Raw genomic sequence first — 51257 nt, forward strand, 5'->3', positions numbered from 1 at the left:
GCGAAGCAGGCAAAGCTGATGCCCACGCGGACGTCGCGCGCGGCCTCGGTTTCCAGCAGCTTCAGGACCAGCAGGCCGACCGCCAGCGCCGCCCCGGGTTCGCGGCCGAAGATGTTGCCGTACTGCACGATCACCGCCAGCGTCAGCAGGACCAGCAGCGGCAGCTTGAGCCAGCGCGGCACCCGACCGGCCCGGCGCCGTCGCTGCCACCAGCGCCAGCCGAGGATCAGCGCCAGCGCGATGCCGAGCCACCACGGCAGGTGCGGCGAATGCAGGCCCAGCACCAGCGCCATGGTCAGACTGAGCAGGTCGAACGCGCGGGTGTCGATCGGCCGCTCGCTCGGTGATTTGGGTCGTGAAGGCGTCATGGCAGTTGTGCCAGCGCGCTCATGCAATGCGCGTAGTGCAGCGGCCCGCTGCCGCCGGGAATTTCGTTGCCGGGCAGCCACAGGCTGTAGTGGCCGCGCTGGGCCTGTGCCTCGTTCAGCCAGCGCGCCAGCCGGGCGATGCGCGCCTCGTTGTCCAATCCGCCCAGCCGGCGCCAGTCCAGCTGCCATTGCGGGCGGCTTTGCGGCTGCTCGAAATCCTTCACCAGCAGGTTCTCGTGGCGGGCGCTGGCCTTCCAGGCGATATGTCGTTGCGGGTCGCCGGCGCGGTAGTCGCGCAACGCGGCCAGTTCGTCGCCGCGGTGCAGGCGCATGTGGCGGGCGTCGTCGGCGGGTGCGTGCGGTTGCGGTCCGGCGACTTCCGCGCGTGGCCACACCAGTACCGACTGCTCGGGATGCAGCCAGCTCCATGCGCGAAACAGGCCCAGCGGCCAGCTGGTCCATACCCGTATCCGCGGTAGCGGCTGCCAGCCGCGCTGCACGGTGGGCAACGCCAGCTTCACCTGAGCGGTGGCGCGGCCATCGATAGCGAAGGCGAGGGTGCGGTCACCGAGATCGACGCGGATGGCGTTGCGTGGGCGCCGGGAGTCGAACGCCAGGGTGAGTTCGAGGCGCTGGCCGGCGACCGCATGGCCAGCGCGGATGTGGCCCAGGCGCAAACCGTCGAGGCTGCGGAACGCCACCAGCATGCTGGTCGCGCTGGCCGCACCGAGCAGGCAGGTGAGCAGGAGGGCGGCGTTGTTGGCGTAGTTCAGCGCGCCGACCAGCATCACCAGCAGCAGGACGGAGAAGCCGAGACCGAAGCCGGTCGGCACGATGTAGATGCGTCGCCGATGCAGTTCGATCGGCAGGCTTTCCGGGCGGCGGTAGCGGGTGAGTGCGGGCAGCCGGTGCTCGGCCCATCGTTGCAGGCGCTGCAGCAGATCGCGCATCAATCCACCGCCACCTCGGCCAGCAGCTGCCGCGCCAGCGTGTCGCCGTTGACACCGCGTGCCGGCAGCAGGCGGTGCGCGGCCAGCGGCACGAACAGCGCCTGGATGTCTTCCGGTAGCACATGGCTGCGGCCGCTGAGCAGTGCCCACGCGCGCGCCGCGGCGAGCAGCGCCAGACCGGCGCGCGGCGACAGGCCCACGCGGATGTCGGCGTGGCGTCGACTGGCGGCGAGCAGGGCCTGCAGGTAGTCGAGCAGGGCGGTGCTGGCGGTGATCGCCTGCGCCTGGCGGTGCAGCGCGAGCAATGCCGCGCCGTCGAGTTGCGGCATCAGCTGGGCCAGCAGGTCGCGGCGGTCGCTGCCGGTGAGCAGGGCGCGCTCGGCGGTGGCATCCGGGTAGTCCAGCGACAGCCGCAGCATGAAGCGGTCGAGCTGCGAGTCGGGCAGCGGGAAGGTGCCGTTGAGATCCAGCGGGTTCTGCGTGGCGACCACGAAGAACGGCTGCGCCAGCGCCTGCGTCCGGCCGTCCACGGTGACCTGGCCCTCGGCCATGGCTTCCAGCAATGCACTCTGCGTTTTCGGGCTGGCGCGGTTGATCTCGTCGGCCAGCAGCAGGCCGGTGAAAATCGGCCCGGGGTGGAAGCGGAACTGGCCGGTCTCGCGCTCGTACACGCTGACCCCGATGATGTCCGACGGCAGCAGGTCGCTGGTGAACTGCACGCGTTGGAACTCCAGCGCAAAGGTGGCCGCCAGTGCGTGCGCCAGCGTGGTCTTGCCCACGCCGGGCACGTCTTCCAGCAGCAGATGGCCGCCGGCGATCAGGCAAGTGAAGGCGAGCTTCACCTGGCGCGGCTTGCCCAGCAGCACGCGGTTGACCTGGGCCATCGCGGCGTCCAGTCGCTGCTGCAAGGGTTCGTCGTGGGGCTGGGTGATGGCGGACATGGATGCTGGTTCTTCACTGACTGAGGTGGACTGGAGAAGCAGTGTAGCCGTCGCTGCGCGTTCCTATGGCAGCGCCATGCCGGCTTCGCGCAACAGCCGCGCCAGCGCGATCAGCGGCAGGCCGATCAGCGCGCTGGGGTCGCGGTTGTCGATCGCCTCGAACAGGCTGATGCCGAGACCTTCGCACTTGAAACTGCCGGCGCAGTCCAGCGGCTGTTCGCGCTCGACGTAGCGGGCGATTTCCGCCGCGTCCAGCGTGCGGAAGCGCACGCGGGTTTGATCGACATGGGTATGCCGGCGGCCATTGCGGGTGTCGAGCAGGCACAGCGCGGTATGGAAGTGCACTTCGCGGCCGGAACTGGCGGCGAGCTGGGCGCGGGCGCGTTCGGCGGTGCCGGGCTTGTCGAGGATCAGACCGTCAAGCTCGGCGACCTGGTCGGAGCCGATCACCAGGGCGCCCGTGTATTCATGCGCAACCGCGGTGGCCTTGGCGATTGCCAGGCGCAGCGCGCGTGCCGCGGGTGTCTCGTCCGGCAACGGGGTTTCGTCGGTCCCGGGCGCGGCTTGTTCGAAGTCCGCGAGCAGCCGGCGCAGCAGCTCGGCGCGGTAGCGCGAAGTCGAACCCAGCACGATGCGTGGCACTTGACGGGTCGGGGTCATGTATCCGACTCGCGCCGGATGTGTTCGCGCATCGCGCTGTTCAGGTCGGTCTGGGCCTGGTCGAGTGCCTTCAGCAGGGGTTGCAGGCGGTCGCGGGCGCTGCGCATCGACGCGGTGGCCTCGTCCAGTTCGTGCTGGCTGGCGTGTGGCGAACGGTCGCGAATCCACAGCCGTTGTTGCAACAGCGCGCGCAGGCCGGCATCGATCGCATGCTGGGCGTCCTGTTCGCTGGCGGCGGGCAGGTCGGGGTTGAGTGACATCACTGCATGCGCCTGCTGCAGGCCGCTACGGCAGGTCTTCAGGTCGGTCTCCAGCCGGTCGGCCAGATCGAGCAGGGTGCTGAGACTGTTGCCGCGCAGTGTCTGGTGCCGGCGCAACAGCAGGGCCGCGCCCACCAGGGCAATCAGCAGCGCCAGCAACACGGCGGTACCGAGCGTCAGATAAGAGTTCAAGGGCGGTGGCTCAGGCGGCAGGGAGATTCAGTCTGCCGCATCGGGGCCGGATCAGGCAAAATAAGCGGCCGCCGGGATGAAACGAGGCCGTTGCGGCGTCATGCCAGTTGACTTCGGGCGGCTTCGAACCTAACATTTCACGATTATGTCCGTGACACTGCCAGAGTCCGTGGACGCTTGGCGCATGGTCTCGGCGCGGCGTTCGTTCGAGGGAACGCTACCCATCGCGACCATGTCCCGCCTGTGCGAGATGCTGGCAAGCGCCGATGGGCTGCTGCAGTTCGAGCTGGATTTCGGACGCGACGAACTGGGTATCAGCTACGTCGACGTTCGCGCCCAGGCGTCGCTGAGCCTGATCTGCCAACGCACGCTGGAACCGTTTGTACTGCCGATCGCGGTGGCTACCCGGCTTGGCCTGATCAGGCAGGAACGCGATGAGGCTGGCTTGCCGCCTGATTGCGAGCCGCTGCTGGTGGCCGAGGATGGCCGGTTGAATCCGGCGGATGTGATAGAAGACGAATTGCTGTTGGCGCTGCCGCTGATTCCGGTCAATCCGGACAGCAGCCTGCCCGACGAGATGACCAGCCATGACCCGGATACTGCCGGCGAGGGGCACTCTGAAAGTCCGTTCGCGGTGTTGCGCGAACTGAAGAAGTAACCGCCGACCCGGATCATCCGACCCGGGTCATGACGCAACAGATCATCAAGTTTCAGTTGGAGAACTACCATGGCAGTTGCCAAGAGCCGCCGTACCCCGTCCACCCGCGGCATGCGTCGTGCGCACGACGCGCTGCAGACCGTGCAGCTGTCCACCGATCCGACCAGTGGCGAAGTGCATCTACGCCATCACGTCACCAAGGATGGCTACTATCGCGGCAAGAAAGTGATCGAAACCAAGGGCGCGGTGTCGGTCGAGGATTGACCAGTTTCGTGGAATCCCGCGGGGTTCCCGGACTTCGGTCAGGCGAGACGGCGCGGCGACGCGCCGTTTTGCGTTGACGGGCACCCTGAATGCCGCATGGGACGGTTGCGCTGACGCCGCCCAGAGCGTTCAATCCTTCGTTTACGTTGATGGACAGCTGAATGGCCCAGATCTACTCCCGCATCATCGCCACCGGCAGTGCGTTGCCCGAGCACGTGGTAACCAACGCCGACCTGGAAAAGATCGTCGACACCAGTGACGAGTGGATCCGCACCCGCACCGGTATCCGCCAGCGGCACATCGCCGCCGACGGCGAGACCACCGGCGACCTGGCACTTCTTGCCGCGCAGCGTGCGCTGGAAGCGGCTGGCGTCAAGGCGTCCGAGCTCGATCTGATCATCCTCGGCACGACCACGCCGGACATCATTTTTCCGTCCACCGCCTGCCTCGTGCAGCATCGCCTCGGCGCGAACGGCTGCGCCGCGTTCGACGTCAATGCGGCGTGCTCGGGGTTCGTCTATGCGTTGGGCATTGCCGACAAGTTCATCAAGAGCGGGCAGTCGAAGAAGGTGCTGGTAATCGGTGCCGAGACGCTGACCCGGATGGTCGACTGGACCGAGCGCGAGAGCTGCGTGCTGTTCGGCGACGGCGCCGGCGCGGTGGTGCTGGAGGCGTCCGGCGAGCCGGGCATCTACGCCACTTGCCTGCATGCCGACGGCGGCTACAAGCACCTGCTGTACAACCCGGTCGGCGTGTCGGTAGGTTTCAAGGACGAGCCGAACCACGGCGTGCGCATCAACATGGCTGGCCGCGAAGTGTTCAAGGTCGCGGTGAAGACGCTCGACGCGCTGGTCGGCGAAACCCTGCAGGCCGCCGGCATGGACGAGACGCAGATCGACTGGCTGATCCCGCACCAGGCCAATCTGCGCATCATCGAGGCGACCGCGAAGCGGCTGAACATGTCGATGGAGCGCGTCATCGTGACCGTCGACAAGCATGCCAACACCTCGTCCGGTTCGGTGCCGCTGGCGCTGGATTACGCGGTGCGCTCGGGCAAGGTGCAGCGCGGCCAGAACCTGCTGCTGGAGGCGTTCGGCGGCGGCTTCACCTGGGCCTCGGCGTTGCTGCGTTACTGAGCCGCCGCTCGATCAAGCGTTCTCCGCGATGCCGCCTACCCGGGCGGCATCGTGCTTTGTGTCCCGAAAAACAGTGAATACAGCTGCGTATGGGCAGCGATGCTGGCACCATGGCGGTTTTCGTCGGCAGGATTTGCGTATCCATGAGTTCCACTTCCGCTTCGCTCGCATTCGTTTTTCCCGGCCAGGGCTCGCAGTCGGTCGGCATGCTGGCCGAACTGGCCGCGGCGCATGCCGAGGTGCAGGTCACGTTCGAGGAAGCCTCGCAAGGCGCCGGCGTCGATCTGTGGAAGCTGAGCGCGCAGGGCCCGGAAGACCAGCTCAATCGCACCGAGAACACCCAGCCGGCGCTGCTGGCTGCCAGCGTGGCAGTGTGGCGGGTGTGGCAGAAGCTGGGTGGCGCGCGGCCGGCGCAGTTGTCCGGCCACAGCCTGGGCGAGTACAGCGCGCTGGTCTGCGCCGGCGCGCTGTCGCTGCATGACGCGGCGGCGCTGGTGGCCGAGCGCGGCCGGCTGATGCAGGCCGCGGTGCCGGCTGGCGTGGGCGCGATGGCGGCGATCCTGGGTGGCGACGACGCGCAGATCGCGCAGGTATGCGAAGAAGTGGCGCAGGGCCAGGTGGTGGCGCCGGCCAACTTCAACTCGCCGGGGCAACTGGTGATCGCCGGCAACGCCGAGGCGGTCGATCGCGCACTGGCGAAACTGGCCGAGCTGGGCGTGAAGAAGGCGATCAAGCTGGCCGTGTCGGTGCCGTCGCATTGCGCGCTGATGCGCGGGGCGGCTGACCGGCTGGGTGAGCGGATGGCCACGATCGACTGGCAGCTGCCGTCGATCCCGGTGATCCAGAACGCCGAGGCGCGCAGCCATGGGACGGTCGAGGAGATCCGCGGCGCGCTGCAGCGCCAGTTATACCTGCCGGTGCGCTGGACCGGGTGCGTGCAGGCGCTGGCCACCGGTGGCGCCACACGCATCGCCGAATGCGGCCCGGGCAAGGTGCTGGCCGGCCTGATCAAACGCATCGACAAGAGCATCGAGGCACGTGCCATCGGCACCCCGACCGAACTCGATACCGCGCGCGCCGAGTGGGCGTGAGCGCAGGCTCCCCGATTTCCGATTCAGCAAGGAACGATTCAAATGAGCAAACCACTGCAGGGTGAAATTGCGCTGGTCACCGGCGCCAGCCGCGGCATCGGCGCGGCGATCGCGGACGAGCTGGCGGCGCTGGGCGCCACCGTGATCGGCACCGCCACCAGCGAGAACGGCGCTGCGGCGATCGGCGGACGGCTGGCTGCGCATGGCGGCCACGGCCGCGTGCTGAACGTCACCGACGGCGCGGCGGTCGACGGGCTGGTCGACGCGATCGCGAAGGAATTCGGTGCAGTCTCGATCCTGGTCAACAACGCCGGCATCACCCGTGACCAGCTGCTGATGCGGATGAAGGATGACGACTGGCAGGCGATCATCGACACCAACCTCACCTCGGTCTACCGCACTTCCAAGGCGGTGATGCGCGGCATGATGAAGGCGAGGAAGGGACGCATCATCTCGATTGCCTCGGTGATCGGGCTCACCGGCAATCCAGGTCAGTCCAATTACGCTGCGGCCAAGGCCGGCATCATCGCGTTCTCCAAGTCGCTGGCACGCGAGATCGGCAGCCGCGGGATCACCGTCAACGTGGTGGCACCGGGCTTCATCGACACCGACATGACCCGCGCCCTGCCGGAAGAGTCGAAACAGGCGCTGCTCGGCCAGATCGCGCTGGGGCGGCTGGGCGAGGCGACGGACATCGCCAAGGCGGTGGGCTTTCTGGCCTCGCCGGCGGCGGCCTACATCACCGGGGAAACCATGCACGTCAACGGCGGCATGTACATGCCGTAGGACGTATGGACGCAGTTGTCGCCAGCGGCCCCGTTTTAGGCGACAATTGCGCTTTCGCGCCGGTCATCGGGGCCGCGCCCCTCGTGTCACCGGCGAATCGTGGCGGCCTCGCGGTTTAGCCACTACAATGCGCCGGCCTTTTGCAGGCCTTACGCCGGCACAAACAAATCAATTACTCCTTGAGAGGTATGGGCAACATGAGCACCATCGAAGAGCGCGTCAAGAAAATCGTCATCGAGCAGTTGGGCGTGAAAGAAGATGAAGTCACGGCGAACGCTTCGTTCGTTGACGATCTGGGCGCAGATTCGCTGGACACGGTGGAACTGGTGATGGCGCTCGAGGAAGAGTTCGAGACCGAGATTCCCGACGAAGACGCCGAGAAGATCACCACCGTGCAGCAGGCCGTTGATTACATCAAGGCCCACTCCAAGGATTGATCGATCCGGGATTGATCGCCGCGCATCTGGACTGGCACGCGCCCGCTGGTCAGTCCGGTTGCATGCGGCGATACCGAACGCTGCGCCATCTTGGCGCAGTTTTCGTTTCTGCAATTTGTAACGTCCGACCCCGTATGGTGGGCAGGATGCCTGCCAGGCACGACCGGGCGACGTCCCTGCGACCCGTACGAGGTGGCTGCCGGCAACGGCAGATCCACGCAACCACGTAAGGAACATCAGCATGAGCAAGCGACGTGTGGTAGTGACCGGCATGGGCATCATCTCGCCGGTCGGCAACGACATCGCCAGCGCCTGGGAGCGTGTCCTCAAGGGCGTCAGCGGTATCGGCCCGGTCACCCATTTCGACACCTCCGCTTATTCCACGCGCATCGCCGGCCAGGTCAGCGGCTTCGATCCGGCCGAGTGGATGCCGCTCAAGGACGTCAAGAAGATGGACCCGTTCATCCACTATGGCGTGGCGGCGGGCACCCAGGCCTTGCGTGATTCCGGGCTGGAAGTGACCGAGGCGAACGCGCCGCGCATCGGCGTGGCGGTCGGTGCCGGCATCGGCGGCCTGTACACGATCGAGGCGACCACGCTGGAACTGGCGGCGAAAGGCCCGCGCCGGGTCTCGCCGTTCTACGTACCCAGCTCGATCATCAACATGGTCTCGGGGCAGCTGTCGATCATGTTCGGCCTGAAGGGTCCGAATATCGCGTGTGTGACGGCATGCACCACCGGCGCGCACAACATCGGTCTGGCCGCGCGGATGATCCAGTACGGCGATGCCGACGCGATGATCGCCGGCGGCACCGAGTTCGCCACCACCGGTACCGCGATGGCCGGCTTCTGTTCGGCCAAGGCGATGTCCACCCGCAACGAGGAGCCGACCAAGGCCAGCCGTCCGTGGGACAAGGACCGCGACGGCTTCGTGCTGTCCGACGGCGCCGGCGTGCTGATGCTGGAGGAGTACGAACACGCCAAGGCCCGCGGCGCGCGCATCTACGCCGAGCTGGTCGGCTTCGGCATGAGCGGCGACGCGTTCCACATGACCGCACCGAGCGAAGGCGGCGAAGGCGCGGCGCGCTGCATGCAGACCGCCTTGAACGATGCCGGCCTCAATCCCACCGAGGTGCAGTACGTCAATGCGCACGGCACCTCGACACCGCTGGGCGACCTGGGCGAGGTGATGGCGGCGAAGAAGGTGTTCGGCGATCACGCCTACAAGCTGGCGATGAGCTCGACCAAGTCGACCACCGGGCATTTGCTTGGTGCAGCCGGCGGCGTCGAGGCGATCTTCAGCATCCTGGCGCTGCGCGATCAGGTGTTGCCGCCGACGATCAACCTGGACGAGCCGGGCGAAGGCTGCGACCTCGACTTCGTGCCGCACACGGCGCGCGAGGCGAAGCTCGACGTGGCGATCTCCAACTCGTTCGGCTTCGGCGGCACCAACGGCACGCTGGCATTCCGCCGCGTCTGAGCGTGACCTGCCATCGCCGTATCCTGGACGGCCGGCGCGACTTGCTCGCGCCGGCCGCTGCTTTTCCGCAGCGTTATCCGTGCCTGCTGGAAAGCGTGGTGCACGGTACTGCGCAATCGCGCTACGACATCCTGTTCGCGTTCCCGCGCGAGCGGCTGACCCTGCACGCCGACGGCTGCCTGCGCGATGGCGCGGGTGTGGTGCGGGCAGGGCGTTTCCTCGACGCACTGGATGCGGCCTGGCAGGCCGAACGTTTGCTGCCGGAGAGCGACGGGCTGCCGTTCCACGGCGGCTGGGTATTGCTGCTGGCGTACGAACTCGCCGGCGAGATCGAGCCGACGCTGAAACTGCGGCCGTCGCCGACGCTGCCGCTGGCGCTGGCCGTGCGCTGCCCAGCCGCGGTGATCGTCGACCATGTGCGCGACTGCACGATCCTGGTTGCCGAGGCCGGCCACGAGGATCTGCTCGATGCGCTGGAAGCCGATCTCGCCGCTTCACCGGGAATGCCGCCGTTGCCCGCGCTGACCGGCTGGGATGAAGACGCGCCGCAACAGTTCCTCGACGGCGTGGTGCGCGTCCACGAACATCTCTACGCCGGCGACATCTTCCAGGTGAATCTGTCGCGTGCCTGGCGTGCGCGTTTTGCGCGACCGCCCGTGCCGGCGTCGCTGTATGCGGTACTGCGCCAGGCCAATCCGGCGCCGTTCGCCGGCTTGCTGCAGCAGCCGGGCTGGGCGGTGGTGAGCTCCTCGCCGGAACGACTGGTCGAAGTGCGCGGCGGCGTGGCGCAGACCCGGCCGATCGCCGGCACGCGCCCTCGACTGCCCGGTGATGATGAGCTGGCACGTATCCGCGAACTGAGTGCACATCCGAAGGAACGTGCCGAGCACGTGATGCTGATCGACCTGGAACGCAACGATCTCGGTCGCGTCTGCATGCCGGGCTCGGTCGAGGTCGACGAACTGATGGTGGTGGAGAGTTACGCCCACGTTCACCACATCGTCTCCAATGTACGTGGGCGCCTGCGTGCCGACGTGACGCCCGGCGAGGTAATCGCCGCCACTTTCCCGGGCGGCACCATCACCGGCTGTCCCAAGGTGCGCTGCATGGAAATCATCGCCGCGCTGGAAGACGCGCCGCGTGGCGCGTATACCGGCGCACTGGGCTATCTCGATCGCAACGGTGAGCTCGACTTGAACATCCTGATCCGCACTCTGACCGTGGCCGGCGATGAAGTGAGCCTGCGCGCCGGTGCCGGCATCGTCGCCGACTCGGTCGCCGCCAGCGAGCTGGACGAAACCCGTGCCAAGGCGCGCGGCCTGCTGCGCGCGCTGGGAGTGCCGGACTGATGACGGCGCGCATGCTGGTCAACGGCGTGGCGGCGACACAGGTGTCGGCGCTGGATCGTGGCCTGGCCTATGGCGACGGCCTGTTCGAGAGCATCCGCCTGGTCGGTACGGTGGCGCCGCTGTGGTCGCGCCATATGCAGCGACTGACCGAAGGCTGCGCGCGCCTGCAGATACCGGCACCCGATCCGGCGCAGCTGTGGCGCGAAGCGCTGGAGGTCAGCCGTGGCATGCCGCAGTCGGTATTGCGCATCACCGTCACCCGTGGTCCCGGCGAGCGCGGCTACGGCTTGCCAACCTCGCCGCAGCCGACGCGAGTGGTGGCCGCGTTCGTGCCGCCGCCGGTCGCCGCCGAGGTCTACGCGCAAGGCGTGCGCATGCGCGTGTGCAGCATCCGCCTGGCGGAGCAGCCGCTGCTGGCCGGCATCAAGCACCTCAACCGGCTGGAGCAGGTGCTTGCGCGCGCCGAATGGAACGATCCGGCGATTGCCGAAGGTCTGCTGCTCGATAGCCACGGGCGGGTGATTTCGGCGACCATGGCCAATCTGTTTGCGGTGGTCGACGGCGCATGGCTGACGCCGTCGCTGGAACGCTGCGGCGTGGCGGGGGTGGCCCGTGCCGAAGTGCTGGCGGCGTATCCGCAGGTGCGGGTCGGTGAGCTGACGTTGCCTGCCTTGCTGGGTGCCAGTGAGGTCTTCCTCAGCTCGAGCGTGCGCGGCATCCTGCCGGTACATTCGCTGGATGGCTGCAGCTATGCGCCGGGCGTGATGACCCGTCGGTTGCAGCAACATTGGCGGGACTTGGGGTTTTCGATGGAGCAGGACGGATGAGCGACAAACCGATGCGCGGGCGTGCATGGCCCCGGCTGCTGTTGCTGATCGCGCTGTTCGTCCCGGTCGGCGCGCTGATCTATGGCTGGAACGACTTTGCCCACTTCAGTACGGCGCCGCTGAACGTGGCGACGCAAGGCGACAGCATCGACATCAGTCGCGGCAGCAGCTTCAAGGGCATCGTCGGCGAGTTGCGCCAACGTGGATTCAGCACGGCCAATCCGCTGTATTGGCGCCTGCTGGCCGAGCAGATGCGCGTGGCCGGCAAGCTGCATGCCGGTGAATACGCGCTGGAGCCCGGCATCACGCCGCGCCAGCTGTTGGCGAACATGGCGGCCGGCCGGGTGCTGCAACGCAATTTCACCATCGTCGACGGCTGGTCCTTCGGCGAGTTGCGCCAGGCGCTGGCCCGGGCCGAGAAGTTGAACCACGACGGCGCCGCGCTGGACGATGCCGCGGTCATGCAGAAGATCGGCGCGGGCGGCGAAGCGCCGGAAGGCCGTTTCCTGCCTGAAACCTACGCCTACGTGAAAGGCGACAGCGATCTGGACATCCTCCGGCGCGCGCATGCCGCGATGGTGAAGACGCTCGACGAGTTGTGGGCAGGACGCGCGCAGGACCTGCCGCTGGCCACGCCATACGAGGCGCTGATCCTGGCCTCGATCGTGGAAAAGGAAACCGGCATTCCGGCGGAGCGCGCGCAGATCGCGGGCGTGTTCGTGCGACGCCTCCAGGATCGCATGCTGCTGCAGACCGACCCCAGCGTGATCTACGGCATGGGCGCGACCTACGCCGGCAACATCCGCCGCAGCGACCTGACCACCGACACGCCGTACAACACCTATACCCGGCCTGGCTTGCCGCCGACGCCGATCGCGTTGCCGGGCAAGCCGGCGCTGGTCGCGGCGCTGCACCCGGCCGCTGGCGATGCGTTGTATTTCGTCGCGCGCGGCGACGGCGGACACGTATTCGCCCGCACGCTGGAGGAACACAATCGCAACGTCGACTGCTACCAGCGGAAGCGTTGCCGATGACCAGCCCGCGCGGAAAATTCATCAGCCTCGAAGGCGGCGAGGGCGCCGGCAAGAGCACCTTGCTGACCGGCTTGCGCGAGTACATCGAACAGCACGGCATCGCGCTGGTGCAGACGCGTGAACCCGGCGGCACCGCCGTGGGTGAAGCAGTGCGCACGATCGTGCTCGATCCGACTCTGCATGGGCTGGCTGCCGAGACCGAACTGCTGTTGATGTTCGCCTCGCGCGCGCAGCTGGTACGCGAAGTGATCGAGCCAGCCTTGAGTACGGGTCAGTGGGTGCTGTGCGATCGTTTTGCCGACGCCAGCTACGCCTACCAGGGCGGCGGCCGCGGCCAGCCGACGCCGCGCATCGCGGAGCTGGAACGCTGGGCGTGTGCCGGCGTGAAGCCCGACTTGACCTTGTTGCTCGATCTGCCGGTGGCGACCGGCCGTGCGCGCGCTGCTGGTCGCGGCGACGCCGACCGCATCGAGGTCGAGGCCGATGCCTTTTTCGAACGGGTACGCACGAGTTACCGCGAGCGCGCCGCGGCCGAGCCGCAGCGTTTCCGGGTGATCGACGCCAGCCAGTCGCCTGCCGCGGTCCTGCGGGCTGCGACGCAGGCGCTGTCGGCACTGCTCGGAGAAGTGCAGGCATGAACGGATTACCCTGGCACGCCGAACATTGGGCGCGGCTGCAGGCGCGCCGGCAACGCGACGCGCTGCCGCATGCCTTGTTGCTGTGCGGTGCCGCCGGCCTGGGCAAGCGCGCGTTCGCGCAGCGCTTCGTGCAGGGCCTGTTGTGTACCGAGCCAACGGATGGCGATGCCTGCGGGCATTGCCGCAGCTGCCTGCTGCTCGCCGCCGGCTCGCACCCGGATGTGGTCACGTTGGGCTTCGGCGTGCGCAAGGACGGCGTGCAGCGCAGCGAGATCGTGGTCGACCAGATCCGCGAGCTGTCGGCGCGGCTGGCCATGAACAGCCAGTTCGGTGGCTGGCAGGTGGCCAGCATCGACCCGGCTGATGGGATGAATCCCGCCGCCGCCAATGCGTTGCTGAAGACATTGGAGGAACCGGCCGCGCAGACCATGCTGATCCTGCTGGCCGATGCGCCTTGGCGGCTGCCGCAGACCATCCGCAGCCGCTGCCAGCGGATCGAGTTCCACCTGCCCGCCGGTGCCGATGCCATGGCCTGGCTGCAGGCCGAAGGCGTGCGCGATGCGGCGGGCGCACTCGCCGCGGCCGGCGGCAATCCCGGCTTGGCCAGGGCCTGGGCCGGGGAAGGCGCATTGGAGCGACGGCAGGAAGTACGCAAGGATCTGGCCGCGCTGGCCGCTGGTCGCGGCCAGCCGACCGAAGTGGTCAAGCGCTGGCTGGACAGCGAACCAGCGCAGCGGCTGTGGTTTGCCGCCCAGGCCAGCGCCGACGAGATCAAGGCGCGTTCGACAGCCGGTCACGGGCCGCTGGCCAGCGCGATGGACGTCGAGGCGCTGGGCCACTGGTACGACGCGGCCAACCGCACCCGCGAGGGTTTGCGCGGCCCATTGCGCGCCGACCTGCTGCTGCTGGAACTGCTGGCGCAGTGGCGATGAGCGGGATCGGCGCCCGCTTATCGCCGGCCACGGTGAACGGGTTGCCGGTATTTTCCGCGCAGACCCGCCTGCTGGTGGTGGCGCCGCATCCGGACGACGAGACCATCGCGACCGGCCTGCTGATCCAGCAGGTGCGGGCAGTCGGCGGCGAGGTGCGGATCCTGCTGCTGACCGAAGGCGACAACAACCCGTGGCCGCAACGCTGGCTGGAACGGCGCGTGTGCATCCGCGCCGCCGACCGCCAGCGCTGGGGGCAGCGCCGCCATGCGGAGATGCTGCGGGCGCTGCAGTGTCTGGGCGTGCCGGGGCAGGCACTGCAGCCGTTGGGCTGGTCGGACATGGGCATCACCGATGAGCTGCTGCAGTCGTGCGGCGCCTCGGTGTCGGCGTTGGCTGCGGCGATCGGCCAGTTCGGTCCCAGCCTGGTGGTGGCGCCGGCGCTGGCCGATCGCCATCCCGACCACGGTGCGGCGCATGTGCTGGTGCGCCTGGCGCTGGCGGAACAGGCCAATCCGCCACCACTGCTGAACTACCTCGTGCATGGTCGCGCCGGGGACGGCGATTCCTTCGAGATCCATGGCACGGCTGCGCAATCAGCGTGCAAGCGCGCCGCGCTGGCTGCACATCGCAGCCAGATGGCGTTGAGCGGCAAGCGCATGCTGCGCCTGGCCGCCCGCCCCGAACGTCCAGCCGGATTGGCGTCGCCGCTGGCCGCCCTGCCATGGCGACCGCCGATCTGGCTGCGGCCCTGGTTGCGGCTCAGTGTGGTCAGTCCGGCGGGCACGCGCAGTTGGCGTTGGCGCGATGCACCGCTGCAGCGCGACCCGTTCGGTCGGTTGCACTTGGCCGTGCCGGCGGGGGGGCCGTGTTTCGTGCGGCTGGCGCTGACCTTGCGCTCACCGTGGATTTTCGACCACTGGGGCTGGTGCGAGCTGTCGTGTCCTTCCGGCAGCGTCGAGGCGGGTCTTGCGCAGGCCGATTGACCGGACTAGCTTCGCGCCAGGGGGAGATGGCTGCGGCACGACCCGTCGTCGCGGCCTGCCGTGCTCGACGCCGGCCAGCACCAGCTGATCCAAGGCTCGTCTGAATCAAGGCAGTAGCGGCTCCATCTGGCTGACCTAAGCGAATGCATACACCGGATCAGAATTCGATGCAGATCGATACAGGGGCGACGGCGGCGTCCAGCGAGAGCTTCTATGCCGCGTTGTCCGAGATCGGCCAACTGCTGATGCGCCCGCTGGAGCCGTCGGTGCTGTACGAGGCGGTGATCGAGGTGCTCGAACGGCGGATCGGTGCGCGACTGGTGATGGTGGGGGAGCTCGATCGCAGCAGCGGATGGCTGCGGCGGATCGCGCCCGCGCAGGTGGCGCCCGACATGGCGGACATCTACCCCGAGCGCATCCCGCTCTCGCTGGCGCGGCCGGGGTTCTGGCAGGGTGAGCCGCAACTGGACGCCGATGTCCACCATGTCGAGGGCCTGCAGATGTTCCGGCCGGCCTATCTGCGGCATGGTGTGCATGCCGTGGTCGCCGTGCCGGTGCTTAAGTTCGGCGAGGTGTGCGCAGCTCTGGTGATACGTGCTTCCCAGGTCGGCTTTTTCACGGCGCGGATGATCGAGCTGTTGCAACAGGCGGCGGCGAGCATCGGGCTGGGGCTGGAAGCGCATGAACAGCGCACCCGGCTGTTGCAGTCGGTGCAGGACGAAGCGCGCCAGCGTCGTGCGCTGCGCTTGCTCAGCGAGATGATCAAGTTGGTCACCCACAGCGCGGACGAACAGGCGCTGCTGGCCGGGGCCTGTCGCGTGGCGCGGTGCATCGGCGGTTACCGCGTCGCCTGGATCGGCTTGCTTGACGAGGATGATCCGGCGAGCCTGCGGGTGCGGGCGCAGGAGGGGCTGGCTGACAGTGTCGTGGCGAGTTTCCGTTTCATCCCGGACGGCAGCACGCATGCCGGCGATGCCGTGGCGCGTGCGCTGTCGAGCGGCCAGGCGCAGGTCAGCCATCCGGCGGGGGCGGATCACCTGGACTGGACGCCCAGTGTCGGCATGTCCGGCGTGCGGGCGTTGCTGGCGCTGCCGTTGCAGACGGACGGGGCGATCGTGGGCTGTTTCGTCATCGGTGCAGATGAGGCCGACGCGTTCAGTGCGATCGAAGTCCAGGTCTTTGCGGAAACGGCGGTCGAGCTGGGCCTGGGTATCCAGATGCAGCGCGCACAGGCGGCCCGTCTGGCGGCGGAGCAGGAGCTGCGCTTCAACCTGCAGCATTTCCACACCATCCTGTCCAAGCAGTACGCGGGCATCCTGGTGATGTCCGAACAGCATCGCGTGAGCTTCACCAACGCGGCGTTCTGTACGCTGTTCGGCCTGTCCGAGACGCCGGCGGAACTGGAAGGCCAGTCGATGGAAGCGCTCTACGCGCGTCTGCAGCCGGCTTACCGGGACCCCGAACGCGAATGGCGCAGGATCCAGGAGATCATGGCCGCCGACGAGCCGGTCAAGGGCGACGAGGTGGCGATGAACGGCGGGCGCACCTTCCTGCGCGATTTCACCCCGATCCGGATCGATGGCGCAACGCAGGGGCGGCTGTGGCACCAGCGCGACATCACCGAGCAGAAGATGCACGAGGCGCGGGTCGAGCGGCTGGCCTTCTACGACGTGGTAACCGGCCTGCCGAACCGGCGGCTGCTGTTCGAGTTGCTGGAGCAGGCGCGTACGCGGGCCACAAAGCAGGGCACGCTGCTGGCGGTTGGCGTGCTCGACCTCGACCGCTTCAAGAGTGTGAACGACACGATCGGCCATGGCGGCGGCGACCAGGTGCTGGCGGAAGCCTCGGCACGGATCCTGGGCATGTTGCGCGAGGCCGACGTGCTGGCCCGTTTCGGCGGTGACGAATTTGCGCTGGTGATCTCCGGGCTGGACAGTCGCGAACAGCTGGACGTGATCAGCCGCTGCATCCTGCAGGCGCTGCGGGCGCCGCTCAACCTGATGGGCGAGCAGTTGTACCTGTCCGCCAGCGTGGGCTGGACCCTGTACCCGCTGGACGAGTCGGACGCGGAAGGCCTGGTGCGGCACGCCGACCTGGCGATGTACGCAGCGAAGGAGGAGGGCAAGGATCGTGGCTCGCTGTACGAGCCGGCGATGGAGCTGGAGCAAGTGCGGCTGCAGGCGATGCGCGAGCGGATCGCCCAGGCGCTGCAGCAGTCGCGCCTGCAGCTGCTGTTCCAGCCGATCGTGTACATCGACGGTTTGCCGGGCCTGCACGGCGTCGCCGGGATGGAGGCGTTGCTGCGCCTGGGCGACACCAATGAACTGATCGAGCCTGCGAAGTTCATGCATGTGCTGGACGACCCGCAACTGGCCCGGCCGATCGGCCGTTACGTACTGGACGAGGCGCTGCGCTGCTGCCAGTCGTGGATGCGCTCGGGCATCTCGATCCCGGTCTCGATCAACATCAGTACCCGCCATCTGCTGCATCCGGCGTTCTTCGCCGACATCGACGCGGTGCTCGACAACTACCCGGACGTGATGGACGTGGGCTTCGGCATCGAGGTGACCGAAACCGGCCCGTCGATGGACCACGCCCGCGCCAAGGTCGTCATCGAAGAGTGCCGCCGGCGTGGCATCCGCGTGGGCCTGGACGATTTCGGCACCGGCAGCGCGTCGTTGAGCCACATCCAGAAGCTCGACATCGAGCACATCAAGCTCGACCAGAGCTTCGTGCGCGACATCCTCAGCGACGAGCGCAACATGGCGATCGCGGCGGGAGTGATCACCACCGCACGCATGCTGGCCAAGACGGTGATCGCCGAAGGCGTCGAGACGGCGGAGCAGGGCGACCTGCTGGCTTCGCTGGGGTGCCACCAGTTGCAGGGTTTCTCGATCTCCCGGCCGATGCCGGCCGAGGCAGTGCCGGGGTGGGTTGCCGGCTGGGTGCCGCCGGCGTCGTGGGGCAGTCTCGTCAACGAGCGTCAGTCACTGCTGGCCAGCCAGCCAGATGGAGCCTGAAGGTGTTGCGCGTCATGGCTGCGGCAAGGCGGGTGCCACAACAGTGGTGCGGGCGGATCACAACATCTAAGATCCGGGTCATCGCTCGGGCGATTCGCACGCCCGGCAGGAGCCAAGCATGAAACCCATGGCTGCCCGTCAGGGCATCATCTCGTTGAAAATCAAGGATGCGGCCTCGCTGTACAACGCCTACATGCCGTTCCTCAGGCATGGCGGCCTGTTTGCGGCGACGGCGCAATCCTATTCGCTGGGCGACGAGGTGGTGTTGCTGGTGACCCTCGCCGAGGAAACCGAGCGCCTGTCGGTGGTCGGCAAGGTGGTCTGGATCAGCCCGGTTGGCGCGCAGGGCAACCGCACCGCCGGCATCGGCATCCACTTCAACGAGTCGGGCGATGCCGAAGCCGCCCGCAGCCGGATCGAGAACATCCTGGCCGGCACGCTGAACTCCGAGCGTCCCACCCACACCATGTGATGTCGCACCGCGCGGGGATCCCGGATCCACGGCGCTAATCGGCATGTGATCGGTCGTCAAGGCTTGTTGTACCCCCGCGCACTGATACAATGAGGAGATTCGCGAATTCACCTCGCGAAACGTCGGACGCGCGCGGCTGCCACGCCTGCGGGCGGGGCAGTACAGCCCATGGCCGTGCCGGCCTGCCGAATCGAAATCGCCGGACCGTGAATTGCTGAATTCAGATTCCCACGGTCACTGATGCGCCCACGGGTGCGGAGGTAAGTTGCATCGTGCTTGCCGAATACTGGCCTGTCCTGTTGTTCATCGGCATCGCTGCCGGTCTTGGCCTGGTGCTGCTGGTCATCGGCCTGCTGGCCGGCCCGCGCCGCCCCGAGGCCGACAAACTTTCGCCCTACGAGTGTGGCTTCGAGGCGTTCGAAGATGCCCGCATGCGCTTCGACGTGCGCTACTACCTGCTCGCCATCCTGTTCATCATCTTCGATCTGGAAATCGCCTTCCTGTTTCCGTGGGCCGTGGTGTTCCAGCAGATCGGCGTGATCGCGCTGATCGAAATGGGGCTGTTCCTGTTGTTGCTGGTGGTCGGTTTTGCCTACGTGTGGAAGAAGGGAGCACTCGAATGGGAGTGATCGATTCCGTCAGCCGGGTGATGCACAACCCGGATCCGCTGAACCTGGTCGACGACATCCTGCTGCCGGCCAGCGACAACCCGGTGGTGCAGCGCGGCTTCGCCACCACCAGTGTCGACGCGCTGATGAACTGGGCGCGCACCGGCTCGATGTGGCCGATGACGTTCGGCCTGGCCTGCTGCGCGGTGGAGATGATGCACGCCGGCATGTCGCGGCTGGACCTGGACCGCTATGGCGTGATCTTCCGTCCCAGCCCGCGCCAGTCCGACGTGATGATCGTGGCCGGCACCCTGGTCAACAAGATGGCCCCGGCACTGCGCAAGGTCTACGACCAGATGCCCGAGCCGAAGTGGGTGATCTCGATGGGCAGCTGCGCCAACGGCGGCGGCTACTACCACTATTCCTATTCGGTGGTGCGCGGCTGCGACCGCATCGTGCCGGTGGACATCTACGTGCCGGGCTGCCCGCCCACGGCCGAAGCGTTGATCCACGGCATCCTGCAGTTGCAGAAGAAAATCCGCCGCACCAGCACCATCGCGCGTTCTTGAACGGCACATTCTGAAGGCGCAGTCCATGACTGACATCCAAAAGACCTCGCTGGCCGGGCAGCTCGCTGCGCGATTCGGCGATACGCTGATGATCACCACGGTACGCAACGAGACCGTCGCCGAACTGGCCGCCGCCGACCTGGTCGCCGTGGCCACGGCGTTGCGCGACGAGCCGGCGTTCCGCTTCAGCGAGCTGATCGATCTGTGCGGCATCGACTACCTCGGCTACGGCCAGACCGAGTGGGATACCGAGACCGTCTCCGGCACCGGTTTCTCGCGCGGCGTGGAGGGCCAGGCACAGGGGCGTTTCGACTGGGCCGGGCGCCCGCGCGGCAACGGCGAGAACCAGCCGCGCCGGTTCGCCGCGGTGATCCAGTTGCTCTCGATCGAGCACAACCGCCGCCTGCGCCTGCGCGTGTTCTGCGCTGACGACAGCCTGCCGGTGATGCCGTCGCTGACCCCGGTGTGGCCGGGCGTGAACTGGTTCGAGCGCGAGACGTTCGATCTGTACGGCATCATTTTCGACGGCCATCCCGATCTGCGCCGCATCCTCACCGACTACGGTTTCGTCGGCCATCCGTTCCGCAAGGACTTCCCGCTGATCGGCAACGTCGAGGTGCGCTACGACCCCGAGCAGAAGCGGGTGATCTACGAGCCGGTGTCGATCGAGCCGCGTGTGCTGGTGCCGCGCACCATCCGCGACGATGCCGATCTGACGCAGGCCAAGGCCGAAGCCGCCGACCACTGGCGGGAGAATTGAGCATGCAGGAAATCCGCAACTACACGATGAACTTCGGCCCGCAGCATCCGGCCGCGCACGGCGTGCTGCGCCTGATCATGGAGATGGACGGCGAGACCATCGTCCGCGTCGATCCGCACGTGGGCCTGCTGCATCGCGGTACCGAAAAGCTGGCCGAGTCCAAGCCGTTCAACCAGTCGATCGGCTACATGGATCGGCTCGACTACGTGTCGATGATGTGCAACGAGCACGCCTACGTGCGCGCGATCGAGACCCTGCTGGGGATCGAGGCGCCGGAACGCGCGCAGTACATCCGCACCATGTTCGATGAGATCACCCGCATCCTGAACCACTTGATGTGGATCGGCTCGAACGCGCTCGACTTGGGCGCGATGGCGGTGATCCTGTATGCGTTCCGCGAGCGCGAAGAATTGATGGACGTCTACGAGGCGGTGTCGGGCGCGCGCATGCACGCCACGTACTACCGTCCGGGCGGCGTCTACCGCGACCTGCCGGCGCAGATGTCGAAGTATCGCGAGTCGCCGTGGCACAAGGGCGCCGACCTGAAGCGCATCAACAGCTGGCGCGAAGGCTCGATGCTCGACTTCCTCGACGCGTTCACCGCCGATTTCCCGTCGAAGGTGGACGAGTACGAGGAATTGCTCACCACCAACCGTATCTGGAAGCAGCGCACCGTCGGCATTGGCGTGGTCAGCCCGGAGCTGGCCCAGCAGTGGGGCATGACCGGCGCGATGCTGCGCGGCTCGGGCGTCGAGTGGGACCTGCGCAAGAAGCAGCCGTACGCGAAGTACGCCGAGATGGATTTCGACATCCCGGTCGGCGTCAACGGCGATTGCTACGACCGTTACCTGGTGCGCGTGGAAGAGATGCGCCAGTCGAACCGCATCATCCGGCAGTGCGTGGAGTGGCTGCGCGCCAATCCGGGCCCGGTGATGGTGCAGAACTTCAAGGTGGCGCCGCCGTCGCGGGTCGAGATGAAGCAGGACATGGAAGCGCTCATCCACCACTTCAAGCTGTTCACCGAAGGCTACTGCGTGCCGGCCGGCGAAACCTACTGTGCGGTCGAGGCGCCGAAGGGCGAGTTCGGCTGCTACCTGGTTTCCGACGGCGCCAACAAGCCGTTCCGCGTGCACCTGCGCGCACCGGGCTTTGCCCACCTGTCATCCATGGACACCATCGTGCGCGGCCACATGCTCGCCGACGTGGTGGCCATGATCGGTACCTACGACCTCGTGTTCGGCGAAGTGGATCGCTGAGCCGGCACGACGGAGAAAAGCATGAAAGCCACCGGACATTACGAGCAGGTCAGGAACGTCGATCCCCTCGTCGTACTCACCGAGCACACCCGCCAGCACATCGACCACTGGGTGGCCAAGTTCCCGCCCGACCGCAAGCGCTCGGCGCTGATCCAGGCGCTGTTCGGCGCGCAGGAACAGAACAAGGGCTTCCTCACCGACGAGCTGATCGCCGCCGTGGCGAAGTACCTCGGCCTGCCGGCGATCTGGGCCTACGAGGTGGCCAGTTTCTACTCGATGCTGGAGACCAAGCCGGTCGGCCGCAACAACGTGGCGATCTGCACCAACATCTCCTGCTGGCTCAACGGCGCCGACGGCCTGGTGCGTCACTGCGAGAAGAAGCTCGGCATCAAGCTGGGCGAAAGCACGCCGGACGGCCGCGTCTACCTGAAGAAGGAAGAGGAGTGCATCGCGGCCTGCGTCTACGCGCCGGCGATGACGGTGAACGGCCACTATCACGAACGCCTGACCATCGAGAAGCTCGACGAGATCCTCGACGGCCTGAGCATGGACGGCCCGGACCACGCCCATGACGCCGAGGGGAAGCACTGATGGCCGTCGGACCCGCACCGCAGGAACACCAGGTCGTCTACACCACGCTGCATTTCGACACGCCGTGGTCGATGGACAGCTACGAGAAGGTCGATGGTTACAAGGCGTGGAGGAAGATCCTCGCCGAGAAGCCCGACCCGGCGTCGCTGATCGACGAGATCAAGAAGAGCAGCCTGCGCGGCCGTGGCGGCGCGGGTTTCCCGACCGGCCTGAAGTGGTCCTTCATGCCGAAGGGCGACATGCAGAAATACATCCTGTGCAACTCGGACGAATCCGAGCCGGGCACGGCGAAGGATCGCGACATCCTGCGCTACAACCCGCATGCGGTGATCGAGGGTCTGGCCATCGCGTGTTACTGCACCGGCTCGACCGTGGCTTACAACTATCTGCGCGGCGAGTTCCATCACGAGCCGTTCGAGCATTTCGAGGCTGCGCTGAGGGATGCCTACGCGGCGGGCCTGCTGGGCAAGAACGTTGGCGGCAGCGGCCTCGACGTGGACATCTACGCCGCGCTCGGTGCCGGTGCCTACATCTGCGGCGAGGAAACCGCGCTGATGGAGTCACTGGAAGGCAAGAAGGGCTGGCCGCGCTTCAAGCCGCCGTTCCCGGCCAACTTCGGCCTGTACGGCAAGCCGACCACGATCAACAACACCGAGACCTACGCCTCGGTGCCGGCGATTCTGCGCAACGGCGCCGACTGGTTTCTCAATCTGGGCAAGCCGAACAACGGCGGACCGAAGATCTTCTCGGTGTCCGGCCACGTCAACCGGCCAGGCAATTACGAGATCCGTCTGGGCACGCCGTTTGCGGAACTGCTGGAGATGGCCGGCGGCGTGCGCAACGGGCACAGGATCAAGGCGGTAATCCCGGGCGGCTCCTCGATGCCGGTGCTGCCGGGCGAGGTGATGATGGGCCTCACCATGGATTACGACGCGATCCAGAAGGCCGGGTCGGGACTGGGCTCGGGCGCGGTGATCGTGATGGACGAGACCACCTGCATGGTCAGGGCCTGCGAACGGATCAGCCAGTTCTACCACATGGAATCCTGCGGCCAGTGCACGCCGTGCCGTGAAGGTACCGGCTGGATGCACCGCGTGCTCACCCGCATCGTCGCCGGCAAGGGCGTACCAGACGACCTGCATCGGCTGAAGACGGTGGCCGGCCAGATCGAGGGCCATACCATCTGCGCCTTCGGCGAGGCTGCGGCGTGGCCCGTGCAGGGCTTCCTGCGCCACTACTGGAACGAATTCGAATACTACGTCGAGCACGGTCGCTCCATGGTCGACGACAAGCTTGGAGCCGCCGCATGAGCGCGCAGCCAACCCAGAACACCGCGCCGAACCTCGTCAACATCGAGGTCGACGGCAAGCCGATCCAGGTACCCAAGGGCTCGATGATCATCGAGGCCACCGACAAGGCCGGCATTCCGATTCCGCGTTTCTGCTACCACCGCAAGCTGCCGATCGCGGCGAGCTGCCGGCAGTGCCTGGTTGAAGTGGAGATGGGCGGCCGTCCCATGCCCAAGCCGCAGCCGGCGTGCGCCACGCCGGTGGCCGAAGGCATGAAGGTGCTCACCCGTTCGGACAAGGCGCTGCACGCGCAGCGCAACGTGATGGAGTTCCTGCTCATCAACCACCCGCTGGACTGCCCGATCTGCGACCAGGGCGGCGAGTGCGAGCTGCAGGACATGGCGCTGGGCTACGGCCGCAGCGTGTCGCGTTTCACCGAGCGCAAGCGCACCGTCACCGACGAGGACATCGGGCCGCTGGTGGCCACCGAGATGACGCGCTGCATCCACTGCACGCGTTGCGTGCGCTTCATCAGCGAGATTGCCGGCACCTACGAGTTCGGCAGCATGGACCGCGGCGACCGTCACGTGATCGGCACGTACATCGGCAAGAACGTCGAAAGCGAGCTGTCCGGCAACATCATCGATGTCTGCCCGGTGGGCGCGCTGACCAACAAGCCGTTCCAGTTCAAGGCGCGCGCCTGGGAGCTGATCGCCAAGTCGTCGATCGCCTACCACGACGCGCTGGGCTCGAATCTGTGGCTGCACACCCGCCGCGGCGAAGTGCTGCGCACGGTGCCGCGCGACAACGAGGCGGTCAACGAGTGCTGGCTGTCCGACCGCGACCGCTACAGCCACCAGGGCATGTACGCCGCCGACCGCATCGGCGTACCGGAAGTGAAACGCAACGGGCAGTGGCAGGCGACCACCTGGGAAGACGCCCTCGAATTCGCCGGCGAAGCATTGAAGAAGGCACCGGGCAGCGAGTTGGGCATCCTGGTGCACCCGGCCACCTCGAATGAGGAGGGTGACCTGCTGATGCGGCTGGCCCGCGGCCTGGGCAGTGCGCACGTCGACCATCGCCTGCGCCAGCTCGACTTCGCCGACAACGCCGTGGCACAGCCGTTCACGCTGCCGGTGGCGGAAGTCGAGCAGATCCGGGCCGCCTTGCTGGTGGGCTCCGATCTGCGCCACGAGATGCCGCTGCTGAACCATCGCGTGCACCAGGCGACCAAGAAGGGTGCGAAGGTCTACGCGGTCAATCCGGCGCACTTCGATTTCAACTACAAGCTGGCCGGTGAGGCGATCGTGGCACCGCAGGCACTGGTCGATGCGCTGCTGGCGCTGGCCAGGGCCGCTGTGGCCGCAGGCATGACCGCACCGGCTGCACTGGCCGATGCGATCGCTGCGGCGCAGAGCGACCAGGGCGACAGCGACGCGATCGCCGCGCTGAAGTCGGGCAAGGCGGTGGTGATTCTCGGCGAAGCGGCGGTGACTCATCCGCAGGCGTCCTGGCTGCGCGCGATTGCCCGTTTCATCGCCGACGCCACCGGTGCCGGTTACGACGAACTGCCGGTCGGCGCGAATGGCGTTGGCCTGGCCCGGCTCGGCGTGGTGCCGGGCAACGGCGGGCTGGATGCGCAGGCGATGCTGGCGCAGCCACGCAAGAGTTACGTGCTGTACGGCGTCGAACCGCCGCACGATTTCGCCGACGGCGGTGCGGCCTTGAAGGCGTTGCGTGGCGCGGACCAGGTGGTGGCGTTCAGCGCCTACGCCAGCGCCGCGTTGCGCGAGGTGGCCGACGTGATCCTGCCGATCGCGCTGCTGCCGGAGATCGATGCGACCCTGGTCAACGTCGATGGGCTGGCCCAGGGCGTGGCGGCCGGCGCGAAGGCGCCCGGTCAGGCTCGGCCAGGCTGGAAGGTATTGCGCGCGCTGGGCGGCGCCTTGCAACTGGCCGGCTTCGAGTTCGACGACCTCGCCGGTTTGCGCGGCGGCATCGTCGAGCGTGCGGCGGTGCCGCGCAGCGGCCTGGCCGCACGTGCGGCCGTCACCGGTCTGACCCGCCTGGCCACCTGGCCGATCTATCGCACCGACGCGGTGCTGCGTCGCGCGACGGCACTGAATGCGCATCCGCTCAATCGCGCCCCGGCGGTGCGTCTGAATGCGGATGAGGCACAACGGCTCGACCTTTCCAGCGATGGTCAGGTGCGCGTTGCGGACGTGTTGCTGCCGCTGGTGATCGATGCGGCCGTGCCGGATGGCACGGCATGGATCGAGGCCGCGCAGGACCTCACCGCCACGCTGCCGCCGTATGGCGCGTCCATCACCCTGAGCAAGGCTTAAAGCAGATGCTTGATCAACTCATCCATCAGCTCGTCGTGCCGGTCCTTTACATCCTGGCGATCGTGTTGCCGCTGGTGCTGGCTGTGGCGATGTTCGTGTACTGGGAGCGCAAGGTGCTCGGCTGGATGCACGTGCGCATGGGGCCGAACAAGATCGGTCCGTTCGGACTGCTGCAGGCCTTCGCCGACGTGGTCAAGCTGCTGATCAAGGAAGTGATCCTGCCGACCAAGGCGAACCGCTTCCTGTACTACCTGGCGCCGATGATCGCGTTGATCCCCGCGCTGGCGGTGTGGGCCGTGGTGCCGTTCAGCAGCACGATGGTGCTGTCGAACGCCAACGCCGGCGTGCTGTACCTGCTGGCAATGACCTCGATGGGCGTGTACGGCATCATCATCGCCGGTTGGGCGTCCAACTCGCGCTATGCACTGCTCGGCGCGATGCGCTCGGCGGCGCAGGTGATCTCCTACGAACTGGCGATGGGCCTGTGCCTGGTCTGCGTGCTGGTGCTGGCCGGTTCGCTGAACCTCAGCGAGATCGTCAACGCGCAGGCCGGCAACAAGGGCATCTTCGACTGGTTCTGGCTGCCGCTGCTGCCGGTGTTCGTGATCTATTTCATCTCCGGCGTGGCCGAAACCAATCGCTCGCCGTTCGACATGGCCGAGGGCGAGTCGGAGATCGTGGCCGGCTTCCACGTGGAGTATTCCGGCTCGGCGTTCGCACTGTTCTTCCTGGCCGAATACGCGAACATGATCCTGGTCAGCTTCCTGGCCGCGGTGCTGTTCATGGGCGGCTGGCTGTCGCCGTTCCCGGCCTCGTGGGGTTTCATCGGCCATGGCGGCTTCCCCTGGCTGTTGATCAAGGCGTTCCTGTTTTCGTTCCTGTTCCTGTGGTTCCGCGCCACGTTCCCGCGCTATCGCTATGACCAGATCATGCGGCTGGGCTGGAAGGTGTTCATTCCCATCGCCATCGCGTGGGTTTTCGTGGCTGGCCTGCTGAAGTATTACGGCCTGGTCAGCATTGGCACGGGGGCTTGAGGCATCCGATGAATCGCATTACCGCCTATTTCAAGAGCTTGCTGCTGGTCGAGCTGTTCCAGGGCATGGGCCTGACTTTTCGCTACCTGTTCAAGCCGAAGTACACGATGCGCTACCCGATGGAGCACATCCCGAAGTCGAACCGCTTCCGCGGCCTGCATGCACTGCGCCGCTATGCGAACGGCGAGGAACGCTGCATCGCCTGCAAGCTGTGCGAGGCGGTGTGCCCGGCGCTGGCGATCACCATCGACTCGGCCCCGCGCGAGAGCGACGGCCAGCGCCGTACCACGCGCTACGACATCGACCTGTTCAAGTGCATCTTCTGCGGCTTCTGTGAAGAGAGCTGCCCGGTCGACTCGATCGTCGAGACCTCGATCCACGAATACCACTTCGAACACCGTGGCGAGAACGTGGTGAACAAGCAGCAGCTGCTTGCCATCGGCGATCGCTTCGAACAGCAGATCGCCGCCGACCGCGCGCAAGACGCGGCGTACCGCTGAGGCCAACGATGAATCCCCAATTGTTCCAACTCATCTGTTTCTATGCCTTCGGCTTCGTCACCGTCGCCGCCGCATTGTCGGTGATCACGCTGAGGAACTCCGTGCATGCGGTGCTGGCGCTGGTGCTGACCTTCTTCAGCGCGGCCTGCCTGTGGATACTGCTCGAAGCCGAGTTTCTCGCGCTGGCGCTGGTCGTGGTCTACGTCGGTGCAGTGATGGTGCTGTTCCTGTTCGTGGTGATGATGCTCGACATCGACCAGGCAAAAATGCGTGAGGGCTTCGTGAAATTCCTGCCGGTCGGCCTGATCGTGGCTGCGGTGATGCTGGTAGAAATGCTCGGCCTGATCGGCGTGCGTGCGATGCAGACGCACGTCATGGGCGCCGATCCCGCCATCGCCGCCGGCGTGTCCAACACCGAGTGGCTGGGCCATGCGTTGTACACGACGTTCCTGCTGCCATTCGAGATTGCCGCGCTGATCCTTACCGTGGGTATCGTGGCAGCGGTGGCGCTGACCTTGCGCGAGCGCCGCGCCGCGCGCTGGGAGCCGGCCAGCCAGCAGGTCAAGGTCAATCCGCGCGACCGCGTGCGCATCGTGAAGATGGCTGCCGTCCGCCCCGATGAACCGGCCGCCCCACAGGAGCCGCAGCCATGATTTCGCTCGCGCATTACATCGTGCTTGGCGCGGTGCTGTTCTGCATCGCCGTCGCCGGCCTGTTCATCAACCGCAAGAACGTGATCGTGCTGCTGATGTCGATCGAGTTGATGCTGCTCGCCGTGAACATGAACTTCGTGGCGTTCTCGCGTTTCCTCGGCGACGTCTCCGGGCAGGTGTTCGTGTTCTTCATCCTCACCGTGGCCGCGGCGGAAGCCGCCATCGGCCTGGCGATCCTGGTGCTGCTGTTCCGTACGCGCAGCACGATCAATATCGCCGACATCGACAGCATGAAGGGTTGACCCGATGCAGCTTTCGACATCCATTCTGCTGATCATCGCGCTGGCACCGCTGGTCGGTTGCGTGCTGGCCGGCTTCCTGGGCAAGTTCCTCGGGCGCGCCGGTTCGCATACCGTCACCATCCTCGGTGTGGCGGTTTCCTGCGCGCTGTCGTTCCTGGTGCTGTATCAGCTCACCCTGGGTGGTGCAGTCGAGTACAACCAGAACATCTACACCTGGTTCCAGATCGGTCCGTTCAACGCCAGCGTCGGCTTCATGGTCGACCGGCTGACCGCGATGATGCTGGTGGTGGTGAGTTTCGTGTCGCTGCTGGTGCACGTCTACACCATCGGCTACATGGCCGACGACGACGGCTATACACGCTTCTTCAGCTACATCTCGCTGTTCACCTTCTCGATGTTCATGCTGGTCATGAGCAACAACTTCATGCAGCTGTTCTTCGGCTGGGAAGCGGTGGGCCTGGTGTCGTACCTGCTGATCGGCTTCTGGTACAAGCGGCCGACTGCGATCTTCGCCAATCTGAAGGCGTTCATGGTCAACCGCGTCGGCGACTTCGGTTTCCTGCTCGGCATTGCGGCGGTGCTGTATTTCCTCGGCACGCTGGACTATGCCACCGCATTCAGCACGGCGCCGTCGCTGCTCGGCAAGACCCTGCAGATCACGGCGAACACGCAGTGGGATGCGGCCACAGTGATCTGCATCCTGCTGTTCATCGGCGCGATGGGCAAGTCGGCGCAGGTGCCGTTGCATGTGTGGCTGCCCGACTCGATGGAAGGTCCGACTCCGATCTCCGCGCTGATCCACGCGGCGACGATGGTCACCGCCGGCATCTTCATGGTGGCGCGCATGTCGCCGCTGTTCGAGCTGTCCTCGACCGCGCTGAGCTTCGTGCTGGTGATCGGCGCCACCACGGCGCTGTTCACCGGGTTGATCGGCATAGTCCAGAACGACATCAAGCGGGTGATCGCGTATTCCACGCTGTCGCAGCTGGGCTACATGACGGTGGCGCTGGGCGTGTCGATGTACAGCGGCGCAGTGTTCCACCTGATGACGCACGCGTTCTTCAAGGCGTTGCTGTTCCTCGGCGCCGGTTCGGTGATCATCGCCATGCATCACGAGCAGGACATGCGCTACATGGGCGGGCTGCGCAAGTACATGCCGGTGACCTGGTTGACCATGTGGGCCGGCTCGATTGCGCTGGTGGCGGTGCCATTCACTTCCGGCTTCTATTCGAAGGACGCGATCATCGAAGCGGTCGGCGAGTCGCATCGCTGGGGCGCGCATTACGCTTACTTCTGCGTGATGGCCGGCGTGCTGGTGACGGGGCTGTACACGTTCCGCCAGATGTACCTGACCTTCCATGGCAAGGAGCGCTTCACCGTGGTCGAGCAGCATGGCCACGGGCATGACGATCACGGCCATCACGAGCCGGGCGTGCTGGCGCATGCGCCGAAGGAGTCGCCGTGGGTGGTGACGGTGCCGCTGGTACTGCTGGCGATCCCGTCGTTGCTGGTCGGCTACGTCACGGTTGGGCCGACGCTGTTCGGCAACTGGTTCGGCAAGGCGATCCATGTGGAAGAGGCGAACAACGTACTGGCCGAGATGGGACAGCACTTCCACGGTGCGGCGGCGATGGCGCTGCATGGGTTCACCCAGCTGCCGTTCCTGCTGGTGCTCGTCGCCTTCGTGATCACCACCTACATCTACCTGTTCAACCCGGCGCTGGCGGGCAGGATCAAGTCCGCGCTGAAGCCGCTGTGGACGGTGCTCGATCGCAAGTACTGGGTCGACGACGTGTACTTTGCACTGTTTGCCCGTGGCGGCGTGTTGCTGGGTCGCGGGTTCTGGAAGGCCAGTGAGACCGCCGTGATCGACGGTGCGATGGTCAACGGCTCGGTGAGCGTGATCCATCGCATCGCGGCACTGCTGCGTCGCTTGCAGTCGGGTTACCTCTATCACTACGCCTTCGCGATGATTCTCGGCTTGATCCTGCTGCTTGGCGGGTACTGGCTCATCGGTTCCGGGCCGGTCGGGCAATAAGGGAAACAGATCCATGTTCAATCACTTGCTCAGCCTGCTGATCTGGCTACCCGTCGTCGGGGCCATCCCGGTGCTGCTTGCCGGCTCGGCCCGACCCAACCTGGCGCGCTGGCTGTCGCTTCTGGTGGCGGTGCTCGCCTTCGTGGCCAGCCTGTTCCTGCTGGTGCAGTACAACCCTGACGGCGCCGCGATGCAGCTGGTCGAAAGCCACCTGTGGATCGCCTCGTGGGGCGTCCATTACAGCTTGGCAGCCGACGGCATTTCGGTGGCACTGATCCTGATGACCACCTTCGTCGGCGTCCTGGTGATTGCCGGCGCGTGGGAAGTCATCCAGGACAAGCCGCACCAGTACATGGCTGCGATGCTGATGCTGGAAGGCCTGCTGATCGGCGTGTTCTGCGCCACCGACGCGCTGCTGTTCTACGCGCTGTTCGAGGCGATCCTGATCCCGATGTTCATCCTGATCGGCGTCTGGGGCGGTCCGCGCCGTGTATACGCGACGCTGAAGTTCTTCATCTACACGTTCTTCGGCTCGGTCTTCATGCTGATCGCGCTGCTGTATCTGTACCAGAAGGCGGGCACGTTCGACTTGGCCACGCTGGCGGCACTGCCGCTGACATTCAAGGAGCAGGCCTGGATCTTCTTCGCGTTCCTGATCGCGTTCGCGATCAAGGTGCCGATGGTGCCGGTGCACACCTGGCTGCCGGATGCCCACGTCGAGGCGCCCACCGGCGGTTCGGTGGTGCTGGCGGCGGTGATGCTGAAGGTGGGCACGTACGGCATGTTGCGCTTCATCCTGCCGATCGTGCCGGACGCGGGCGCGCATTTCGCCTGGCTGATCATCGTGCTGAGCCTGATCGCGATCGTCTACATCGGCTACGTCGCGCTGGTGCAGGAGGACATGAAGAAGCTGGTGGCGTATTCGTCGGTTGCCCACATGGGCTTCGTCACGCTGGGCATCTTCATCGCCTTCATGCTGGTGCGCGGGCAGGGCAATACCGACATGGCGCTGCTCGGCATGCAGGGCGCGATGATCCAGATGATTTCGCACGGCTTCGTCTCCGGCGCGATGTTCACCTGCATCGGCGTGATGTACGACCGCACGCATACGCGCCTGATCAAGGACTACGGCGGCGTCATCAACGTGATGCCGTGGTTCGGCTTCTTCTACGTGCTGTTCGCGATGGCCAATTGCGGCCTGCCGGGCACCAGCGGTTTCGTGGGCGAATTCATGGTGATTCTGTCCAGCTTCAGCGCCAGTCCGTGGATCGCGCTGTTCGCCGCGTTCACCCTGATCATCGGCGCGGCCTACACGCTGTGGCTGGTCAAGCGCGTGCTGTGGGGCGAGATCACCAACCCGCACGTGGCCGAGATGAAGGAAATCAACGCGCGCGAGACGTTCGTGCTGGGCGCCTTTGCCGCCGCCGTGCTGGCGCTGGGCATCTGGCCGCAACCGCTGGTCCACCTGATGGACGGCTCGGTGGCGCAGCTGGTGCAGCAGCTTGCCATTCACAAGATTTGATCGGGACCCGACATGCCAACCCTGAATGACATCCTGATCCTGCTGCCGGAGTTCTATCTGGTGGCGGCGGCGTGCCTGCTGTTGCTGCTGGACGCCTTCATGAAGCCCGCGCAGCGGCCGCTGCTGCACTGGATCTCGATCGCGGTGCTGCTGGTGGCGATCTACCTGGTGATCGCCGGCCAGCCGCCGCAGGCGGTGACCGCGTTCGGCAGCATGTTCGTGCGCGACGACGTGGCCGAGATCCTGAAGGTATTCGCGCTGGGCACCACCGCGATGGTGTTCGTCTACGCGCGTCCTTATCTGATCGATCGCAAGCTGCTCAGCGGCGAATTCTATACGCTGATGATCTTCGCGGTGATCGGCATCATGCTGCTGGTCTCGGCCGGCAATCTGGTGACCGTGTACCTGGGGCTGGAGCTGCTGTCGCTGTCCTCGTACGCGCTGGTCGCGCTGAACCGCGATGCGAAGCTGCCGCCGGAGGCGGCGATCAAGTACTTCGTGCTGGGTGCGCTGGCCTCGGGCATGCTGCTGTACGGCATGTCGATGGTCTACGGCGCCTCCGGCATGGGCGGCACGCCGTCCCTGGACCTGGCACAACTGCACGGCGTGATGAGCTACACCACGGCGCCGACCCTGCTGCTGTTCGGCCTGGTCTTCATGATCGTCGGCATCGGCTTCAAGCTGGGCGCCGCGCCGTTCCACATGTGGATTCCCGACGTCTACCAGGGTGCGCCCACTCCGGTCACCACCTTCATCGCATCGGGCTCGAAGCTGGCCGCGTTCGGCATGGCCTACCGCCTGCTCGATGCCGGCATGGGCGACCTGTCGCAGCACTGGCAGCTGATGCTGGCCGTGCTGGCGGTGGCTTCGCTGGCGATCGGTAACCTGGTCGCGATCGTGCAGACCAACCTCAAGCGCATGCTGGCGTATTCGACCATCTCGCACATGGGCTACCTGTTGCTCGGCCTTTCCGCTGCCGGCCCGGAAGGCTATGCCGCCGCGATGTTCTACGCGATCTGCTACGCGCTGATGGGCGTGGCCGCGTTCGGCGTCATGCTGGCACTGACCCGGGCGGGCTTCGAGTGCGAGGAAATCGCCGACCTGAAAGGGCTCAACCAGAAGTCGCCGTGGATGGCGTTCCTGATGCTGCTGGCGATGTTCTCGCTGGCCGGCGTGCCGCCGCTGTTCGGCTTCTGGGCCAAGGTACTGGTGCTGGAGGCGGCGATCCACGCGGACATGCTGTGGCTGGCCATCGTCGGTATCGTGTTCGCCATCATCGGCCTGTACTACTACCTGTACGTGGTCAAGGTGATGTATTTCGACAAGCCGGTCGAAGGCAGCGTGTTGCAGGTGCAGTCGGACCAGCCGTTGCGCGTGGTGCTGTCACTGAATGCGTTGTCGCTGCTGGTGCTGGGCCTGTACTGGGGCCCGCTGCTGGGCTGGTGCCGTCGCGCGTTCGGGCTGTGAGTCGCTGCCTGATGCTGAATGTCCGCGATCGAGGCTTGCAAGAAACCGGCCACCCCGGTAAACTCTTCGGACTCTGATGCGGGGTGGAGCAGTCTGGCAGCTCGTCGGGCTCATAACCCGAAGGTCGCAGGTTCGAATCCTGCCCCCGCTACCAGATCTTTCTTGATGCAAGAAAGCCTCCTCGTGAGGCTTTTTTGTTGGGCGCACGATGCGTCGTGCCGGGCTGCCGTTGGTGGCCACGAGCGCCGGAAAGAGCTGCTTGAGGAGGAGGAACATCGGCGAGATAGGGAAATGGGCCGTTGGAGCCCATTTTTTGTTTCTGCTGTTCTGAAAGAGTGATCTGGGAAGGTTACCCATGGATACACAGGCACTGGCACAACGCTTCAGCGAGGTACTGGCCGATCTGGGTCTGGAATGCCTCGGCGTGGAGTTCACCCCGTCGCACGGGCAGAGTACGCTGCGCGTCTACCTGGACCTGCTGGACAAGGAAACGGGTGACGGCGAACGACGTGAGGTCGGCATCGAGGATTGCGAAACCGCCAGCCGCGAGCTGTCCGCCTTGCTGGACGTGGAGGATCCGATACCCGGCCATTACGTGCTGGAGGTTTCCTCGCCGGGACTGGATCGACCGCTGTTCACCGCCGCACAATTTGCGCGGGCCAGCGGGCAGGAAGTGAAGTTGCTGCTGAAGGCGCCGCTGGAAGGTCGCCGTCGCCTGCGCGGCAAGCTGGTTTCGGTGGAAAGCGGACACATCGTGCTGGAAGCCGAAGGCAAGACATTCGAATTCGATCACGCGATGGTGGAAAGTGCGCGTGTGGTGCCGGACTGGGTGGCGCTTGGTTATGCGCCGCAGCCCAAGCGCGGTGGCAGGACAACGGCTCCCAAGGCCTCGAAGTAATCAATACGAATAATCCATCAAGATTGATCGGACGCCGAAGGGCGCCTATGGAGTTGCTGCAATGAGCAAAGAACTTTTGCTGGTCGTCGACGCGGTTGCCAATGAAAAAGGTGTCCCGCTGGAAGTGATTTTCGAAGCGATGGAGGCCGCGCTGGCCTCGGCGGCGAAGAAACGCTATCCGGACGAGGAGCCCGATATCCGCGTGTCGATCGACCACAACACCGGCGAATACGAAACGTTCCGTCGCTGGGAGATCATCGCCGACGATGGCGAGATGGAATCGCCGTCCTACCAGCTGCGCCTGATGGACGCGCTGGATGAGCGCGCCGACGCCGAGGTGGGCGAATACATCGAGCAGCAGGTCGAGAATGCCGAGTTCGGCCGCATCGCCGCGCAGGCCGCCAAGCAGGTGATCGTGCAGCGCGTACGCGAGGCCGAACGCCAGCAGGTGGTCGATGCGTTCGCCGATCGTGTGGGCGAGCTGGTCACCGGTATCGTCAAGCGCGTCGAGCGCGGCAACATCTACCTGGACCTGGGCAGCAACGCCGAGGCGTTCATCCCGCGCGACAAGACGATTCCGCGCGAATCGGCCCGCGTCGGCGACCGCGTGCGCGGCTACCTGTACGAAGTGCGTTCCGAGGCCCGCGGCCCGCAGCTGTTCGTGTCGCGCGCCGCGCCGGAATTCATGATCGAACTGTTCAAGCTGGAAGTGCCGGAAGTCGGCCAGGGGCTGGTCGAGATCAAGGGCTGTGCCCGCGACCCGGGTGACCGCGCCAAGATCGCCGTGCTGGCCCACGACAGCCGCACCGATCCGATCGGCGCCTGCATCGGCATGCGCGGTTCGCGCGTGCAGGCGGTCTCCAACGACCTCAACGGCGAGCGCGTCGACATCATCCTGTGGCACGAGAACCAGGCGCAGTTCGTCATCAATGCGATGGCGCCGGCCGAAGTGCAGTCCATCATCATGGACGAGGAAAAGCACTCGATGGACATCGCGGTGGCCGAGGACAAGCTGTCCCAGGCGATCGGCCGCGGTGGCCAGAACGTGCGCCTGGCCAGCAAGCTGACCGGCTGGCAGCTCAACGTGATGACCCAGGACCAGGTCACCGCCAAGAGCGAATCCGAGCAGGAGGCCGCGCGCCAGCTGTTCATGGACAAGCTGGAAGTGGATCAGGAGATTGCCGTTATCCTCGTACAGGAAGGCTTCTCCAGCGTCGAGGAAATTGCCTACGTGCCCAGCGCCGAGCTGCTGGCGGTGGAGGGCTTCGACGAAGACATCGTCGAGGAGCTGCGCGCCCGTGCCCGCGATGCGTTGCTGACCGAGGCACTGGCGGTGGAGGAAGGCGTCGACGAACATCAGCCTTCCGAAGAGCTGCTGGCATTGGACGGCATGGACGAGGTGACGGCCTATGCACTGGCCGCTCGCGCAGTGACCACGGTCGATGATCTGGCCGACCTGGCGGTGGATGAGCTGATCGATATTGAAGGCATGGATGAAGAACGAGCCGCTGCACTGATCATGGCCGCACGTGCGCCGATGATCGCGCGGCTGGAGAAAGGCGGCTAACCGCGGACGGCGGCACCCTGGAAGGGTGTGCCGAGAAAGGCTTCCGGGAAGCCTTTCACCACGGATGGAGGTGGCGGCGCAAATGACGCCGCACAAGATGATAAGCGCGGGAACGGCGGAGCAAAGAACACGATGTCGGACGTCACGATCAAACAACTCGCCCAGGTACTGGGTATGCCGGTCGACAAGCTGCTGACGCAGCTTGGCGAGGCGGGCATGAAATTCTCCGACCAGGAGCAGGCCATCAGCAGCACCGAGAAGGTGAAGCTGCTTGGCTTCCTGCGCCGTACGCACGGCAAGAGCGAGGCCGCTGCCGAGGTCGAGGACAGCGCGCCGCGCCAGATCACCCTGAAGCGCCGCACGGTCGGCGAACTGAAGGTGGCCGCGCCGGGTGGCCGCGGCGCCACAGGCGCGGCCAAGACAGTCAATGTCGAGGTGCGCGCCAAGCGCACCTACGTCAAGCGCAGCGTGATTGCCGAGGAAGCCAGCGTCGAGCCCGAGCGCGAGGATGCCGTGCGCAAGCTGCAGGAATCGCAGCAGCAGCGCGAGCAGGAAGAGCGCGAACGGATCGATGCCGAGCAGCGCCGCCAGACGGAAGCACAGCAGCGCACCCTGGACGAGCAGCAACACAAGCTTGAGAAGGCGCAGCGCGAGGTCGAAGCGGCCAGCGCTGCCGAGCCGGTTGCGACTGAACATGTCGGAGCGGCGTCGGAACCGGCGGTCGAAGCGGCGCCCGTGGCTGCCGCTGACGATGCGACAGGGGCCGTCCAGCGCATGGACCAGCGCGACCTGGGCATGATCCTGCCGCGCATCCATGAGCCGCGCAAACGCGAAAAACTGGTCAAGCCGGTACCGGCTCCGGCGCCGGCGCCGACTCCGGCAGCCGCTCCGGCGGCCCGAGTCGCGGTGGCCGGCAGCACGACCGCTCCCGCCGCCGCTGGCGACGCCAGCCGCGGCAAGCCCAAGCACCCCCGTGAGCGCAATGAGAGTGCCGGTGGCAAGGAAGATCGGGACAGCGCCGGCAGCAAGCGTTTCGCCGGTGGCCAGATGCACCTGAGTGAAGCCGATCGGGCCCGTCGTTCTTCCAGCAGCAAGCGTGGCAAGCCGAGTCGCAGTGGCGGCCGCGAATTGTCGCGTGGCGGCAGCGGTGCACCGACCGGTCCGCATGGCTTCTCGCGGCCTACCGCGCCGGTCGTGCGCGAAGTGGTCGTGGGCGATACCAACATCGTCGCCGAGCTGGCCCAGAAGATGGCGGTCAAGGGCTCCGAAGTGGTCAAGGCGCTGTTCAAGATGGGCGTGATGGCGACCATCAACCAGACCATCGACCACGACACCGCGGTGCTGGTGGTCGAGGAGCTCGGCCACACCCCGGTAGCGGACAACCAGAACAACGCCGAGGAGACGCTGGCGGCACACACCCAGAATATCGAACTGGAAGGCGAGAAGGTCACGCGTCCGCCGGTGGTGACGATCATGGGCCACGTCGACCACGGCAAGACCTCGCTGCTCGACTACATCCGGCGCACCAAGGTCGCTTCCGGCGAAGCCGGTGGCATCACCCAGCATATCGGCGCGTACCACGTGCAGACGTCGAAGGGCGTGATCACGTTCCTGGATACGCCTGGCCATGCCGCATTCACCTCGATGCGTGCCCGTGGCGCGCAATCGACCGACATCGTGATCCTGGTGGTGGCCGCCGATGACGGCGTGATGCCGCAGACGGTGGAAGCGGTGAAGCATGCGCGTGCCGCCAAGGTGCCGCTGATCGTCGCGGTCAACAAGATGGACAAGGACGGCGCCAGCCCGGACAACGTCAAGCAGGGTCTGGTGCAGTACGAAGTGGTGCCGGAAGACTGGGGCGGCGACGTCCAGTTCGTGCCGGTATCGGCCAAGACCGGCATGGGCGTCGAGGAATTGCTCGACGCGATCTCGGTGCAGGCTGAAGTGATGGAACTCAAGGCCGTCGTCGACGGTCGCGCTTCCGGCGTGGTGATCGAGTCCAGCCTGGATCGCGGCCGCGGCCCGGTGGCCACCGTGCTGGTGCAGCAGGGCACGCTGCGCAAGGGCGACTTCGTGGTCTGCGGCATCGAGTATGGCCGCATGCGCGCACTGATCGACGAAACCGGCAAGCAGGTGCAGGAGGCCGGCCCGTCGATTCCGGTGCAGGTGCTTGGTCTGTCCGGCGTGCCGGAAACCGGCGACGATTTCGTCTGCGTCGAGGACGAGCACCTGGCCCGTGAGGTTGCCCAGGAACGTGAACTCAAGCGCCGCGAAACGCGCATGGTCAGCAAGAGCAACCGGCTCGAGGACATCATTGCCAAGATGGGTCAGGGCGTGGAGCAGCAGACGCTCAACATCCTGGTCAAGGGTGATGTGCAGGGTTCGGTCGAGGCGCTGCGCGAGTCGCTGACCCAGATCGGCAACGAGCGGGTCCGTGTCAACGTGGTCTCGTCCGGTGTCGGCGGCATCAACGAATCCGACGCCACCCTGGCGGCGGCCTCGAAGGCGCTGGTCATCGGCTTCAACGTGCGTGCCGACGCCTCGGCGCGCAAGGTGATCGAGACCAACGGCCTGGACGTGCGCTATTTCTCGATCATCTACGACGTTATCGATCAGGTCACCCAGGCGGCGACCGGCCTGCTCGGCATGGAAGTGCGCGAGGACATCATCGGCACCGCCGAGGTTCGCGACGTATTCCGCAGCTCGAAGTTCGGTGCCGTGGCCGGTTGCATGGTCACCGAGGGCGTGGTCAAGCGCAGCAAGCCGATCCGCGTGCTGCGTGACCACGTGGTGATCTTCGAAGGCGAGCTGGAATCGCTGCGCCGCTTCAAGGACCTCGTCGACGAAGTGCGCAACGGCATGGAATGCGGCATCGCCGTGAAGCAGTACAACGACGTCAAGCCCGGCGACCAGATCGAGTGCTTCGAACGCACCGAAGTGGCGCGCACGTTGTAGCGCCAACAGCGGGAACGGGGAATGGGGAACAAGAGCTGAGAAGCTCTCCCCGTTCCCCGTTCCCCGTTCCCCGTTCCCCGTTCCCTTTTCTCATCTGATTTCCAGTCCTATGCCTTCCCGTGATTTCAAACGTACTGACCGCATCGGTGCCGAGCTGCGCCGCGAGCTTGGTTTGCTGGTGCATGCGGCGGTGCGCGATCATGGCCTGCCGTCGGTCAGCGTGTCGGACGTGGAGATCACCCGTGATCTGGATTGGGCCACGGTGTGGGTCACCGCACTGATGCCTGAGCAGGGGCTTCCCGCGGTGAAGGCGTTGAACGAGATCGGCCACGAGATCCGCCACTCGCTGGCGCACAGCGGCATGCGCATGCGTCGGGTGCCGGAGCTGAAGTTCAAGTACGACGATTCGGTCGACAAGGGCGAGCGCATCGAATCGCTGCTGCGCCGGCAGGCGCGCGACCTGGTGCCGCCGGAAGGCGACAAGCAGGATTGAATCGCAAGTCTTGGGCACCGCCGAACCGATGAATCGTCCGCCGCGCATCCAGCTCCGTGACCTGCACGGCATCGTGTTGCTCGACAAGCCGGCGGGCCTGAGTTCCAACCAGGCGTTGCAGGCCGTGCGCCAGTTGCTGCGCGCGTCCAAGGGCGGTCATACCGGGGCGCTCGATCCGCTGGCCACCGGCCTGCTGCCGCTGTGTTTCGGCGAGGCGACGAAGCTGGCTGGCAGTCTGCTTGGCGCACGCAAGGCCTACCTGGCCGAATGCCGGCTCGGCATTACCACGGATACCGCCGACAGCGAGGGCGTGGTCGTTCAGCAGCGCCCGGTGCCGGGGCTTGATGACGCTGCCATCGAAACGGCGCTGGCCCGATTGCGCGGTCGCATCCTGCAGGTGCCGCCGATGTATTCCGCGCTGAAGCAAGGTGGCGAGCGGCTGTATGCGAAAGCACGCCGTGGCGAAACCGTGGAGGTGCCGCCGCGCGAGGTGGAGGTGTACCGGCTCGAACTGCTGGCGCACGACGGCGACATGCTGCAGTTGCTGGTGGAATGCGGCTCCGGCACCTATGTCCGTTCGCTGGCGGTGGATCTGGGCGAGGATCTCGGTTGCGGCGCCCACCTGACCGCGCTGCGCCGGATCTGGGTGGAACCGTTCCGCGAGCCGCGGATGGTGACTCTGGAACAGCTGCAGCAAGCGGCGGAGCAGGGTGACGAGGCCCTGCTGGCGTGGTTGCTGCCGGTCTCGGCCGGGCTGTCCGATCTTCCGGTATTGCGGCTCGATGAGACGCAAAGCATGGCCATTTCACGCGGCCAGCAGATTGACTTGCCGGGCTTGCGGGAGGCGGGTCGCTGCGCGGCGTATGCCAGCGATGGCGCGTTGCTGGCGCTGCTGGAACCCGACGCCGAAGGGCGCGCGCGCATCTTGCGCGGCTTCAACCTGCCGCCGGACTGACCGATTTGCCCGGAACACCGTTCCGCTCTTGTTGAAACACCGCTCCCATCAGTAGAATAGGCAAGTTATTTCAACGCTTTCATTCATCTAGGCGAAGCTTGTGCTTGCGTCATCGTGATGATGCAAGCACAAGCTTCGCATCGCCTTTCCGAGGAAACGTATACCCATGTCTCTTACCGCAGAACAAACCGGCAAGATCATCGCTGATTTCGGCCGCGTGCCGAACGATACCGGTTCGACCGAAGTCCAGGTGGCCCTGCTGTCCGCCCGCATCGACCACCTCACCGGTCACTTCAAGGAACACAAGCAGGATCACCATTCCCGCCGCGGTCTGCTGAAGCTGGTCAACCAGCGCAAGCGCCTGCTGGCCTATCTGAAGGATCGTGACCTTGCGCGTTACCAGACCCTGATCGAACGCCTCGGCCTGCGCCGGTAATTTCGTGCGTTCATCCGTGAACGCAAAGATCAAGAGGCGCCCATTCCCGGGCGCACTTCTCAATCAGATCAGGAATTAAACACGTGGCAAAAGTAACCAAGTCATTCCAGTACGGTAATCACGAAGTCACGCTGGAGACGGGCGAAATTGCCCGCCAGGCATCCGGTGCGGTCATGGCCAGCATGGGCGGCACCGTGGTGCTGGTCACCGCAGTGGCTGCGACCAAGCAGAAGGAAGGCCAGGATTTCTTCCCGCTCACCGTCGATTACGTCGAGAAGTTCTACTCCGCCGGCCGTATTCCGGGCGGCTTCTTCAAGCGCGAAGGCCGTCCGACCGAGAAGGAGACGCTGACCTCGCGCCTGATCGATCGCCCGGTACGCCCGCTGTTCCCGGACGACTTCAAGAACGAAGTGCAGGTCATCGCGCAGGTCGTCTCGCTGAACCCGGAAGTCGACGGCGACATCGTTGCGCTGCTCGGCGCCTCTGCCGCGCTGAGCCTGGCCGGTATCCCGTTCAAGGGTCCGATCGGCGCCGCCCGCGTCGGTTATGCCAACGGCAAGTACCTGCTGAACCCGACGGCCACCGAGCTGAAGACCTCCCAGCTGGACCTGGTCGTCGCCGGTACCGCCGGTGCCGTGCTGATGGTGGAATCCGAAGCGCAGCTGCTGTCCGAGGACGTGATGCTCGGTGCGGTGATGTTCGGTCACCAGCAGATGCAGATCGCGATCCGCGCGATCGCCGAGCTGGCTGCCGAAGCCGCCAAGCCGTCGTGGGACTGGCAGGCGCCGGCCCACAACGAGTCGCTGGTTGCCGCGCTCAAGGGCGCCGTCGGCAGCAAACTGGCCGAAGCTTTCTCGGTGCGCGACAAGCTGCAGCGCCGCGACGCGATCGCCGCGATCAAGGCTGACGTGATCGACTCGCTCAAGGCGCAGGCCGAAGCGAACGCCTGGTCGTCCGCCGAACTGTCGAAGGAATTCGGCGAGCTCGAATACCACACCATGCGCGACAGCGTGCTGAAGACCAAGGTGCGCATCGACGGTCGTCAGCTGGACGACGTGCGCGCGATCACCGCGCGTGTCGGCGTACTGCCGCGTACCCACGGTTCGGCGCTGTTCACCCGCGGCGAGACGCAGGCCCTGGTCGTCGTCACGCTGGGCACCACGCGCGACGCGCAGATCATCGACGCGCCCGGTGGCGAGTCGAAGGATCCGTTCCTGTTCCACTACAACTTCCCGCCCTTCTCGGTGGGCGAAGCCGGCCGGTTCGGCGCGCCGAAGCGTCGCGAGATCGGGCATGGCCGCCTCGCCAAGCGCGGCGTGCAGGCAGTCAAGCCGACGATCGAGGAATTCCCGTACGTGCTGCGCGTGGTCTCGGAAATCACCGAGTCGAACGGCTCCTCGTCGATGGCGTCGGTGTGCGGCTCCTCGCTGGCGATGATGGACGCCGGCGTGCCGCTGAAGGCGCCGGTGGCCGGCATCGCGATGGGCCTGGTCAAGGAAGGCAGCGACTTCGTCGTGCTGTCCGACATCCTGGGCGACGAGGATCACCTCGGCGACATGGACTTCAAGGTGGCCGGTAGCGCCGACGGTATTTCCGCGCTGCAGATGGACATCAAGATCGACGGCATCACCGAGGAGATCATGAAGGTGGCGTTGGCGCAGGCCAAGCGCGGCCGCCTGCACATCCTCGGCGAGATGAACAAGGCGCTGTCCACGGCCCGCTCGGAAATGAGCGAGTACGCCCCGCGTCTGATCACCATCAAGATCCACCCGGACAAGATCCGCGAAGTGATCGGCAAGGGCGGCGCCACGATCCGCTCGATCACCGAAGAGACCGGCACCACGATCGACATCAGCGACGACGGCACCATCATCGTCGGCTCGGTCAATCGCGAGGCAGGCGAGGCGGCGAAGAAGCGCATCGAGCAGATCGTTTCCGACGTCGAGCCGGGCCGCATCTACGAGGGCAAGGTCGCCAAGCTGATGGACTTCGGCGCGTTCGTCACGATCATGCCGGGCAAGGATGGTCTGGTGCACGTGTCGCAGATCTCCGACGAGCGCGTCGAGAAGGTTTCCGACAAGCTGAAGGAAGGCGACATCGTCAAGGTCAAGGTGCTCGAAGTCGACAAGCAGGGCCGTATCCGCCTGTCGATGAAGGCCGTCACCGAAGAAGAACGCGCCGGCGTCTGAGTTTCCGGACAAGGCGATTCCACAAGGCCCGGCCCATGCCGGGCCTTGTGCGTTCCGGCGCCGGTGATTTTGTGCAACGTGCTTTTGCTAGGATGGATGAACCTTGCACGAGGATGCACCAATGGCCGACCCAGCGAATGATTTCATCAGGGACTACCAGGCGCTGGCACAGCAGTCGTGGGATGCCTGGACGCGCCAGTTCCAGCAACAACCCGCGGCGAATCCGTTCGCGCCGCCGCCGGCGCCGGCCGCGGGCAACGACACGCTGGAACGCACGCTGGCCGGCCTGAAGGGATATTTCGACTGGATGCAGGCGGCTGCCGGCGGCGCAGCCCAGCAGCCGACCGCCGACTGGCGCCAGCAGTTGCAACAGATGTTCGGCGGTGCCAGCCAGCCGTTTGCGCAGGCATTTGGCGGCATTGACAGTGCCGGTGCGGAAGGCTTCGCGCGGCAATGGCAATCATGGATGCAGGCAGCCCAGCACAGCGGTTTCGGCGACCTGCCGGGCACGCACGGGCCGACGCCGGCGTTCGGCCTGAACCGCGAGCAGCAGATGCAGCAGCAGGCACTGGCCACGGCGTTGCTGGAGTCGATGCAGGCATCCGCCCGCTATCAGGAACTGATCCAGCGTGCCAACACGCAAGGCATGCAGCGCCTGCAGGAGAAGCTGGCCCAGCATGTCGAACCGGGCCGCCAGATCGATTCGCTGAAGGGACTGTACGACCTCTGGGTGGATGCCTCGGAGGAGGCCTATGCCGATATCGCGCTGTCCGACGAGTTCCGCGAGGTCTACGGCGAGATGGTCAACACGCAGATGCGTGTGCGCCAGTTGCAGCAACAGCAGACCGAACAGCTCTGCCAGCAGCTGGGCGTGCCGACGCGCAGCGAAGTGTCGAGCCTTGGCGAACGGCTGCAGGCCCTGCGCCGCGAGTTTCGCGCCAGCCGGGCCGGTGCATCCGCCGATCATGCCGACGAGATCATGGCGTTGCGCCGCGAACTGGCCGCGATGAAACGCCAACTGGCCAATGGCCCGGCAGCGGCACTTGCGGCGAAGAGGGCCGCCTCCGCCAAATCTCCGGTTGCCGCGAAGAAGGCGCCGGCAAAAGTGGCGCGCAAGCCGGCCGCCGTGTCCAAGCCCGGCTCCAGCCCACGCAAGCGCAAGTAAGGAGACCCGCCATGCAAACACCATTGCGCATCGACCCGGCCAGGGCACTGGGCGACATCGCCACGTTCCAGCGCAAGCTCGCCGCCGGCATGGGGCATCTGCGCAGCATGCGCGAGCCCGAGTACGCGAACACGCCACGCGAACTGGTCTACAGCGAAGACAAGCTGAAGGTGTGGCATTTCACCGGCCGTGGCCAAACGACCTCGAAGACCCCGCTGCTGATCGTCTACGCGCTGGTCAACACGGTGTGGATGACCGACCTGCAGGCCGACCGCTCGATGGTGCGCAACCTGCTGGAACAGGGCGAGGACGTCTACCTGATCGACTGGGGTTATCCCGATGGCGCCGATCGCTGGCTGACCCTGGACGACTACATCAACGGTTATCTCGATCGTTGCATCGACGTGGTACGCGAGCGGCACGGGCTGGATGCGATCAACCTGCTCGGCATCTGCCAGGGCGGTACGTTCTCGCTGTGCTACACCGCGCTGCATCCGGACAAGGTGAAGAACCTGATCACCATGGTCACGCCGGTGGATTTCCACACGCCGGACAACATGCTGTCGCACTGGTGCCGCAGCATGGACGTGGACCTGTTCGTCGACACCATGGGCAACATCCCGGCCGGGCTGATGAACTACGTCTACCTCACGCTGAAGCCGCTGCGGCTGAACCAGCAGAAGTACATCGGCATGGTCGACATCCTCGACAACCCGACCGAGCTGGAAAATTTCCTGCGCATGGAGCGCTGGATCTTCGATTCGCCTGACCAGGCTGGCGAGACGTTCCGCCAGTTCATCAAGGATTTCTACCAAGGCAACAAACTGGTCAAGGGCACGCTCGAGATCGGCGGCCGGCCAGTGGATCTGGGCGTGATCACCCAGCCGGTGCTGAATATTTTCGCCGAGCAGGATCACCTGGTGCCGCCGGATGCCTCGCGTGCGCTGGGTAAGCATGTCGGCACCACCGACTACACCCAGCTCGCGTTCAAGGGTGGTCATATCGGCATCTACGTATCCGGGCGTGCCCAGCGCGAAGTGCCGCCGGCGATCCATCAGTGGTTGCGCCAGCGCAGGTGAATCGCGTGCCGACGAGTGATCGCCTGTCGTGCGAAATGCACGCACGACAGGCGATAATGGACGGATGACCGCATCTGCCGAAACCCACGATTCCATCCGCGCCGTGCAGTGGCAGGGCGATCACCTGCGCCTGCTCGATCAGCGTCGCCTGCCGGGCGAGGAATGCTGGATCGACTGCCGCAATGCCGCCCAGGTGACTCAGGCGATCCGGGACCTGGCCGTGCGTGGCGCACCGGCGATCGGCATCGCCGCGGCATGGGGCGTGGCGATGGCCGCACGGCAAGGTGCGTCGCTGGAGCCGGTGCTGGCGATGCTGCGCGCGGCGCGGCCCACCGCAGTGAACCTGATGTGGGCACTGGACCGGATGAAGAAACGCATCGCGGCCGGCGCCGACGCCGACGCGTTGTTGCGTGAAGCGCAGGCGATCCAGAACGAAGACCTGGCCGCGAACCGCCGCATGGGCGAGCTGGGTGCTGCGTTGATCGCCCCCGGCTCGGGCGTGCTGACCCACTGCAACACCGGCTCGCTGGCCACCGCCGGCTACGGTACCGCGCTGGGCGTCATCCGCGCCGGCGTGGCGGCGGAGCGCATCGCACGGGTCTACGCCGGCGAGACTCGACCATGGCAGCAAGGTGCCCGGTTGACCATGTGGGAACTGGTGCGCGACGGCATTCCGGCCCAGTTGATCGCCGACTCCGCCGCGGCGCACCTGATGAAATCCGGAGCCGTGCAATGGGTGATCGTGGGCGCCGACCGCATCGCCGCGAACGGCGATACCGCGAACAAGATCGGCACCTACCAGCTGGCGATCGCGGCGAAGTATCACGGCGTGAAGTTCATGGTGGTGGCGCCGTCCTCCACCGTCGACATGGCCACCGGCAGCGGCGAGGAAATCGAGATCGAGTTGCGCGACCCGGCCGAGTTGCTCAGCACCGCCGGCCACCGCACCGTGGTCGAGGGGGCGCAGGCATGGAACCCGGTATTCGACGTGGCACCGGCGGAATTGATCGACGCGATCGTCACCGAGCGTGGCGTGATCGAACGGCCGAACAGCATCGCGATGCAGGCCATGTTCGGCTGGTGAAGCCGTGGGATCGAGACCGGCCATGTCGCTTGCGCGCGGTTGCGGTTGAATTTTTCCTGCCCGCAGGGGCGGTCGACACCGGTTGTTGCGGCAGGTTCGGCAGTCGCTGCGCCGATCAATTTTTCGACAGCTTTCGCGGTGCTTTTCGAGCGCCTCGAAACCGCGCTGTAAATTATTGATTTATAACGGTTAAATCCTGTCTTTCCAAGGCTGTTTGTGATACACTTGATCGGTTGAATTCGGGTCGCTCGCGCATGCGCTTGAAGCGCGGCGTCAGCGCCTTTTTTTCGTCATTCAGGGAAGCCGATCAATGGCAGAACTCGCCAAAGAAATCATTCGCGTCAACATCGAAGACGAGATGCGCCAGAGCTATCTCGATTACGCCATGAGCGTGATCGTGGGCCGCGCCCTCCCGGATGTCCGCGATGGTCTGAAACCCGTGCATCGCCGCGTATTGTTCGCGATGAACGAACTCGGCAACGTGTGGAACAAGCCGTACAAGAAGTCGGCCCGCGTGGTCGGTGACGTGATCGGTAAGTACCATCCGCACGGCGACCAGTCGGTCTACGACGCGATCGTGCGCATGGCCCAGCCGTTCTCGCTGCGCTACATGCTGGTCGACGGCCAGGGCAACTTCGGTTCGGTCGACGGCGACAGCGCCGCCGCGATGCGATACACCGAAGTACGCATGTCGCGGCTCACCCACGAGCTGCTGGCCGACATCGACAAGGAAACCGTCGACTTCGGTCCGAACTACGACGAGAGCGAACACGAGCCGCTGGTGTTGCCGACGCGCGTGCCGAACCTGCTGGTGAACGGTTCGGCCGGCATCGCGGTGGGCATGGCCACCAATATTCCGCCGCACAACCTCAACGAAGTGATCGCGGCGACGATTGCGCTGATCGACGAGCCCACGCTGGGCATCGACGAACTGATGCACCACATCCCGGGCCCGGATTTCCCGACCTACGGCATCATCAACGGCTCCTCCGGCATCATCGAGGCGTACCGCACCGGCCGCGGCCGCATCCTGGTGCGCGCGAAGGCCGAGGTCGAGACCGAGAAGAATGGTCGCGAGACGATCATCGTCCACGAGCTGCCGTACCAGGTGAACAAGGCGCGGCTGATCGAGAAGATCGCCGAGCTGGTCAAGGAGAAGAAGCTCGAAGGCATCAGCGAGCTGCGCGACGAGTCCGACAAGGACGGCATGCGCGTCGTCATCGAGATCCGCAAGGACGCGATGGGCGACGTGGTGCTGAACAACCTGTTCCAGCAAACCCAGCTGCAGGTTACCTTCGGCATCAACATGGTGGCCCTGCTGGACGGCCAGCCGCGCCTGCTGAACCTCAAGGACATCCTCGAGGCGTTCATTCGCCACCGCCGCGAGGTGGTTACCCGCCGCACCATTTTCGAGCTGCGCAAGGCCCGTGCCCGCGCACATATCCTCGAAGGCCTGACCGTGGCGCTGGCCAATATCGACGAGATGATCGAGTTGATCAAGACCTCGGCATCGCCGGCCGAGGCGCGCGAGCGCATGACGGCGCGGCGCTGGGAAGCGGGTCTGGTGCGTGCCTTGCTCTCGGCTACCGGCGCGGCAGCATCGCGACCGGAAGAGATGGATCCACGCGATGGCCTGAAAGACGATGGCTACCAGTTGTCCGAAGCACAGGCGCTGGAAATCCTGGCGATGCGCCTGCACCGCCTGACCGGGCTCGAGCAGGAAAAGCTTTCCGATGAATACCGACAGATCCTGGAAGCCATTCGCGGCCTGATCGAGATCCTGGAAAATCCCGAGCGCCTGCTCGAGGTGATCCGCGGCGAGCTGGAAGCGATCAAGGCCGAGTTTGGCGACGCTCGCCGCACCGAGATCCAGCATTCGCAGGAAGATCTCAACGTACTCGACCTGATCGCGCCGGAAGACATGGTGGTGACCTTGTCGCACACCGGCTACGTCAAGCGCCAACCGGCCAGCACCTACCGTTCGCAGAAGCGCGGCGGCAAGGGCCGCTCGGCGTCCGCGTTGAAGGACGAGGATGTCGTCGAGCAGTTGTGGGTGGTCAACACGCACGACACCTTGCTCGCCTTCACCAGCACCGGTCGCGTCTACTGGCTCAAGGTCTACCAGATCCCGGAAGCGGGTTCGGGCGCGCGCGGCAAGCCGATCATCAACCTGTTGCCGCTGGGCGAGGGCGAGAAGGTGCAGGCGGTGCTGCCGGTGCGCGAATACACCGACGATCGCTTCGTGTTCTTCGCGACGAGGCAGGGCACGGTCAAGAAGACCCCGCTGACCGAGTTCGCGTTCCAGCTGCAGAAGGGCAAGCTCGCGATCAAGCTCCACGATGGCGATGCGCTGGTCAATGTCGAGCTGACCGACGGCAACAGCGACGTGCTGCTGTTCGCTTCCAACGGCAAGGTGAACCGTTTCGACGAGAACACCGTGCGTTCGATGGGTCGCACGGCTGCCGGTGTACGCGGCATGCGACTGGCCAAGGATGCGCAGGTGGTGTCGCTGATCGTGGCGGCAGAGGGCGACATCCTCACGGCGACGCAACGTGGCTACGGCAAGCGCACCCAGCTGGTCGAGTTCACCAAGAAGGGCCGCGGTACCCAGGGCGTGATCGGCATCCAGTGCTCCGAGCGCAATGGCGCACTGGTCGGCGCCGTGCAGGTCACCGAGGCGCACGAGCTGATGCTGATCTCCGACCAGGGCACCCTGGTGCGCACCCGCGTGGCGGAAGTCTCGCAGCTCGGCCGCAACACCCAGGGCGTCACTCTGATCCGCCTGCCCGCCGACGAAACGCTGGTCAGCGTGATGCGGCTGGATGCGGAGGAGGACAACGGCGAGGATGCCGAAGTCGTCGACGCCGATGCGCCTGCCGGTGACACTGGTTCCAGTGACGTCGAGCCGACAGTCACCGACGAGTGAGTCTGGCGCAAGCCTGAATCGAAAAACCCCGGCGATGCCGGGGTTTTTTGTTGCAGGATCCAGCGCTGCCTCAGTGGGCAATCGCCGCCAGCATCGCCTCGGCGCTGGAGACGCGCAGCTCGCCCGGTGCCTCGATCTGCACCAGCCGCACCACGCCATCTTCCGCATACAGCGCAAAGCGGCGCGTGCGCAGGCCCATGCCGAAGGCGGTGCCATCCAGTTCCAGTCCCAGTGCACGGGTGAAGCTGGCGTTGCCGTCGGCGAGCATCAGCAAGCCCGCGGGTACTTGCTGCGAAGCAGCCCAGGCCTGCATCACGTACCCGTCGTTGACTGCCAGGCACATCACGCTGATGCCGCGCTGCTGGAACTCGGCGAAGTGCGCCGAGTAGCCGGGCAGATGCTTGTTCGAGCAGGTGGGGGTGAACGCGCCGGGTACGCCGAACAGCAACGCTTTTCGCCCGGCGAACAAGGCGGCGGACTGGGCAGGGCGGATGTCGCCGTCGATGACCTGGATGGTGGTGTCGGGAATCGTGTCGCCGGGCTGGATGCTCATGGGAGTCTCGGGTCGGGAGGGAGTCCCTGAATGCTAATAGCGGCGTGGCGGACTGTCGCCTTGAATCGTCCGTCACAGCACCTATTTTCCGGGCAGGCGGCGATTGGCCGCGGTCCAACCTGAGGAGGCATGCGATGAATCCGGTTCGTCATGGCATCTGGAATACCAACGGCCTGCCCGAGGAAATACGGCAGGTATTCGATCGTTTTCTGCAGCCGGAGGACAGCGACGCGTCCAACGTCGTTACCAGTCAATGGGCGCCGCGCGTGGACATCCGCGAGGACGAGCAGCGTTTTGTGATCCTGGCGGATATCCCTGGCGTGGATCCGGCACAGATCGAGGTGAGCATGGAAAAGGGCATCCTCACCATCAAGGGTGAGCGCGAGGCCGCCAGTGCCGAGGCGAACGGCAAGTTCACCCGCGTCGAGCGCGCCCGCGGCGCGTTCCATCGTCGCTTCGCATTGCCCGACAGCGCCGATGCCGACGGCATCACCGCGAACGGCAAGTTCGGCGTGCTGGAGATCGCGATACCGAAGAAAGCCCAAGCGACGCCGCGACGCATTACCATCAACGCGAGCCACTGAGGCAAGGCGGGCAGCGAGGTGCCCCGCGGCGGAGTCGATCCGCCGCGGGTTTTTGCGTGAGTCAGGGAGTGGCAGGTGGAATTCAAAGACTATTACGAAATCCTGGGTGTGAAGCCCGATGCGAGCGAGGCCGAGATCAAGGCGGCGTATCGCAAGCTGGCGCGCAAATACCACCCGGACAAGAACAAGGAGGCCGGCGCCGAGGAGAAGTTCAAGGCGGTCAACGAGGCCAACGAAGTGCTCAAGGACGCCGAGAAGCGGCGTTCGTATGACCAGTTGCGCGCCGGCGGCTATCGGCAGGGCGAGCAGTTCCGCCCGCCGCCGGGCTGGCAGGGGCAGCAGGGCTTTGGCGGTGACGACAGCGATTTCAGCGATTTCTTCGAGAGCCTGTTCGGTCGCGGTGCAGCCGGCGGCCATCGGGGCCAGCCGCGGCCGCGGCGCGGGCGCGACGTGCAGGCCTCGGTGCAGATCGACCTGCAGACCGCGTTCGACGGCGGCCGCACGCGGCTGGCCATGCATGACCCGGTCGGCGGCGAGCGCGTGCTGGAGGTGAAGATTCCGGCCGGCATCCAGCCGGGGCAGGTGATCCGCCTGTCCGGTCAGGGTCAGGCCGGCATGGCCGGGGGGCCGAACGGCGACCTGTTGCTGGAAGTGGGCATTCGCGAAGATGCGCGCTTCCGCCTGGACGGCCGCAATGTGGTGCACGTGTTGCCGATCACCCCGTGGGAGGCCGCACTGGGTGCCACCGTGCCGGTGCCGACGCTGGCCGGCACGGTCGACCTGCGCATCCCGGCCGGTTCGCAGTCGGGGCGCAAGCTGCGCCTGAAGGGTCGTGGCATGCCCGGCGCGAATCCGGGCGACCAGTTGGTGGAACTGTCGATCCGTGCGCCAGCGGCCGACAACGACGAACAGCGGGCCGCCTACGAGGCGCTGCGCGAGGAGTTCGCGGGCTTCGATCCGC

General features: G+C 65.8%; 48 protein-coding genes and 1 tRNA gene (1 of these 49 running past the window's edge). 43 read left to right on the forward strand and 6 right to left on the reverse strand.

Annotated elements, in window-relative coordinates; genetic code table 11:
* The 5 genes from ABD024_RS06835 to ABD024_RS06855 form a co-directional block, all read right to left on the reverse strand.
* Positions 1-368, reverse strand: partial view of a transglutaminase TgpA family protein gene (locus tag ABD024_RS06835; RefSeq protein WP_343850959.1) — the beginning only. 1612 nt of this gene lie to the left of the window's left edge; only the first 368 of its 1980 coding nucleotides appear in the window; the start codon lies at positions 366-368; its stop codon lies beyond the left edge, outside the window.
* Complete coding sequence (locus ABD024_RS06840; protein ID WP_343850961.1) at positions 365-1318, reverse strand: DUF58 domain-containing protein; 954 nt, start codon at positions 1316-1318, stop codon at positions 365-367. The genes ABD024_RS06835 and ABD024_RS06840 overlap by 4 nt, the downstream gene beginning before the upstream one ends.
* The gene (locus ABD024_RS06845) at positions 1318-2259 is read right to left on the reverse strand and encodes an AAA family ATPase (protein ID WP_343850963.1); all 942 of its coding nucleotides are present in this window, start codon (positions 2257-2259) and stop codon (positions 1318-1320) included. Before ABD024_RS06845 ends, ABD024_RS06840 begins: the two co-directional genes overlap by 1 nt.
* 63 nt (positions 2260-2322) lie before the next feature.
* Entirely contained in the window at positions 2323-2919 is a 597-nt protein-coding gene (locus ABD024_RS06850) for a Maf family protein (protein ID WP_343850965.1), read from the reverse strand.
* The gene (locus ABD024_RS06855; RefSeq protein WP_343850967.1) at positions 2916-3371 is read right to left on the reverse strand and encodes a hypothetical protein; all 456 of its coding nucleotides are present in this window, start codon (positions 3369-3371) and stop codon (positions 2916-2918) included. The genes ABD024_RS06850 and ABD024_RS06855 overlap by 4 nt, the downstream gene beginning before the upstream one ends.
* A 184-nt stretch (positions 3372-3555) precedes the next feature.
* Between ABD024_RS06855 and ABD024_RS06860 the strand changes: the two genes are divergently transcribed.
* The 41 genes from ABD024_RS06860 (at position 3556) to gyrA (ending at position 49159) form a co-directional block, all read left to right on the forward strand.
* A complete protein-coding gene (locus ABD024_RS06860) occupies positions 3556-4029 on the forward strand; it encodes a YceD family protein (protein ID WP_343854533.1) in 474 nt (157 codons plus the stop codon).
* Between the two features lie 69 nt (positions 4030-4098).
* Positions 4099-4293, forward strand: coding sequence for a 50S ribosomal protein L32 (gene rpmF, locus ABD024_RS06865; protein WP_343850969.1), 195 nt, complete (start codon positions 4099-4101; stop codon positions 4291-4293).
* A 161-nt stretch (positions 4294-4454) separates the two neighbouring features.
* Positions 4455-5429 carry a beta-ketoacyl-ACP synthase III gene (locus ABD024_RS06870; protein ID WP_343850971.1) on the forward strand — a complete coding sequence of 325 codons (975 nt, stop codon included), beginning with the start codon at positions 4455-4457 and terminating at the stop codon, positions 5427-5429.
* A gap of 143 nt (positions 5430-5572) precedes the next feature.
* On the forward strand, positions 5573-6520 hold the full coding sequence (gene fabD, locus ABD024_RS06875) for an ACP S-malonyltransferase (RefSeq protein WP_343850973.1): 948 nt from the start codon (positions 5573-5575) through the stop codon (positions 6518-6520).
* A gap of 42 nt (positions 6521-6562) precedes the next feature.
* Positions 6563-7306 carry a 3-oxoacyl-ACP reductase FabG gene (fabG, locus tag ABD024_RS06880; protein ID WP_343850975.1) on the forward strand — a complete coding sequence of 248 codons (744 nt, stop codon included), beginning with the start codon at positions 6563-6565 and terminating at the stop codon, positions 7304-7306.
* Between the two features lie 197 nt (positions 7307-7503).
* Positions 7504-7743 (forward strand): acyl carrier protein, encoded by a 240-nt coding sequence (gene acpP, locus ABD024_RS06885; protein ID WP_007805185.1) that lies wholly within the window; start codon positions 7504-7506, stop codon positions 7741-7743.
* 241 nt (positions 7744-7984) lie between these two features.
* On the forward strand, positions 7985-9223 hold the full coding sequence (gene fabF, locus ABD024_RS06890; RefSeq protein WP_343850978.1) for a beta-ketoacyl-ACP synthase II: 1239 nt from the start codon (positions 7985-7987) through the stop codon (positions 9221-9223).
* 2 nt (positions 9224-9225) lie between these two features.
* Positions 9226-10572 carry an aminodeoxychorismate synthase component I gene (locus tag ABD024_RS06895; protein WP_343850980.1) on the forward strand — a complete coding sequence of 449 codons (1347 nt, stop codon included), beginning with the start codon at positions 9226-9228 and terminating at the stop codon, positions 10570-10572.
* A complete protein-coding gene (gene pabC, locus ABD024_RS06900) occupies positions 10572-11399 on the forward strand; it encodes an aminodeoxychorismate lyase (RefSeq protein WP_343850982.1) in 828 nt (275 codons plus the stop codon). Before ABD024_RS06895 ends, pabC begins: the two co-directional genes overlap by 1 nt.
* Positions 11396-12433: an endolytic transglycosylase MltG gene (gene mltG / locus ABD024_RS06905; protein ID WP_343850984.1), complete on the forward strand. Its 1038-nt coding sequence runs from the start codon at positions 11396-11398 to the stop codon at positions 12431-12433. The genes pabC and mltG overlap by 4 nt, the downstream gene beginning before the upstream one ends.
* Positions 12430-13071: a dTMP kinase gene (gene tmk / locus ABD024_RS06910; RefSeq protein ID WP_343850986.1), complete on the forward strand. Its 642-nt coding sequence runs from the start codon at positions 12430-12432 to the stop codon at positions 13069-13071. The genes mltG and tmk overlap by 4 nt, the downstream gene beginning before the upstream one ends.
* Entirely contained in the window at positions 13068-14003 is a 936-nt protein-coding gene (gene holB / locus ABD024_RS06915; RefSeq protein ID WP_343850988.1) for a DNA polymerase III subunit delta', read from the forward strand. Before tmk ends, holB begins: the two co-directional genes overlap by 4 nt.
* The gene (locus ABD024_RS06920) at positions 14000-14986 is read left to right on the forward strand and encodes a PIG-L deacetylase family protein (protein WP_343850990.1); all 987 of its coding nucleotides are present in this window, start codon (positions 14000-14002) and stop codon (positions 14984-14986) included. The genes holB and ABD024_RS06920 overlap by 4 nt, the downstream gene beginning before the upstream one ends.
* 167 nt (positions 14987-15153) lie before the next feature.
* On the forward strand, positions 15154-18006 hold the full coding sequence (locus tag ABD024_RS06925) for a sensor domain-containing phosphodiesterase (RefSeq protein WP_343850992.1): 2853 nt from the start codon (positions 15154-15156) through the stop codon (positions 18004-18006).
* 118 nt (positions 18007-18124) lie between these two features.
* Positions 18125-18478 carry a PilZ domain-containing protein gene (locus tag ABD024_RS06930; protein WP_343850994.1) on the forward strand — a complete coding sequence of 118 codons (354 nt, stop codon included), beginning with the start codon at positions 18125-18127 and terminating at the stop codon, positions 18476-18478.
* 272 nt (positions 18479-18750) lie between these two features.
* On the forward strand, positions 18751-19107 hold the full coding sequence (ndhC, locus tag ABD024_RS06935) for an NADH-quinone oxidoreductase subunit A (RefSeq protein ID WP_343850996.1): 357 nt from the start codon (positions 18751-18753) through the stop codon (positions 19105-19107).
* Positions 19098-19655, forward strand: coding sequence for a NuoB/complex I 20 kDa subunit family protein (locus ABD024_RS06940; RefSeq protein WP_056386041.1), 558 nt, complete (start codon positions 19098-19100; stop codon positions 19653-19655). Before ndhC ends, ABD024_RS06940 begins: the two co-directional genes overlap by 10 nt.
* A 25-nt stretch (positions 19656-19680) precedes the next feature.
* Positions 19681-20415, forward strand: coding sequence for an NADH-quinone oxidoreductase subunit C (locus ABD024_RS06945; RefSeq protein ID WP_343850999.1), 735 nt, complete (start codon positions 19681-19683; stop codon positions 20413-20415).
* Positions 20416-20417: 2 nt separating this feature from the next.
* The gene (locus tag ABD024_RS06950) at positions 20418-21671 is read left to right on the forward strand and encodes an NADH-quinone oxidoreductase subunit D (protein ID WP_343851001.1); all 1254 of its coding nucleotides are present in this window, start codon (positions 20418-20420) and stop codon (positions 21669-21671) included.
* Positions 21672-21692: 21 nt separating this feature from the next.
* A complete protein-coding gene (gene nuoE / locus ABD024_RS06955; RefSeq protein ID WP_343851003.1) occupies positions 21693-22262 on the forward strand; it encodes an NADH-quinone oxidoreductase subunit NuoE in 570 nt (189 codons plus the stop codon).
* Complete coding sequence (nuoF, locus tag ABD024_RS06960) at positions 22262-23572, forward strand: NADH-quinone oxidoreductase subunit NuoF (protein WP_343851005.1); 1311 nt, start codon at positions 22262-22264, stop codon at positions 23570-23572. The genes nuoE and nuoF overlap by 1 nt, the downstream gene beginning before the upstream one ends.
* The gene (gene nuoG, locus ABD024_RS06965) at positions 23569-25896 is read left to right on the forward strand and encodes an NADH-quinone oxidoreductase subunit NuoG (protein WP_343851007.1); all 2328 of its coding nucleotides are present in this window, start codon (positions 23569-23571) and stop codon (positions 25894-25896) included. The genes nuoF and nuoG overlap by 4 nt, the downstream gene beginning before the upstream one ends.
* Positions 25897-25901: 5 nt before the next feature.
* Positions 25902-26930, forward strand: a complete 1029-nt coding sequence (nuoH, locus tag ABD024_RS06970) for an NADH-quinone oxidoreductase subunit NuoH (RefSeq protein WP_343851009.1) — start codon at positions 25902-25904, stop codon at positions 26928-26930.
* Between the two features lie 8 nt (positions 26931-26938).
* On the forward strand, positions 26939-27430 hold the full coding sequence (gene nuoI / locus ABD024_RS06975; RefSeq protein WP_056386027.1) for an NADH-quinone oxidoreductase subunit NuoI: 492 nt from the start codon (positions 26939-26941) through the stop codon (positions 27428-27430).
* A gap of 8 nt (positions 27431-27438) precedes the next feature.
* Positions 27439-28083: an NADH-quinone oxidoreductase subunit J gene (locus ABD024_RS06980; RefSeq protein ID WP_343851012.1), complete on the forward strand. Its 645-nt coding sequence runs from the start codon at positions 27439-27441 to the stop codon at positions 28081-28083.
* Entirely contained in the window at positions 28080-28385 is a 306-nt protein-coding gene (gene nuoK / locus ABD024_RS06985; RefSeq protein WP_007513213.1) for an NADH-quinone oxidoreductase subunit NuoK, read from the forward strand. The genes ABD024_RS06980 and nuoK overlap by 4 nt, the downstream gene beginning before the upstream one ends.
* Before the next feature lie 4 nt (positions 28386-28389).
* The gene (gene nuoL / locus ABD024_RS06990) at positions 28390-30423 is read left to right on the forward strand and encodes an NADH-quinone oxidoreductase subunit L (protein WP_343851015.1); all 2034 of its coding nucleotides are present in this window, start codon (positions 28390-28392) and stop codon (positions 30421-30423) included.
* 13 nt (positions 30424-30436) lie between these two features.
* On the forward strand, positions 30437-31945 hold the full coding sequence (locus ABD024_RS06995) for an NADH-quinone oxidoreductase subunit M (protein ID WP_343851016.1): 1509 nt from the start codon (positions 30437-30439) through the stop codon (positions 31943-31945).
* 12 nt (positions 31946-31957) lie between these two features.
* Positions 31958-33412, forward strand: coding sequence for an NADH-quinone oxidoreductase subunit NuoN (nuoN, locus tag ABD024_RS07000; protein ID WP_343851017.1), 1455 nt, complete (start codon positions 31958-31960; stop codon positions 33410-33412).
* A gap of 77 nt (positions 33413-33489) precedes the next feature.
* A tRNA-Met gene (locus ABD024_RS07005) sits at positions 33490-33566 on the forward strand.
* Positions 33567-33767: 201 nt separating this feature from the next.
* Positions 33768-34310 carry a ribosome maturation factor RimP gene (locus tag ABD024_RS07010; protein WP_343851019.1) on the forward strand — a complete coding sequence of 181 codons (543 nt, stop codon included), beginning with the start codon at positions 33768-33770 and terminating at the stop codon, positions 34308-34310.
* A 61-nt stretch (positions 34311-34371) separates the two neighbouring features.
* Positions 34372-35877 (forward strand): transcription termination factor NusA, encoded by a 1506-nt coding sequence (gene nusA, locus ABD024_RS07015; protein WP_343851021.1) that lies wholly within the window; start codon positions 34372-34374, stop codon positions 35875-35877.
* A 132-nt stretch (positions 35878-36009) separates the two neighbouring features.
* Complete coding sequence (gene infB / locus ABD024_RS07020) at positions 36010-38832, forward strand: translation initiation factor IF-2 (RefSeq protein WP_343851023.1); 2823 nt, start codon at positions 36010-36012, stop codon at positions 38830-38832.
* Positions 38833-38941: 109 nt separating this feature from the next.
* Complete coding sequence (gene rbfA, locus ABD024_RS07025; RefSeq protein ID WP_343851025.1) at positions 38942-39325, forward strand: 30S ribosome-binding factor RbfA; 384 nt, start codon at positions 38942-38944, stop codon at positions 39323-39325.
* Positions 39326-39353: 28 nt separating this feature from the next.
* Complete coding sequence (gene truB, locus ABD024_RS07030) at positions 39354-40280, forward strand: tRNA pseudouridine(55) synthase TruB (protein WP_343851027.1); 927 nt, start codon at positions 39354-39356, stop codon at positions 40278-40280.
* A gap of 166 nt (positions 40281-40446) precedes the next feature.
* A complete protein-coding gene (rpsO, locus tag ABD024_RS07035) occupies positions 40447-40716 on the forward strand; it encodes a 30S ribosomal protein S15 (RefSeq protein ID WP_343851029.1) in 270 nt (89 codons plus the stop codon).
* Between the two features lie 83 nt (positions 40717-40799).
* Complete coding sequence (gene pnp, locus ABD024_RS07040; protein WP_343851031.1) at positions 40800-42905, forward strand: polyribonucleotide nucleotidyltransferase; 2106 nt, start codon at positions 40800-40802, stop codon at positions 42903-42905.
* A 121-nt stretch (positions 42906-43026) separates the two neighbouring features.
* Positions 43027-44070, forward strand: a complete 1044-nt coding sequence (locus ABD024_RS07045) for a poly(R)-hydroxyalkanoic acid synthase subunit PhaE (protein ID WP_343851033.1) — start codon at positions 43027-43029, stop codon at positions 44068-44070.
* Positions 44071-44081: 11 nt separating this feature from the next.
* Entirely contained in the window at positions 44082-45149 is a 1068-nt protein-coding gene (locus ABD024_RS07050) for a class III poly(R)-hydroxyalkanoic acid synthase subunit PhaC (protein ID WP_343851035.1), read from the forward strand.
* Between the two features lie 64 nt (positions 45150-45213).
* Positions 45214-46233 carry an S-methyl-5-thioribose-1-phosphate isomerase gene (mtnA, locus tag ABD024_RS07055; RefSeq protein WP_343851037.1) on the forward strand — a complete coding sequence of 340 codons (1020 nt, stop codon included), beginning with the start codon at positions 45214-45216 and terminating at the stop codon, positions 46231-46233.
* Between the two features lie 310 nt (positions 46234-46543).
* On the forward strand, positions 46544-49159 hold the full coding sequence (gene gyrA / locus ABD024_RS07060) for a DNA gyrase subunit A (protein WP_343851039.1): 2616 nt from the start codon (positions 46544-46546) through the stop codon (positions 49157-49159).
* 70 nt (positions 49160-49229) lie between these two features.
* Here gyrA and ABD024_RS07065 read toward each other — a convergent pair whose 3' ends face one another.
* Complete coding sequence (locus tag ABD024_RS07065; protein ID WP_343851041.1) at positions 49230-49712, reverse strand: peroxiredoxin; 483 nt, start codon at positions 49710-49712, stop codon at positions 49230-49232.
* A 134-nt stretch (positions 49713-49846) separates the two neighbouring features.
* On the opposite strand from ABD024_RS07065, the gene ABD024_RS07070 reads away from it, so the two are divergent.
* Positions 49847-50296: an Hsp20/alpha crystallin family protein gene (locus ABD024_RS07070; protein WP_343851043.1), complete on the forward strand. Its 450-nt coding sequence runs from the start codon at positions 49847-49849 to the stop codon at positions 50294-50296.
* A gap of 75 nt (positions 50297-50371) precedes the next feature.
* On the forward strand, positions 50372-51257 hold an 886-nt coding region (locus ABD024_RS07075), incomplete at its 3' end, for a DnaJ C-terminal domain-containing protein (RefSeq protein WP_343851045.1).

The sequence above is a fragment of the Rhodanobacter soli genome, from assembly GCF_039523495.1.
GTDB classification, from domain to species: domain Bacteria; phylum Pseudomonadota; class Gammaproteobacteria; order Xanthomonadales; family Rhodanobacteraceae; genus Rhodanobacter; species Rhodanobacter soli.

Coding starts and splice junctions, on each gene's coding strand:
- nuoI (WP_056386027.1), top strand. CDS start 26,939: ATGAATCGCATTACCGCCTATTTCAAGAGCTTGCTGCTGGTCGAGCTG.
- rpsO (WP_343851029.1), top strand. CDS start 40,447: ATGTCTCTTACCGCAGAACAAACCGGCAAGATCATCGCTGATTTCGGC.
- truB (WP_343851027.1), top strand. CDS start 39,354: ATGAATCGTCCGCCGCGCATCCAGCTCCGTGACCTGCACGGCATCGTG.
- ABD024_RS06930 (WP_343850994.1), top strand. CDS start 18,125: ATGAAACCCATGGCTGCCCGTCAGGGCATCATCTCGTTGAAAATCAAG.
- tmk (WP_343850986.1), top strand. CDS start 12,430: ATGACCAGCCCGCGCGGAAAATTCATCAGCCTCGAAGGCGGCGAGGGC.
- nusA (WP_343851021.1), top strand. CDS start 34,372: ATGAGCAAAGAACTTTTGCTGGTCGTCGACGCGGTTGCCAATGAAAAA.
- fabD (WP_343850973.1), top strand. CDS start 5,573: ATGAGTTCCACTTCCGCTTCGCTCGCATTCGTTTTTCCCGGCCAGGGC.
- ABD024_RS06995 (WP_343851016.1), top strand. CDS start 30,437: ATGTTCAATCACTTGCTCAGCCTGCTGATCTGGCTACCCGTCGTCGGG.
- gyrA (WP_343851039.1), top strand. CDS start 46,544: ATGGCAGAACTCGCCAAAGAAATCATTCGCGTCAACATCGAAGACGAG.
- ABD024_RS07065 (WP_343851041.1), bottom strand. CDS start 49,712: ATGAGCATCCAGCCCGGCGACACGATTCCCGACACCACCATCCAGGTC.
- ABD024_RS06840 (WP_343850961.1), bottom strand. CDS start 1,318: ATGCGCGATCTGCTGCAGCGCCTGCAACGATGGGCCGAGCACCGGCTG.
- nuoK (WP_007513213.1), top strand. CDS start 28,080: ATGATTTCGCTCGCGCATTACATCGTGCTTGGCGCGGTGCTGTTCTGC.
- ABD024_RS07045 (WP_343851033.1), top strand. CDS start 43,027: ATGGCCGACCCAGCGAATGATTTCATCAGGGACTACCAGGCGCTGGCA.
- nuoH (WP_343851009.1), top strand. CDS start 25,902: ATGCTTGATCAACTCATCCATCAGCTCGTCGTGCCGGTCCTTTACATC.
- ABD024_RS06860 (WP_343854533.1), top strand. CDS start 3,556: ATGGTCTCGGCGCGGCGTTCGTTCGAGGGAACGCTACCCATCGCGACC.
- ABD024_RS07010 (WP_343851019.1), top strand. CDS start 33,768: ATGGATACACAGGCACTGGCACAACGCTTCAGCGAGGTACTGGCCGAT.
- ABD024_RS06845 (WP_343850963.1), bottom strand. CDS start 2,259: ATGTCCGCCATCACCCAGCCCCACGACGAACCCTTGCAGCAGCGACTG.
- ABD024_RS07070 (WP_343851043.1), top strand. CDS start 49,847: ATGAATCCGGTTCGTCATGGCATCTGGAATACCAACGGCCTGCCCGAG.
- ABD024_RS06950 (WP_343851001.1), top strand. CDS start 20,418: ATGCAGGAAATCCGCAACTACACGATGAACTTCGGCCCGCAGCATCCG.
- ABD024_RS06920 (WP_343850990.1), top strand. CDS start 14,000: ATGAGCGGGATCGGCGCCCGCTTATCGCCGGCCACGGTGAACGGGTTG.
- holB (WP_343850988.1), top strand. CDS start 13,068: ATGAACGGATTACCCTGGCACGCCGAACATTGGGCGCGGCTGCAGGCG.
- rbfA (WP_343851025.1), top strand. CDS start 38,942: ATGCCTTCCCGTGATTTCAAACGTACTGACCGCATCGGTGCCGAGCTG.
- fabF (WP_343850978.1), top strand. CDS start 7,985: ATGAGCAAGCGACGTGTGGTAGTGACCGGCATGGGCATCATCTCGCCG.
- mtnA (WP_343851037.1), top strand. CDS start 45,214: ATGACCGCATCTGCCGAAACCCACGATTCCATCCGCGCCGTGCAGTGG.
- ABD024_RS07050 (WP_343851035.1), top strand. CDS start 44,082: ATGCAAACACCATTGCGCATCGACCCGGCCAGGGCACTGGGCGACATC.
- mltG (WP_343850984.1), top strand. CDS start 11,396: ATGAGCGACAAACCGATGCGCGGGCGTGCATGGCCCCGGCTGCTGTTG.
- ABD024_RS06945 (WP_343850999.1), top strand. CDS start 19,681: ATGACTGACATCCAAAAGACCTCGCTGGCCGGGCAGCTCGCTGCGCGA.
- nuoN (WP_343851017.1), top strand. CDS start 31,958: ATGCCAACCCTGAATGACATCCTGATCCTGCTGCCGGAGTTCTATCTG.
- infB (WP_343851023.1), top strand. CDS start 36,010: ATGTCGGACGTCACGATCAAACAACTCGCCCAGGTACTGGGTATGCCG.
- ABD024_RS06850 (WP_343850965.1), bottom strand. CDS start 2,919: ATGACCCCGACCCGTCAAGTGCCACGCATCGTGCTGGGTTCGACTTCG.
- ABD024_RS06980 (WP_343851012.1), top strand. CDS start 27,439: ATGAATCCCCAATTGTTCCAACTCATCTGTTTCTATGCCTTCGGCTTC.
- ABD024_RS06940 (WP_056386041.1), top strand. CDS start 19,098: ATGGGAGTGATCGATTCCGTCAGCCGGGTGATGCACAACCCGGATCCG.
- nuoF (WP_343851005.1), top strand. CDS start 22,262: ATGGCCGTCGGACCCGCACCGCAGGAACACCAGGTCGTCTACACCACG.
- nuoL (WP_343851015.1), top strand. CDS start 28,390: ATGCAGCTTTCGACATCCATTCTGCTGATCATCGCGCTGGCACCGCTG.
- ABD024_RS06870 (WP_343850971.1), top strand. CDS start 4,455: ATGGCCCAGATCTACTCCCGCATCATCGCCACCGGCAGTGCGTTGCCC.
- nuoE (WP_343851003.1), top strand. CDS start 21,693: ATGAAAGCCACCGGACATTACGAGCAGGTCAGGAACGTCGATCCCCTC.
- ABD024_RS06925 (WP_343850992.1), top strand. CDS start 15,154: ATGCAGATCGATACAGGGGCGACGGCGGCGTCCAGCGAGAGCTTCTAT.
- acpP (WP_007805185.1), top strand. CDS start 7,504: ATGAGCACCATCGAAGAGCGCGTCAAGAAAATCGTCATCGAGCAGTTG.
- rpmF (WP_343850969.1), top strand. CDS start 4,099: ATGGCAGTTGCCAAGAGCCGCCGTACCCCGTCCACCCGCGGCATGCGT.
- fabG (WP_343850975.1), top strand. CDS start 6,563: ATGAGCAAACCACTGCAGGGTGAAATTGCGCTGGTCACCGGCGCCAGC.
- pabC (WP_343850982.1), top strand. CDS start 10,572: ATGACGGCGCGCATGCTGGTCAACGGCGTGGCGGCGACACAGGTGTCG.
- nuoG (WP_343851007.1), top strand. CDS start 23,569: ATGAGCGCGCAGCCAACCCAGAACACCGCGCCGAACCTCGTCAACATC.